The organism is Sphingobacterium sp. UBA865 (genome assembly GCF_002295765.1).
Lineage (GTDB): Bacteria > Bacteroidota > Bacteroidia > Sphingobacteriales > Sphingobacteriaceae > Sphingobacterium > Sphingobacterium multivorum.
Window position 1 is genome coordinate 57,672 of record NZ_DBGB01000001.1, and the last position, 57,671, is coordinate 115,342.

Here is a 57,671-nt window from a genome sequence, read left to right on the forward strand (position 1 = left end):
AAAAAATATTTGTGGAATAATCAAATGATTGGCGGTCTAAAAACTTCAGGCAGTATTCCTCCGAAGGTATCGGAGACAAAGTCTTTCGGATAGACAGTTTTCACATCAGGTACTATTGGAGAGTACAGCAAGACTCCCTTCACATACTGCACAAAGACCAATATTTCCATCCCCTTCATTTTGGCGAGCACATTGTTCACATCCTTTTGTTCAACCGTCTTTTCGCTAAGGAAACAGAAGCCTTTACAGCTCACTGCCGGTTCAAAACGATTGACACAGAGGTTTTGCTCGATATAGGTACGATTGCACTCAAATTCAATAAATGCCCACAACAGATTGGTTGCCTGCACACATATTGCCCAAGCCATTGTCATACAAAACCACCATCTACAGTGTTGTGACTTCATTGATCCGATCTATTTTGTAGTGCTATTACGTTCGCGCAAATATTCTAAAATGGCACGTGCCTCTTCTTGCTTCAAGCCCAAGCTAATCATTGGCGACCCATACTCCTTACTCAGTGCTTTCGCGTCGGCATCTTTCTCCAGCATGGTTGCCGGATCTAGCATCATGTTCATAATCCACTCCGGGGTACGACGTTTGATGACAGCGTCCAACGATGGACCTACCAATGTACGATCAAAACTATGGCACATTGCACATTTCGACACAAATAGTTCTACGCCCCTATTTGCAAGCTGCGCATCAAAAGGTTTGTGTTCGAAGGAAGAAATAGTTCCCACCCCTTTTGGGCCCTCGGTTTTATAATCGAGCATGGTCCCAGACTCAACTGCGGAAGGTTGCTGGGCACTATTTTCCTTCTTGACTTTTGTCGCCTCATTTCCGCTACACGCCAGTATAGCTACAAAACCGAAACAGCCTAGGATTACGTTGATTCTCTTTTTCATTTTTATTGTTTAAGTATATTGGTAAAATAAATTCTGTTTGTATTAAGTGACCTGCACTAGATATTTTATATCATCCTGATTTGATTTTTTGCCCGCTTTCCATAGTTCGACAATGACTTCCCAACGACCAGGCATAGAAAAATTAACAGTGCCTTCATAGTAACCATTACCTGTACTTTCAGCAGCAAAATTTTCCGAAGACCCCGTTTTCGTAGTAGGCCTATTGGTCTTTAGTTTAATGACATAATGATCTAATACCGGAAAATGATGACCATCCATTTTATTCATTAAAAATCGGATGGGATGCCTTCCCTGCTTTACGCTATCAGGCAATAGGCAGGAAATAAATACGCGGCTATCGTCTCTGGTTCCAGAGCTCATTGTTCGCATGGTTGCTGCTGCAGTAACCGGAATCTTGATGGCAAGTGTATCTTTTATGCGATTTTGACTACGTATCGTATGTAATTGCCAGCCCTTCCCCATCTGCGGGATATCCGCCATAATAAAAACCATTGGGCTGCTATACCAGCCTTCGCCGAGCGCGACGGGATGCTCAAAGGGGCCTCCATGCTTCATACGTCCCATACTCATTTCTGGATAGAAATCAAGGGATTTGTCATTGATCGGAATTCCCGAGGTATCTCTTAAACGCAGATAAATGGTATGGTATTTATTGTTGAGTTTGGCATCCGCATATATGGTATAATTGGTAACATCCCAAACAGTATCCGCTATACGGACCAGATCGGATTCCTTAGGCAAGATAAAATCCGTAGCTTTCTTACCGTTCTTTTTTGAATGATCGGCAGTACAGGATGAAGTTGAAAAAGCAACTGAAAATGCGAGTAGCAGTAAGATTACGCCCCCGACAGTCCCGACACGGGAATATAAATTCATATGTATTGATTTAAATCTTTTGAAAATAGACAGTACCTGCCATCAGTCAATATGCCGACAGCCCGTACGAAAAGCAAAATGACTTAAACCAAAGGTGGATGAAAAATAGTAAAGATTGGTCTATAGCTATAGTTTGCCTGATATGCTGGAAGTAAGGTCTCCGCAGCCGCTTCTTCAAAAAAAGCGATATCAAGGTTAAAACATTGCTGATTATTGATAAATACAACGTCGATTATACGAGATTCCAGGTTCTTTTGTTCCTTCTCCTCATGTTCACGCATTTTCTTCATCAAGATACATTGTCCTCTACAGGAAAGTGCCTTTTCGTTGAATCGATTGATACACTCATTCTTAGCAATATAATCTCTGTTAAATTCAAAAACAGTCCATAGCCATACCGACGAGAAGCTCTGCAGGAGCATCAGCGGCAGTAGAATCCATATCAATTGTTTCGCTTTCATGTATCGCTAGTGCAGCAAATATACTAATTATTGACATACCAGCAACGAACTGCCTCTTTTCAAAACGCTCAAATGTTTTCTAAAACATCAAGAAGTTTTAGTACATTTAGCTAAAAATCACGCGCTTTGAACAAATGAAGTTTAATCCTCTTTCAGTCATTAAATTATTACTTGGGCTGTTTATCTGCATCGGAATAGCTTTGACCATATTGATGATGGTTCATAACAGCAAAGTTGTGGGAGCTTATGTCGTTTCTGGACTTTTCATACTATTCCCAGGTATTATCCTGTACGGTATGACCGTTGGATTTCGAGTATCCGAGAAAACCATAACACGACAGATCGCCCAACAGGAAAGTGTAACATCCGATCATAAAGGCCTATCCTATCAAATCCCCTTGCTAAAAACAACCCAATTTATCTCCTGGGAAATTATCGAGACCATTATCTACAGCAACTACCACAGCGACGACCAGGCGCAGTTCAGCTTTTATCTGACACAACCGGCATTGCAAATCGCGTCAGAAAAGCCAGGATGGATAGAGAAAGTTCTCTTACCCTTGATAAAAACAAGTAAAAAGGTCGTTATTTACGAAAATTGCATCAATTTTCGCGAAATCCCGAAAATGCTAGAAAAACATTTTTCCTCCATCAACCCTGTTGACATAAACGAAGTCCATGGAAAAGGAACACTACTGAGCTCAAAGACCACCTTAAGGGAAAATACGGTTCAGATCGAAGAATATTGGAAACCTAATCCAAATTTTGAGTCTGAAAAAGTCATTTATGATCGATACAACCGGACGATTGATGAACTGAAACAATCAAAAAACAGCTAAAATTTGTTTTCCTCGGCAAAATCACCCACGTCATCGTATAACATTCAACAGGTATTGCTTATTATTTATTACTACGTTGGTGCATTGGCTTGATGATATTTATGTTCGCAGCTGAGGCAAGCAGAATAAAAATCCAAAATAAGCTGATCGGAGATATTACATAAATTCCAGCAATTGTTGCTGATAAAATGGATAAATTTGTACCTGTTAACACTATTGCGATGATTAAAAGAATAACAGCATATTGGAATGACCGTAGTAGCTCCTGGCGCAAGGAAAGGGATGAAGCTTGGTCCAGGCCGGAGACCGAACGCTGGCTAGCGTTTTTCAAGTCCGTCCGTAGCCAGGCTTCGGGCAATAAGGTACTTGAAGTCGGTACTGCTACGGGATATTTCGCCAACATTATGACCCTTGCGGGTTTTGAGGTTACTGCCGTTGACCTCTCCCCGCAGATGATTGAATATGCAAAACTCGTCAGCCAAGAACTAGAACTTCGCGTAGACTATCGGGTCATGGATGCGCAAGTACTACAGTTTGAAGCCAACACCTTTGACTTCGTCTTCACCAGGTTGATGACGTGGACCATCCCCGATCTTGAAAAATGCTACCGCGAGATGGAACGTGTACTCAAACCGGGCGGAAAACTGATCAACCTGGATGCCGATTTTGGGAAAACGGTCTTTAGTACCGAAAGGCACGATGAATGCCCATCGGGCGCTATCGATCAGATCAATGACATCAAATCGGCATTGGACATCAGTGCGCATCAACGTCCTGCCAAAGACGTCGAACTATTGGAAGCAGTTGGATTTGGTTCTATTAAAGTCGATATGGATGCCCAAAATCGTATTCTTGAACTCCCTTTCGAAACTGAAGGACTTTTTATGCTAGAAGCTCTAAAGAAGTAAAACTTTTTTAAGACCTTTGAGGTGTTTTTCGTCTGGAAAAGACTCAAAATGATTGGTTTACGGATCTTTCATACCAACTGATCATTCATAAAAAACTAAGTTTGTCATTTAATTCTTCATAAAAAAAGCCCGATATAGATCGGGCTTTTATAGTAGATTGATTGTTATCAAGAGACAGCCTGATAAGCCTTCCGCGGAAACGAGATCCGAACAGAAACGCCTATACCATGCTGATTCTCGAACTGCATTTTTCCATCAATCCGTTTGATCAAATCCTTACAGAGGGAGATACCCAACCCTGCACCATTTTTGTTTTCAGATCTTTTACGGTCCCAGCTATTAACAAAATTTAAATTGTGGAGGACTTCTGATGAAAGTTCTTCCCCATCATTGCTAACGGTAAGCTCCCATCGATCGCTTTGGTCATCGATCAATTGCAGCACGATGCTACCGCCGACTCGTCCATATTTAATGGCGTTGCTAATCACATTTCTTAGCACAAAAGCGAGAGTTCCTTTATGTGTATGCGCGCAAAAATCTGGATTCACCGAATTTATGATCTGTATATTGAAACGTTGGATTTCTAGCGCATAGATTCCCAATACCGCATCAATTTGATCGCGAATATTACAGTTCTCTGTATTTTCAAGCTTATCTCGAAGTTGTGATTCTGTCCAAAGTAAAACCTCTTCCAACATCGTCCGCGATCTGGCCACCTGACCTTTTAGATTTAAAAAAATGAGTTTAAGATCCTCCTTATCAACGAGAGAAATATCATCAATCGCCAGCAAAATTTCGACCGATGCAAATGGTGCCCTGAGATCATGCGATGCAATGGATAGGACTTTAGTCTTGAAACTCTCAGCAATTTTTAACTCCTCATTATAATGATGAATACAAATTGCCTGTTCACTGAGGATACTGTTGGCAGTCGTTAATTTGAGCTGTTCGACCTTTAGCAACTGGTTCTTTCGGATTAAAAAGTAGATCAGTACACCTATCAGCGTTTTACTGATGACTATTCCAACAATAAGTAAAGTAATAATAGTTTGGCTTTGCACAATTTTTAGGTAATAAATTAATAATAATGACTAATGGAATATCAAAGCTAAACAATCACGTGCTAATTAAAAAATTTACCTTAAAACGAATCTCATTAATTTTGATCAATCGTTGACCTTATTCACAAAAACTTAATCATTTGAAAATATAGTATAAATAAACTTTGTTTAGTATCGCATAACTTATGTATTTTTATGCAAAATGAAACAACTAGCAACATATTACGTTTTTGATCAAGCTAATACGACGCTCGCTAAAGTGAGCAAACCTATTCCACCTTTGAAAGATGGCGAAATTTTGGTCAACATACGCTATACCACTCTTTGTGGTAGTGATCTTCATACCTATTGTGGGTTGCGAAACGAACCATGTCCTACGATTTTAGGTCATGAGATTGTGGGCGTTATCGCAGCGATTTCTTCTGATCATAGCGGACTTGATGCACGAGGCAATCAGCTACAGATTGGCGACCTAATTACCTGGACTGTTTTTTCCAGTGATCCCAATAGTGCCAATTATCAGCCGGAGATTCCGCAGGAAAACGATAAGATCTACAAATATGGTCACCGTCAGATAACCGAAATGGATGACCTTCATGGTGGATTGGCAACCCATATCATCTTACGGCCAAATACCTGCATACGAGTACTTCCAAAAGATATCTCTCCTGCAGTAGCTGCCACCATCAATTGTGCTGTTGCTACTTCGGCAGGAGCCCTTCGCCTGGCAGAGACCATTACGAAAAAAAACATTCATGTTGCAGGCATTGGATTATTGGGACTGGTTAGCATTGCCATGTGCAAGGAAATGGGTGCTAAAAGTATCATCGCTTCTGACACTAATCCTGCACGTTTAGAACTCGCTAAAAAATTTGGCGCGACAGCTACAATAGATCTACGTGAAACCACATCCAGCACAGCATTAGAAGCTACAGTTATAGACCGATTTATCGACATGAGCGGCTCGCCAGAGGCGATGGAGCTTGGCATCGATACATTGGTGCTCCATGGGAATGATGTTCTCGTAGGTGCCGTGTTTAAGCAGCGCGCTACTGGGATAGACGCCGAAAAAGTAATTCGAAAGATGCTCACGATCAAAGGACTGCATAATTACAACTATACCGATTTCTCTGTCGCTGTAGACTTTATCATTGAAAACTGGCAAAAGTATCCCTTTGAATCATTGATCGAACGTGAATTCCCACTTGCTGAAGTCAATGATGCAATAAGCTATGCGTTAACGCACAAACCAATACGAGCAGGTTTATTCGTCCACCCCTCAACGGAGCAGCTTTAATGGAAAGAAAATTTAGAAAAGATCAGTGGAAAATGTTGTTTGTAACCATGTTTTGTTACTTATTCTTTTACACAGGTCGACACAATTTTGGATGGGCAGCAAGAGGTATTGCCAAAGAGCTAGACATCAGTTTTCAGCAAGTAGGCTGGATCAGTTTTGCAATGTTAATGGGCTATGCGATCGGCCAGCTCATCAATGGAAATCTAGCCGATCGATGGAGTCCCAAAATGATGATTGTCGCTGGAGGAGGCTTGTCCATTCTCTGTAATCTCGCCATCAGTTTCGCTGGTTCTTATACAGCTATTTTGGTTCTTTGGACGCTGAACGGTTATTTCCAATCCATGGCATGGGGCTCAGGAGGTAAGCTTATTTCCAATTGGTGGAGCAGCTCCGAACGTGGCAAGGCTTTTGGCTTTTATACCATGGCTGCCGGAAGCTCCTCCGTTTTGACCTTTCTGATGGCTTTGGTACTCGTCCAACAGGAACAAAGCTGGCGTACCCTATTTCGCTATCCTATCCTATTTCTCGCCGGCGCATTATTGGTCTTTCTTTTTGTCGCATACAGCGACCCTAAAAAAAAGGCTATACTCCTGCTGACAAAAAAGAAGGAATCACGGATCAGGAAGACACATCAGAACAAGTTGCAGCATCAGAAAAACAAGAAAACTGGAAGCAGTCCTATCTGCATGTATTTCAGCATCGCAACTTTATGATCGCTTCGCTCGCCATCGGTTTTCAAAGTATGGCACGGTATGGTTTAATCTTTTGGGTACCGATCCACTTTTTAGGCAACAACTACAAAGAATCTTCAGGCAATATGTGGTTAACCTTACTCATCCCCATTGGGATGGCCCTTGGTGCTGTTTCTTTCGGATACATTTCAGACCTCGTCTTTAACAAAAACAGAAGTAAATCGATCGCTGCGGGTATGATGATCAGCTGCATTATTGCCCTTCTCATTTATTTGGTACCTATTCACAATCACCTCCTGATGGGCATACTCATGTTTACCTCAGGATTCTTTGTGTATGGTCCGCAAGCCAATTTCTGGACCCTGAGCCCAGATCTGCTTGGAACCAAACTTGTTGGAACAGGTATCGGCGTGATGAACATGTTTGCGTATGTATTTGCGGCCGTTGGTGAACCTTTGTTTGGTAAGCTGATAGATTACACAGGCAACACGGCCAATATATTTCTTTTTGTTGCATTGATATGTGCGATATGTGCAACAATCATTGGTTTTGTCCGAAGTCCAAAATCAATATCAAATAAAAAGCCATGATAAACCGAAAAAAATTCTTAAAAACTTGCAAAAATGCGTACCGACTTTGACACAGCTCCAACCGAGAAGTTGATGTTAGACATCAGAACTTAAAATTCGGTGTTATCACCGATCTACATTACGATCTGATGCAGGATGGGGACCGCCGTGCTCAAAGCTTTATCGATGCAATGAACCACGAACAACCCGACTTTATTATTTCCTTAAGTGATTTCTGTCTTCCCAAAGGAGGACATTCTACCCCATTTCTTCAAAAGTTGACTCTCGTAAACTAATGTGCTGATGCGACCATCAGTCAATAACATGGTAAAATAATCTTCTCTATTTGATCAGGCAGAGCAACTTTAATGATTGGGTTTCACTTTTGTTTCGCTATTGGTTTGATTGAGCATTACCTGTTGAATCGGCAAAGCCATATCGATACCTTCATCAGCAAACGCGTTATAAATCTTGGTTAATAGTCCGCTCTTGACACTACCACCGTCTTTAGATATTCTGACCCAAAAATAGAGTTCGACCACCACTGCCTGTGAGGTTACCTGTGCAAACTGCACAGCAGTACCCCCAGAAGAGAGAATCTGCTCGTCCTCATCCATTATTTTTTTGAGCAACTGAGTTACCCTTTCAAGATCTACCCCATATTTTACCTCAAGCCGAATGCAGAGACGTTTTTTTGCCCCGAGAGGCAAGTACTTGGTTATTTTTTTTTGGTGCCCGCCTATTTAAGCAGGTCCATACTTAATAACTTTGCATCCATACGATGCATCATTAGAATTTTATTTTTGATTTTACCGATCCTTGATTAAAAAATGGACCGGCTATTCGCCAATTGGTTACAAAGCAAAACTATGGCTTTCCGCAAAAAGGCTTTGCAACGAATAATTAAAAGAAGGGTAAAAATGTTTAAAACCTGTTATCAAGGACATCTCTAATTGATTTTAGCTAAAGATTCAAAGCCAACCTTTCGAACGAAAACAGCAAGTCTATGGGAAAAGCCTTTCGGGAAGGCCTATACAATGCAGCGATCAGCACGCTACGAAAAACAATTTAACGGAAAAAAATAATTTCTTATAATTTTTCATCTTTTGAAGAAATATCAACAATATTTCACATCTTTGAGTTGATTTATGCAATCGTTTAAATTAACCATTTAACGCATATTTTGGGTAATCTTACCCAACCTATTTTTTAAAGAAAAAAACGAACCAAACTTAATGGAATATTTTTCACTATTGAAACATCGTTCTGATGAAATCATTAAATTCATCGCTAATTGCGGTATATTTTCTTTACTTCTTAAAAATGGTCAGGTAATCCATTTTATACCGGACAATCCCGATCATTTTATGGAATGGCTGGGGAGTAAAGGCATCAAAGATATTAAAAGACAACAAACTAATCGGTTACAGGAAGAGGAGGCTGCTGTCTGATATTTTTCAGCGGTATCGCTCCGACACGGATAATATTTGTATTTTTATTCATCGTCTTTTTCTTTTATTTTCAATACGCAGATCAATAAAAAGTTGAGCATAAAAAATAGGACCACACGCACAATATTGAGATTGCGCCACTGCATGGCTTTCTCTTTCAGGATCAGGTCCACGGTATCGCTGTAGGGCAATCGCTGAAATTCCATCAGGGTGGGCGCAAAGTAGATCAAGGTCCAAATCCGAACGCTCAGATGGGCCAAAAACACGGCGACCATCAAATTCCGGCGCTTTTTTATTTTCCAATTATAACATAAAGCGACGATAAAGATAATTTCATGTAGGCTGTGCATGACAATCCAGAAAACCTTAAAATCCAGGGCATATGGCTTCTGAAAAACAATCAGAGAAGAAGGCGGCGCTACTGTCCACGCAGGCACCATGAGCGCTGTCTCCCAAAGCTGGGCGCCATTCATCAGAAAGTATGCACAAATTGAATAAAATAGCCAATGGGTAGCTTTGGAGAATGTAAAAGTATTTTGCATGTTGAGGAATTATCGTTAATTTTCTATACAAAACTACCTCGCTTCCATCGCATCAACTTGCAAAAAAAGGAGTAAAACTAGTAAATTAGGGAACCATGGGATTTGAATTCACCAACGAAGGAAAGCCATTTAAAATGGCCTTTGACGAAGAAAGCTTTAAGGGCAGTGATTTTAAAGATGAGGTCTTTAAAATCAAGCTATCTAATGGTGAGCTCTCGTCAAAACAGTGGATTTTTGATGGGATCAAAATCCTGTATACTGAAGCCGACCTCGACAGGCCCGTTGAACTTGACTGGACAGGCGATACCGAACTGGTAAGCATGCATTTTAACCTACAAGGGAGCACATCGATCCAACAGGATGGGATGAATGGTGCTTTTGAACTGAAAAAAAATCAGCACAATTTGTTTTACGGCACACAGGCTTCCGGTAAAATGAGGTTTGATGAACTAAAAATGAAATCCTTTATGATCCAATTACAGAAGGATGCTTTTTTGGATATATCAAAAAATGGAAACGAATCTCTTAAACGATTTGCCGATAGCATTGTAGCAGGGAAGCCCATCCTATTTTCCAAAGCCAATTTGAACATCGATCTATCCCAACTGAACTGCATTCATTCGATTTTGAACTGTAATTACACTGCCGATCTCAAAAAGTTATTTTTTCTTTCGAAGACCATTGAATTACTTGTCCTGCAAGCAGAGTCCTTCAATACTATCCAACATTCAAACTCCGCCTACCTCAAATATGACCACGATAAAGAACGGATTATATTCGCACGCGATTATCTAGTCAAAAATATGGAATCACCACCTTCGCTGATCGAACTGGCAAAGATAGCCGGTCTAAATGAATATAAACTCAAACGGGGATTTAAAGAAGTATTCCATCAAACTGCATTTTCTTATCTTTCCGACCTGCGTCTAGAGCTTGCTAAAAACCAGCTCCTCGAGGGTAAAAAACCGGTTACTGAAATCGCATTTGAAATGGGCTATTGTTCGCTGCAGCATTTCAGTACTGCATTTAAGAAAAAGTTTGCGGTAAGTCCCAGCCAGGTCAAGTAGCATACTATTCCTTTCGAAGACAGGATGCTTATCGACCAAAAATAGTACAATATCGACCAATAAAGGCTGCTAGATTATTTTCATTTGTAAATAAGATAAAGATCCGTTAGACTTGTACTTAGATAAATATGCGCGCGTCATAAATAGTTGCGTCATCATTTTTGATTTTTAGAATCTAATCTTACGCCACATGAAGCTGTCTAAAGAAAATTTGATTAATATAGCTGTTCACAATATAGATCTACCCCACTCCTCCATTTTCGATTTACCCGAAAAAGTGATTCAGTTTGGGACAGGTTCCCTTTTGAGAGGACTACCCGATGATTTTATCCATCGGGCGAATCAGGCAGGGCTATTTAATGGACGAATTTTGGTTGTAAAATCAACTACCCAAGGTGACAGTTCAGCTTTCAATACACAGGATGCGCTATATACCCTCTGCGTGCAGGGTTATTCAAATGGAAAGATTGTCGATCGTCAGCAAGTAAATGCCTCCATTTCCAGGGTATTGTCGGCACAGCAAAGCTGGTCAGAAATTTTGGAAACTGCTACAAATCCGCAGATGGAAATCTTGCTATCCAATACCACAGAAGCAGGTCTGGTCGAAGATAAAGGTGACATCGGAGGTAATCCTCCGGCAAGCTTTGCCGCTAAAGTAACTGCATATCTCTATACCAGATTCCGTCATTTTAACGGCGATCCAAGCAAAGGACTTATTATTATTCCGACGGAACTCGTTCCCGACAATGCACAGGTACTTAAAAGAGTCATCCTTAAGATAGCTGAACGGCAAAATCTTAATTCCGAATTTGTCAGCTGGATTAAAGAGGCCAATCACTTTTGCAATTCACTCGTCGACCGTATCGTCCCAGGGAGTATCTCGAGCAGCAAGTTCCCCTATGAAGACCTACTCGCTATTATGGCCGAACCATATTGTCTCTGGGCAATAGAAACAGACAGTGAAACCGTAAAGAAACAACTTTCATTTGCAGCAATTGATTCTGCAGTTAAACTTGTATCCAACATCGAGCAGTACAAAGAGATTAAACTACGTTTATTAAACGCTACCCATACCCTATGCTGCGGCATCGCGCTTTTGTCTTCTGTAGAATATGTGAAGGACTTTTTCCAAGTTCCTGCGTTTGACCGATATATCCGCCATATTCTTTTCAACGAAATCGGCCCCACACTACAGCATTATGCCCATATTGAGCAAGCAGCATGGGAAGAGTTTGGCAGGGCGGTGATCGACCGTTTTAAAAATCCCTTTCTTGCCCACCGCTGGCATGCTATTGTTTTACAGTATACCACCAAGATGAAAGTGCGTGTGTTTCCGCTGATCGCCCCATGGTATTCCTTTCAGGGCAAACCACCAGTGGGTCTAGCCATTGGTGTTGCGGCTTATCTGTTGGTCATTCGTGAAGCCGCCAGTGGAAGGCTTGTTTTTCAGGACGACCTCCAACCCAAGCTGAGCCAGTATATCAATGGTTTAAAGTCCACTCACGACTTACTGTCCGATAAGGATATCTGGGAGCTATCATTCGCGGACTATCCTGAATTTTCTAACCTGGTACAGGAATTAGTTGAATTTATCGAGGCCAACAGTATCGGGCAAGCAATTGAAAAATATCTAAAGATCAATGCCCACTAGAACCAAAATTAGATATGTGACTAGTCATTTCAGTAATGAAAGGACTTAACCTCATTCCAGTGTATGAATGGCCAGTATTAAACTTCGCATATCTTGCTGGATGGAACGAATGGTCGCCTGCAATTCATTGTGCATATTGGCTAGATCATGTAGTTCCTCGGCTGAAAAAGTTCCACCATCCTTAAAATAAAGCTGCTGCCGGGGACTATCCGGTTCATCATCCAAACCGTATTGCAACCAGCGCTGCCGCATTGTTTCAATCAAAGAAAAATTTTCAGCGTTGCTAAATTTTTTCTCGGACAGAATTCCCCAAACTGAGCTTGGGTAGATCTGCTGCTTATTATTTTGATACCAAATACTTTCAAGCATATTTCGCTGCAGCTGCATCTTGATCCTTTTACCTTTGGGGTTTAGTGTCATAAACCCCAATACGGCGGTGCCGCCCCCGCCAGCGATACTCAACCCATTGTTGAGACCATCATTTTTGACCGTGGTTGCAGTCACGGCTGTAACGGCTCCCAGTAGTATAGAAGCCACAGTCAGACGGGTCTGCGTTTTCGCATTCAGTTCGTCTATATAACCTGCGAGCTTATCGATACGCTCACCGTTACAATCCAACTCTGCTGCGATGGCATTCAGCTCTGTCTCAAACAGCATGTACCTTTCAATCATCTTTTGCTTGGCCGCCAATTTCAGCGTAGCATTATTCGCAGTCCCCAAAAACTGGATGATAGGTTCTGCCAGATTGAGATATCTGATCAGCACAAAATCATGGTAAGAAAAGATTTTCCTTAACTGAATACTGTCCGAGGCAGTGATTTCCTGTATTGGAATTGATCTATAGGCCACATTTGGCGCGCAGTAATTTGTTGTCAACGTATGTACCTGAACATTGTTGATCAAGGTCGAACAGGCTGTCAACAGCAATACGGACAAAAAGAGAAAGGATCTAAGCGTTAGAAGAATTATTTTCATTACCTGAGGTTATACCTTATTTTTTACAACAATAACCTTTTCATAATGTTTTTGATCGCCCTAATTTTACTTTAGAAGCGCCTCACTCCATATTTTTTAATATATTTAAAATGAAAACAGGAAATCCATTGTAGACAGATACAATGAAGGTGCACAATATACGAGCCTAGCAACATCAAAAGACCACTTATGAAGAAAACCACTTTTCGGAACCTATTTGTCGTACTATCTTTTATTGCTATTCTATTGCCCATTTATCCTTCCATCCGGTCGTATTTCAGCAAAACCTGTATCACCGAAAAATATGGCGTTCATTACAATGAACAGCGTAAGAAACTGGGCCTGTATCCCATTCCCGATAGCTGGGGCAGAAGAAATCTCGATTCTTCCATCATCTGGTATAATCCCATCGGCAATTTAGGACATCGTTGGAAAAATGTTTATTTTAAAGGCTGCAACATCAAGGAAGAACTGGATCTTTTCGCTTTCGGGTACGATGCCGAAAAGAGGCAATATACCAAAGTGCTGAAAGTGATGACTCGCTATAATATACAAGCGAAAGTGGTGGATCTCCGCTATAAATTGCAAACCGGGTCATACAGCAAACAAATAACGAAAATTGAAGCTGACTCATTAATCAGCACTTTAACGCTAAATGACTCCAAGTGATCCTTCATCAGTAAACTTTCCATAAAAAAACGGCATTGCACATTGTTCAATGCTGTTTTTTTATGGACATATCATATTTATTTCCAGATACAAAGTCTTTCAAATTCGCCATAGCCCAACTGGTTGTTACCGGCAATCTGGTAAAGGCCGACGCGCAGTCTTTTGCCGTTCAGATCTGGACGTAGAAACGGTGTTCCAGGCAGATCTTTCCAATCCACACCATCTATCGAGCAACGCAAAAAGAAATAACTACCGACCTTTTGGACCTGAAGGTAAGGCGAAAAATTAAGGCCCGTTCCTGTATTCTCTTCCTGAAAAATCTGTGGACCGATGCTCCGCGAAAGGTTGCCCAGGTTCCATCCCGTCAAAATACAATTGCTGATATAGGCATCCTTACGATCCATGCTTTGAATCATGACACCAGCTTCACTTGATGTACGTACTTTACGGCCCAGGCCTACCACATCACTTACCTTAACCTCTAGCGTGAAATCGCCCTCCAGCTCTTTAAAAACAAACGGGGCTAGAAGATCTGCATCGCCCCATTTTGTATTTTTGGACTGGATTTTCCAGGTTCCAGCTAGGTAGGAAAGCGCTGTCTGCGTGCTATCGGTTTTTTCACTGTAGTGATAACCATCCCAGAAAGGAATTTCCTGATCCTTGGCTGAATAGCTTTCATCCTGTGCTGGCTGCACCAATTTCGGCTTTTGCGCCGAAATCGCTTCCACTACCGGTTTACTGACATGGCCAAAGGCATCCTTCGCAAGAACTTCGATAGATTTTCCGGGTCCGGATGATTTAAAAAGATGGTAAGACTGCTGCTTCCAGCCTGAGCTCTCACCATCAGAACGGAATAAATACCACATTCCTGGCTTTTTCTCTACCTGTGCAAATACCTGATCGGCATTGATCAGGCGCGGCGGAGAAAGCACCTGCGGAACATACCCGTCCAGTCCCTTGGCTAGGCCCGCTTTCCACTGACTGAACTTTGCGTCTACCTCGTCCGATGTTACGGTACCAGCATAGGCGCGAAAGAAATGAAATGGATAAGCCAGTTCGAGGGTATTCTTACTTACCCGCAGCAGTTTGTCAGAAAACACGTGCTTTTCAATCTTCCCATTGCGATAAAAGCTCTTCTTGCCTTTATCATTGACAAGCACAGCATGCTGCCAGGAACCATCGTCATACCAATCAAAATAAAGCGTATACCGCTGCAGCTGAAGAATCTCCCTTAGCGCCGAACTTTCAAAAGCCTTACCTTTCAGTGCCAATCTATTTCCGGCTATCATAACTTCCGCATCGTCAACCGTCACTAAGGTATCCTTCGCTGTTCCCTGGTTCCGCAAGGTGCTGAGCTTTCCGAGGTTTAAATCGTCAGTTTGCAGCGCAAAGAAATTCGATTTCGGCACTTCATTGGCCAACCTAACCACTTCCTCCTCATCCAAGCTCGTATTATATACCTGCAAACTGGATACATAGCCCGAAAAATGCTGGTCCAGTATATCCGAAGCTCCCAGGACAAAAACATCCCCGGGCTTGACAAACAGCATCCTATTTTCCCTACGCTGCAGCTTTCCATCCACATAAACAGACTCCTGATAGCCGTCAAAGGAAAATACAATATGATGCCACACATTTGAGTCCGGAACCGATGCATATCCCAAATCAGGCCAGGAGCCATGCGTGATGGCCCCACGTCCGGCATCAGTACCATAACCAAAAATCGCTTTACTGAGATCCTGCTGGCCCGACGACCAGGCAACCAGCTGTTCAAACCGCGCTATGTCCGGATTATTGACCCATAGTCCTATACTATAGGAGCCATTTGCAGCCAACGACTGCGGCACGGCGAATGTCGATCGCAGCGCAGTTCCACCATCAAAGAAGAATGCCTTTTTACCCTGATAATTTTTAACAGCCAGGGCCTGTTCCGTGCTGAATATGCCCCCGAGTAGCCCTTTATTCTGAATACCTTTTACGTATTGTCCTTCCTGGTAATTGGCCGCATCGATATGGATCAAATTACCCACTGCGACTTCCTGCACAGGCATCTTTTGTGCTGCAGACCATAGCGTCTGTTGTGGAAGCTTTTGTGCATACACCTTCATGTTCCAAACGCCACGAGGAAGTCCATTCAATTGCGTGTTGAAAATGGTTAATCTAACATATCTTGCCGAAGCTTTGCCATGTTCTACAATAGGACTCGCCCAGCGGTCGTTATCCGAGCGATCCACAAAATTTTCCCAGACGATACCATCCATAGAGGTTTCGAGTCGGTATCGATAGGCATACGTCGGGTATTCAAACTGAATGGCTATGGTCTGTATATCCATTGTTTTACCTAAGTCGATAGCTACCCAGGCGGGTCCCTGATTATTTTTGGCCCGCCATAGCGTTCCATTGTTGTTGTCTACTAAAAAAGAAGGCCTAAAGTCGGTATTGTACCAGGAAGAGGCCGTCACGGTTTTACCAAAAGCCAAATCGACTGGCTCTGCTAGTGCTGGAAACAAATCCGGTACACCAACATGTGTGGGCCGCACCGGCTCAATATCGCCGTCAGGCGTAAAGAATAGCTCGTCCATGGCAACCTGACGATGGAAGCCACCCCCAGCGTGTGGATTGTTGTGCCTGTGATAGACAATGAAATAACGATTATCCTGTTCAAGAATACTATGATGTCCTGGACCGTGTATACTGCCATCCTCGTTTGTAATCAATATGGGATTGGTCGACGGGTATTCAAAAGGCCCCATGGGACCGGTTTTACTTTTAACGTACTGAACACGATACGTACCATCTTCGCAATGCCCCGAGGAGTACATCAGGTAATAGATGCCCTTACGCTTAAACATATAAGGAGCCTCAAAAAAGTCCTTTGCCACCGTATTGGGTATCAATGCTGTCTTTTCGAACGTTTTCATATCCCTGTTGAGTATCCCCACCCCACATCCATGATCGGGGTAGATTCCCCAGGTTCCCCAAAATAGATAAATGCGGCCATCATCATCCCGAAAGGTTTGCCCGTCCAGAGTAATTACACCTGGAATCATATAATTAGGGATCATCGATTTGCCTTCGGCTACCAAAGGTTCCCAAGGTCCCGTTGGGCTGTCGGCCACTGCCCCAAAAATTTCTACAGGCTGACTATAATAGAGGTAATATCGTCCGTCGTATCCATGCGTCATATCAGGCGCCCAGTACCAATGTGTATTGGGCCAGTTCATGGGTTGAATGGTCCAGTTCTTCAGATCCCTGGAACTCCACACCTGCGAAGGGCCTGCGCCCCAACCGTTCCCATCCGTAGTCGCATAGATATAATATGTATCGGCAATTTTCTTGATGCTCGGGTCCGCAAAATATCCGGGCAGCAGTGGATTCAATACATTAGGCTGTTGGTACGGTTTCAATGGCTGAGCCACCAGCCCTGTTAGCGACATAACCATTGCTGCCAAAATAGGGAAAGAAAAATGATGTTTCATGATAACACAAGGTTTACAAGTACATAAGAGTTTACAGGTACATAAGAAACGATATTGCCATTTAACAGATTTTACAACAAATAAAATCTACGATAAATGTCTATTTAACATTAAATTTATAACTTCAGTCATCACATTACAAATTTTGAGGGCTAACTGGTTAAAAATGGGCTATTGAAGGTTAAAATCTACCCATAAATACAGGGTACAATCCTTCATCTTTGTAAGAGCATTGACCTTAGCTGTCTAATAATGAGTATTAAAATATCTAAAATGAATCTTAAAAAATGCTATTGGATCCTATTTACGCTCGTATGCACACAGTTGCCAAGCAGCGTATATAGCCAGCAGGACGAACACCCCGTATGGAAAGCAGTCAAAGCGCAGCAAGCCACCTTAGGCGTAGAAGAGGGCGCCAAAAGCTTTACCCTCAAAAACCTCAATGTAGCCATTCTCAATGCGTCGCAGACGCTATCTTCTTTTCGTCCCAACGGAAGCGAAAAAGACTTTGACTATACACCTGTTGAACTCCTGCGCAAAAGAGACCGTAATCAATTTTTTCATATCGGTGATATCACGATCAGTTTGCGTCGTCAGGGCGATAGCTCCTGGAGCGCCTATTCATCGGCTACAGCGCGTAAGCACGTAAAGGCGCTAAGTCCTACAAAAAACAACCTGGCCAGCGCGGATATTAGTCCTACGCTCAACAACATCCCCTTAAAGGTCATCCGCAACTGGCAAGATGACCATGGCGACCTGATCCTTAGCTTTGAGATTTCAAATCCAACTGATTATACCATAGAAATTGGCGCGCTGGGCATCCCCCTTCCATTCAATAACAACATGGACTGGAAAAATCTCGATCAGGCGCATGCACAGAATGTGTTTTTCGATCCCTATATCGGCCAAGATGCGGGTTATCTACAGGTCAACCGTCTACATGGCAATGGACCTAGTCTATTGGTATTGCCCTATAAAAATGCAGGCTTTGAAGCCTACAATCCGCTCAATACCGACCCAACCCCCCGAAGTATTACCTTTGAGGGATTTCATGAATGGCTGATCCACAGTAAGGCCCATGCTGAGACTGACTGGAAAGGCGTAGAACAATGGAATACACCGACTTCTACCCTCTTGAAGCCACATGAATCAAAGACCTTTGCCTTAAAATTCGTTCTCGCACCAAGTATCCGACAAATTGAATCGGAGTTACTGAAAAATAATAGGCCTGTTGCTGTTGGGCTTCCCGGATATGTTGTCCCCATGGACAATCCCGCCAAACTTTTTGTTAAGCATAGCAAAGCGGTCAAAAATGTCAGTGTCTATCCTGAAGGTGCTTTGACCCTGACAAAAAAAGGAAGTACAACACAGCACTGGACCGAATACGAAGTGAAGGGCAACCGTTGGGGACGTGCGCGGCTTACCATCAACTACCGGGATGGCATTACACAGACGATACACTATAAAGTGATCAAATCTGAAAAAGAAGTCGTCCAAGATCTGGGCCATTTCCTCACTACCAAGCAGTGGTATGAAAATGATAAAGATCTTTTTGACCGATCACCATCTGTTATATCCTACGATTATGAAGAACAGCAGCCCATCACCCAAAATAAGAGTGCCTGGTTTGCGGGTCTAAGCGATGAAGCCGGTGCCGCAAGCTGGCTTGCCGCCCTGATGAAACAGGTACTACAGCCCAATCAGCAGGAAATAGCCAAATTGAAACGTTTTGTCAATGAGACACTATATGGCCATATCCAGCATAAAGAAGGCGACAAGAAATATGGCGTTGTCAAAAGCCTTTTTTATTATGAACCAGACTCGATGCCCGCAGGGACCTACCGCTCGGACATCAACTGGAAGACCTGGGCTGCTTGGCCTAAAAAAGAAGCCGACGACATTGGGCGGTCCTACAATTACCCACACGTGGCGGCAGCACACTGGGTGATGTACAGGCTTGCCCGCAACTACAACAATCTGGTCAACGAGGAAACTTGGGACAAGTACCTCGAACGGGCGTACCAGACCAGTATCGCCATGGTCGAAAAAGCGCCTTATTACGCACAGTTCGGTCAAATGGAAGGCAGTATTTTCCTTATCGTCCTCAATGACCTCCGAAAGGAAGGATTAACCACCATGGCCGATAAGCTTGAAGCTGCCATGCGCAAGCGAGCAGAGCATTGGAAAACCCTCAATTATCCATTCGGAAGCGAGATGCCCTGGGACTCTACCGGTCAGGAAGAGGTATACCTCTGGTCACGCTTTTTTGGTTTCGATGAAAAGGCTCAAGTCACCCTAAATGCCATCATCGCCTACATGCCAACCGTTCCGCACTGGGGTTACAATGGCAGTGCGCGCCGTTACTGGGATTTTGTCTATGGCGGCAAGCTCTCCCGTATCGAGCGGCAGCTGCATCATTATGGTTCGGCCCTCAATGCCATTCCCGTCCTGACTGCCTACCGCGACCATCCGGACGACTTCTACCTACTCCGTATCGGACATGCCGGCATGATGGGTGCATTGGCCAATGTCACCCAAGACGGCTTTGGCCCGGGAGCATTCCACTCTTACCCGTCCACACTGGCCAATGACGGTATCTCGGGCGATTATGGAACCGGTTTTTATGGCTATGCCGTCAATTCGGGAACCTATATTGTCGACCATCCCGAATTTGGCTGGCTGGCTTTCAGTGGTAATCTAAAAACCGAAAAACAGCTGGTCAAGGTTGCCCTGACTACAGCTTCCAAAGGGCGTGTCTTTCTGGCAAAAGAAAATCTTTGGCTGACCACCGATGCCGGAGAAATTGCCGAATTACAGTACGATCAAAAAGACCGAAGCGTCACCCTGATCTTCAATACGGAGGCGAACCAATATAGCACGAATATGCTGCTCAATGTAAATCCAGAAAGCCATTATGAAGTGGAAGGAATAAACAAAGATGCGATGAATCGCTATGTAATACCCCTATCAACAAAAACGGTAAAATTGAAAAAGCTGAAGTAGCAAAAAATCCAGGCAACGTTCGACTTAAACATGGGCTATATCTACGCTAGCATTCACGCTAGAAACAAAAGAGATCGTAAGACGCCCAAAAATCGGGCTTCCATTTAGATGGAAGCCCGATTCTTAATAACTCACTTTAGCAAAATATTTCCTGATACCTTTCCTAAGGTCTTCGCCATTCGAAAAATCCTGCGCTAACTCAAAAGCTTCTGCTGAAAAGCGAAACGGATCAAATCCGCCGTATTCTTACTTTTTGTCTTATCCATCAAGTTCTGGCGATGTCCTTCAACGGTTCGTTTGCTTAGAAAAATTTTATCCGCAATCTCCATTGCCGTGAAACCCTGGGCAATCAGTTCCAGCACAGCAAACTCCCGATCGGAAATCTCATACTGTGCCAGGCGCGAACCTACATCGACCGTAGCACTGCTCTCAACATTATAATCTTCCATAAAGCGCAAACCGAAATTAGTCATCAGATACTTGTGACCTTGCGCCAAGCGCAATAAGCCAAACAAGATCTCATCATAATCGCCACCCTTGGACAGATAGCCGTCCGCTCCGCTCCGAAAAGCTTCGGCTACCTGAGCGGGCTCTTCAATCATGGATAATATGGCAAACTTAACATCCGGATAGATTTTTTTGGCCATACGGATAAAACTTATGCCATCCATCCCCAGCATATTCACATCAGTTAAAACCAGATCCGGCAATGTATTTTGTTCGAGGTAGATCAGTGCATCCTCCGCACTATCTACTTCATCTACCACCGTAAGCTTGTCGTGGGTATCAATTATCAAGCGTATCCCATTGCGTACAAGCCGGTGGTCATCAACTAAAAGAATTTTAGTCATTTTTCCTCCAATCCTACTAAGATACTTTATTTTTTTAAATAAGTTAATTTTTTAATACTATCCAGTTAAAAAAAAGTAGTCCATTCTACTTGACCTTGCGCCATATTTTTTCGTTTCCTACCTGATCATAGTTGGGTGCCAGCGCAGAGAAGCGCAGCGTCTCTTGACTGCCTAAGGCAAGGTAACCAAATGTCTCGAGGCTTTCATCAAAGAGCGATAATACCCTGGCCTGCAGCTCTGTGTCAAAATAGATCAGCACATTGCGACATAGAATCAGCTGAAAAGCATTAAAAGAAGCATCATTCACCAGATTATGCGAAGCGAATACAATTCGTTCCCGCAAGGTGGGATTGAGTTTCACCCAGTTATAATTCGCGGTATAGTACGATGAAAAATCAGCTTTACCACCTGAAAGCTGATAATTTTCAACATAGGATTTTAGATTTGCCATCGGGATAACAGCCTTCTTTGCCTGCTCGAGCACAGAGGGATTGATATCGGTGCCGTAGATCAGCGATTTGTGCAGCAGATTATGTTCCTGCAATAGAATGGCCAGTGAATACGCTTCTTCACCTGTTGCACAGCCAGCTATCCATATACGGATAAAGGCGTAGGTACGCAATTTGGGTAGGATTTCCTGGCGAAGATGTGCAAAAAAGCTAGGGTCACGAAACATTTCGGTCACATTGACCGTCATCTTTTCGACAAATCGCTGCAGGTATTCCGGATCGTGGACAACTCGGTAACGCAGTTCGGCAAAGCTCGCAAAATTATCCAGCAGGCAAAGTTGGTTGATTCGCCGCGATAAGGAGGCTTTCGTATAATGGGTAAAATCGTAACCATAGAGACGCTCCACATCCTCCATCAGCATCATCACCTGCTCTTGGCTGACAATTTTTTTTCCCGTAATCATCCTTTTATTTCCCCTATTAGCTGCACCAGAAGTTCAATGTCTATCGGTTTCGAAATGTAGCCATTTGCTCCTGCAGCCAGACATTTTTCACGGTCGCCGGTCATGGCTTGTGCCGTCACAGCGATGATGGGCAATTCACAGGCATTCTTTGTTTTCCGAATCAGCTGAGTGGCTTCATAACCGTCAATCTCGGGCATCATCATATCCATGAGGACAAGGCCTATGCCGGCATGATCCCGTAACTGAGCAAGTCCCTCTTCAGCAGACAGGCAGCCTATCGCTTGAAAACCTCTTGACTTCAGGGCCAATTTCAATGCAAATATATTGTTCTGATCATCGTCGATAATCAATATGATTTTGTTCTTATCCATGCAGTTTTAGTATCCCCCTATTGTCTATATATAACACCTTACTAATAATAGATCCATACATCATCCTTATATACCTATTATCCATACATCCATACGCGAAGTAGGGACAAAAGCTGATCAATATCCACCGGTTTGGATATATAATCAGACGCTCCTGCGGCAATACATTTTTCCCTATCGCCCATCATTGATTTGGCTGTAACAGCAATAATGGGCATGTTTTCGTAGCGCTGATCTTTCCGGATCGAAGCAATCGTTTCGTAACCATCCATTTCGGGCATCATCATGTCCATCAGGATCACCGCTACATCCGGATTATCTTCCAGCTGTTTCAGCGCATCTTTTCCGTCCGTTGCCGGGACCACGGTCATCTGATATTTTTCGAGCGCCTTGGTGAGCGAGAAGATATTTCGGATATCGTCGTCCGCTACAAGCACCTTTTTACCCTGCAGAACATCCTGCAAAAAGCCAAGTCTACCCGGAGATTTGGTAGAAGGACCACTATTTTCCTCTACGAGATGTAAAAATAAACCCACTTCGTCCAAAATACGCTGATAGGAGTTAGCCGTTTTTACAATGATAGAATCCGCATACCGTTTTAATTTCATTTCCTCTACCTGCGAAAGGTTCTTACCGGTAAAAACAATAATCGGCAAATTTTCAAGACCCGGATTTCGTTTTACAGCTTCCAATGTCTCGTAACCAACACGGTCTGGAACCCCCATATCAAGGATCACACAGTCGGCAGTGTCTGAGCTCAGCGCCACAATGCTATCATCTACGTTGCTCTTGATCTCCGAGGCAATGTCAAAACTTCCGAGGAAGAGCGACAGCGCTGCCGCATGTTTGGGATTTTCTTCAACAATAAGTACTTTTTTTGGATGCCGCGTAAGGGCATCTTCTATTTTACGGAACATATCCCCCATCTGCTCCAATGCCATCGGTTTATTGATAAAGTCTATGGCGCCCTGCAGCAGACTTTCCCTCTTAACCTGTAAAGAAGACATAATATGCACCGGTATGTGTCGAGTCTTGGGGTTTTCCTTGATCTCAGCCATTACCTGCCAGCCATCTTTGAGCGGAAGCTGAATATCCAGCAGAACGGCTAACGGCATATAACGTGCCACCATCTCAGGCGCGATATCACCACGGACGACCACGATACCCTTGTAGTTTTGCTGGCGCGTATATTTCAGCAGAATCTTTGCGAATTCAATATCATCCTCAACAATCAAAATAAGGCGGTCGCCGGCGACGATACTATCGCGATCATCAGGAATATCGGCTGGGATAGGTATCTCCAGTATCTTTTCGGCAGGTAAGTTCACTGTTTGCGAAGTCTGCACTCCAGCTGTAGATGCTTCTTCAGCGAAGTCTAGCTCTATCGGCAACAATTGCACCGTGCCGAAAGCAGCTGGCGCGGCATCCGAAGTCTTCGCTGGAAGGATCAGCCGGAATACACTGCCTTTGTTTTCTTCGCTATCCAGCAAGATTTCACCTCCGAGCAGACGCGCCAGTTCCCGACTGATCGAGAGCCCCAGTCCAGTACCCCCAAATTTGCGGCGTGTAGAACCGTCTGCTTGCTGAAAAGCTTCAAATATCAGATGCTGTTTGTCTTTCGGTATTCCGATTCCCGTATCGCGCACTTCAAATACGATACGGTTTCTCTGCGACTGTTCGCGGTCAATATGCAAGGTAACCTTACCCGAAGCTGTAAATTTGATGGCATTCGACAATAGATTACGTAAAATCTGATCCAGGCGCTGCTTGTCTGTTTCGAGCTGCAGCGGCAGTCCCTCCGCAACGTTCATTTCTAATCCGAGCTGCTTGTCGGCGGCGATTGGTCCGAACATAGCCGTCAATCCATTCACTATATCGGCAAAGAATACAGGCTGTACATCCAGGTCCATTTTTCCGGATTCTATTTTGGAAAGATCCAGAATCTCGTCTATCAAGGTCAGCAAGCTCTTTCCCGAACTTTGGATCACAGCTGCCGATTCCATCTGTTCTTCATTCAGGTTACCATCTGAATTTTCGGACATCAAGCGTGAAAGTAACAGAATTGAATTGAGCGGTGTACGCAGTTCATGCGACATATTGGCCAAAAACTCAGATTTATAGCGCGTACTCTGTTCAAGCTCCGCCGCCTTTTTCTGTATTTCCTGATTGCGTTCGGCAATCTCCACATTTTTATCCTCCAGCAATTTGGAGCGCTCTTCCAATTCCCGGTTAGACTGCACCAATTCCTCCTGCTGTACGCGGAGTTCCTCTTCCGAAGCCTGCAGTTTATGGGTATGCATCTCAAGGCTCGAATTGAGCGATTCCAGTTCGGTATGCTGTGCCTGCAATTCTTCGGTCTGTGCCTGGGTTTCTTCCAATAAATTCTGTACCACCAGCCTGGCTTGGGCCGCCGCAAGTGTCGTACCCACCTTTTGCACAGCATCCCTAAAAAACGCCAGCTGAATGGAAGAAAAAGGTTGTAGTGAGCCCAGCTCCATTACACCGATACAGTCGTTACCATCAAAGACAGGCAGTATAAAAAGGTTGTTCACCAGTACCTTCCCAGCAGCAAAGCTGATGACATAATGGGTATCTTCGAGGTTTTCGAATAACTTTTCTTTCTTGTCTTTAAAGACCTGGCCGACCATGCCCTCACCTGGGGCGAAGCGTTTACGTTCGAGATCTTCAAGTCCATAGGATCCCCTTAAGACAAGCTCATCTTGTTCCATCAAGTATATGGCGCCGTTTACACAGTTGCCATATTTTGTCAGATGGCCCAGCGTGACAGCCGTAAGCTCTTCCTGCTGTTTATTACCCATCAACAGGTTACCCAGCTGGGTTAGACCAGCTTGATGCCAGTTGTTATTATTGAGTTCTTCAAAAGATGTTTTGAGCGAACGCGCCATTTCATTGAGGGATCCCGTCAGGCTGCCCAGATCGTCCTGTTCGCCATCCTGAATCTGCATATCATAATGCCCGGCTGCTATCTCCCGTGCGATACGCTGGGTAATGCTCAGCCGGCGCTGTATCTCTTCATCTTTACGTTTCAGGTCATTCTGCAGCTGCTCCCGTTGGAAGAAATCCGCTCGCAGGCGAAAGTAAAAGAACAGGGTAATCAATAAGGATACAGCAGCGGCCAACAAAACAAAGATAGAGGTATAGCCCGAAGAGCGGCTCAGTTCTTCCGAACGCTTATTGAGCAAAAGTTCTTCACCATCGATAATTTTGCTGATCAGCAAACGGCAACTGTCCATATAGGTTTTCCCCTCCTCAAGCTGCGATACGGAGACCATTCCACCACGCTTTTTGATATTGACCAGGTTTTCAAGCTTTGCCAGTCGGGATTGCACGAGTGTGGATAGCGTATCGATTATATGCTGTTGCTCGGGATTATCGGAAGTAAGGTCGTGCGCACGGCTCAGCGATTGGGGCAGCGACTGAAGGCCGGTTTTGTAAGGATCCAGAAACTTGTCCATACCTGTAAGCAGGAATCCGCGCTGGCCAGTTTCGGCATTCTGCAGATCCTGCAGAATTTTGTTGACACGGCTCATGACACGCCGGCTGTGGTCGACCATTGCACTATTATGGTTCTGCTTACGAATACTAATATAAGAAGCCGTTGAGCTCGCTAACAGGATCAACAGGGATATTCCAAAACCTATCTGCAGGTTTCTTAAAATAGTTTTAGGCATGCTTTTTCATCAATTGAGTTAAGACTATGCCAACCGATGGTCTAGATGGCGGCCAAATATAGCAATAGGGAGCCTAAATTAAATCCTACGCCCCCGGGCCTCAACCATCTTACCGTATTTTAACAAAAAGTTGCGTATTTATCCGCTCTCCGCAATCTTCCCGGCAATGATAGCCGATGTGGCGGCGCAAAAATCAAGGCCTGAATAATCCGGATTATAGCCGCCCATATAAGGCACGGCCATCATAAAAAGACGTTGACTGGCGCTACCGCCGTGGTCTACCAAACGGAAGCTGTCATCGATCTTTACCCCGGGTACCTGCAAAAAAATAGCGCCATCCGGTGCCACAAACATGTGGTCATTGCCTGCCAGCATTTGTTCCTTGGCCTGTTCCACGGAGCGAAACCGTAAGTAGGCTGGGCTGACATGGCCATTGTCGACCAAACTCTTGAATGGAAATTCTTCAAAGCTCAACGGTCGCTGTCCCACACAATCCACAAATGTCTTATAATGCGATTTTATTTCGATCCCTGATTCATCGGTATAAAAATAATTGGCGCCGCGATCGTGCGCAGGCTCAACCCGGCTTTCGGTACCAACATTGACCACCTCCAGCCGACCAGCATCGTGCAGCGCGAGCAGCTCGCGACTAGAACTCTGCGGCACAAAAGCGATGACAATAGAAATCAGCGGCATGAGTACTTTTTTTAAACGCAGCATATCTTCGGCAGACATGTACTTGGCGGGATAATTTAAGGTGAAACTCAAGGCAGAAAGCACTTCCTTCCAATAGATGGATTGGCGCCTTTTAATAGATTTCAGCGCTTGTTCGTGCTCCTGGCGAAATCCCTCGAAGGCATCTTTCTGTTCCCTTAAATGGAGTACTGCCTCTACAAAGTCTTCCAGGCTGAGCTTTTCCACGACTGCATAAAAGTCGGGATCTCTTTCCTTGAACTGCGCTTTAAAATTGCGCTCAAACAGAAAATCCAGCGAGACGAAACCCTCATTCTCTAGCCTGTTAAGCATCAGCTCCTCTTCGGAGATCACCAGGTTATTGGCCAGGAAAGGTTCTTCCTGATGGAAGCGGATCGCAGGAAGCAGCCCACTGCGGGTATGCATCAATATCTTAAAATTTTCGCTTCCCGGGTCGATCTCATACCTTAGCTCTCCTGTCTCCAGGGCTTCAAAAGAACCATTGTGGCGAGCCAGCGTACGGATAGCGTCGATTGCTGTGAGCGAAGCACCGCGTATCCCGACGGCGTGATTGGTTTTTAAGGCCAACTTGGACGGTGGATAGGGCGATTCGAAATAATGTTCGACATTGCCCTCATACTTGGTTGGCCACTTATGTCCGGTACAGATGACTACCTTGTCTACGATATAGGTATCGGTGCTGCCCACCGTGATTTTAACCTGCGCTTGGCCTTCGAGGTCAATAATATCAGTAACCTGGCTAGCGAGGTGAACCTGTGTTTCAATGCCCTGTTCATCCGCCATCCGCTTCAACAACATAAACTGCTCCGACAGGTAGCGGCCGAGGAGCAGCCGTGGAACCACTTTGTAGCGATTAAAATCGTCCACATCGATTCCATAAGTACGGAGCGTGGCCTCCGATAGGGATTGAACATAATCCTCAATCGTCGTGACCAATGCGGGGATTTCATGATCCGATACATTCGTCAAGTGCTCCGGTGTGGCACCTTCGTAGCTGTAAGGCATTCCTGCCCCCAATTGTTTTCGGGATTCGAAAATAGATACCTTGAGACCGGCGATATTCCTTTCGATCAATCTTTTGTACATAAACAGGCCACTGGGTCCACCCCCGATAATGGCTACATGAATGTTTTGTTGCATAGTTTTCGTTGCCTGCCTAGTGGACAGTATTCGGTTTTAAGAACAAGGATAAATTGCAGAAAGTTTTAGACAGATTTATTCCCCTGCAATAAAAAATGGGATAAATACGGGCTACGATTTAAATACCTGAATCTCGAATTCTGCAAACGATCATGCAACGCCTGCTGTTTTTCGAATAAACAAAAATGATAACAAATAACAATATTATGGAAAACAACATCAACAATCCGGAGATCATCAACGATATTATCAAAATCAACAACGACCGCATCGAAGGTTATAAAAAGGCAATTGATCTAGCAACCAGCCACGGCTTGGATAGACTAGTACCAACATTTCAAAAATTTATCGGACAGTCGGAAGAATTTATAGCCGAATTGACACCTTATGTTGAGCTTGAGGGCAAAGAACCGACAGACAGCACTATGCTGAGCGGTAAGCTTTTCCGCGCCTGGATGGGAATAAAAGTAAATATTACGGGAGATGACGAAAGAAGTCTACTAGAAACCTGTGAGCAGGGCGAAGATGCATTCAAATCGACCTATCAAACCGCTTTGGCTGAAGGATCGGAAGAGCTTTCGCAAAATGTGCATAGTTTGATCAACACGCAGCTCAGCAAGCAGCTTGAAGCGCACAATATCATTAAGATGCTGCGTGACAGCAAAACCATCTAACTTTAAATTGTAATTTTCTTTTTCACAAAAAATACCGAAGTGTATATTGCTTCGGTATTTTTTTATGTTTAGACTTCATCATTGACTCATCTTAGCCAAGAATGTAGCGCCGCCTTTGCTGATTGCTTCCATTTCTCCCGAACAGAGATTCCAGTCGACAGATTTCCTGCTTGGCTATGTACCGAAATATGATACAGACCGGGCTAAACTTACCTTAACGCTGCGTCAATCGTATACACCGTGGAAAATTAAACTCAATAAACAGTTTACTTATCATCCCTTGCGTACCGGTGCTTATCTCAATACGACATTGGGTAAACAATTTTGGTATAAAGAACCTGACAAATACCCGAATAGCTATTATCGGTTTTCGACCAGGCTACGCATCAATATCTTTGTAGGACAGGACTTCAGTTATAAAATAAAATCCAGCAACTCTTATTTTGAAGGCGTAAAATTCTCTTATGATCTTCATACCAGCGATCTTTACCTCTTTAGCGCCGTACAGAAAAAGTATCTTAAATTTGATGATTATATTGGCCTCGGCCTAGGTGTCAAGCTACAGATTAGGAGAAAATAATGCACAAGAAAGGCTAGATCGATATCGATCTAGCCTTTCTGTTAAAATACAATCAACTCACTAACTTACTTAAGGTATCATTTAAACAAAAGCTACGGTCACAAAAGTTTTAGAATTTACAGTCTGTACAGTTAATACCCCCTCTTTTAAATCTTTGCACTTCGCCTTTATCTGAATCCTTCCCGATTTTCTTCCCCTGCCTAAACGATCAAGGCAACATCCTGCAGATCGTGTGACCGGTCCAAGGGCCCGAAAATAGCCCAATCATGCGGTACCGTGACTTTTTTCCAGGCCTTATCATCCAATGCTACTGACTCCCCATGAACAACCTCACCTTGAAAAAAACGCCAGTTTTTCTCCAACAAGAAGGATTGCCGTGCAGACTGTCCGTACGAATTGCCCGGAACAAGTAGGAATAAAAGAAACAAAAAGTAAGTCGTACGCAGTAATCTCATCATCAAATCAGGTGTTTATAGTCTACAGTTCAATTTTTTCATTGTCATTCAGCGGTTTAAATATACCTTATTTAAACGCATTCAATGCTTTTGTTGGGCGCCCATTATTGTCAAATGCACCTAGGGTATAACCATTCCACCCACCATACGCCAAAGGCTCCCAATAGAATATACCCAGTACTTTCTGATCGGGCACACTATTGACCGCGTTGAAAAGATCCTTTAACCATATTTCAGCACTATCTGCTTCATCCCAGCTCATCCCCACCTCGCAGATCATCACTTCTGAATTGTATCGGGCAACCATATCTTTGATGTTACTGATGCAGGCCGCATTGCGCTCTTCCCAGTTTTCTGGGGTCGGATAAAGTGACATCCCAATTACATCCCATTTCCCACCGTTTTTTTTCAGACCGTCGAACATCCAACGAAACAAGTCATTGTCAAATCCATTATGCAGGTGTACGATCACTTTTGCTGCCGGAAACACCGCTTTTACCGCATCATAACCGGCATTATTCAATGTGGCATAATTAGCCATACTGACAGAGGCTTTTCCATCTTCCCAAAGCATTCCGTTGCCCGTTTCATTACCGACCTGCACCCATTCAGGTGAGATACCACTATCTTTTAGCAATTGAAGAACCTCCGTTGTATGATCACTAACAGCCTTCTTTAACCCATCAAACGATAAGCTCTTCCAGGCGGCAGGCTTTGTCTGCTGTCCCGGATCCGCCCAGGTGTCACTGTAATGAAAATCCACCATAATACGCATGCCCAGATGATGCGCCCGACGAGCTTTCACCAGTACGTCATTCTTGTTGCACCAGCCTTGTTCGGGATCTACCCAAACACGCAGACGTACCGCATCCATCCCCAGTCCACGCAAGATTTTCAGCCCATCCACTGCGCTGCCTCCTGCATTAAAAAATTGCATACCTGAGGCTTCCATTTCGGTAATCCAGCTCACATCCGCACCTTTTGCCAAATGTGTTTTAGGTATATCCACCTTAAGATTATCTTTGTCGTGGCAGCCAGACAAGCCCAAACACAAGCCTATCAGGGCCAACATTATTTTTATTTTTTTCATCCGATTATTTCATTTAAGAACCCGTCCCTATCTATTTTATTCCACATGATATTTGAATTGTTTTGGATCGCTTAGATCAAGAATCAAGGTATGTGTACCGATCTTATCATAAGCGAAGCCAGTTCCATCGGCCGTATACAAAGCACAGTTTCCATTGCCCTCTGCTGCACCAAAAAACCAAGTCCAGCTGCCATTGATCAATACCTTAATTCCCCATTGTTCGGCTGCCGTTGTCGTGATGGTTGCTTTCCAAACCTTCGCCGTCTGGTCATATACCATTGGTGTTGCTGTCGCACTCCAACCATTAAAATCGCCCGTTACCGTCAAGGATTCTACGGAAGTTTCTTTCCAGGCCAACTTATTGACATCGGCTGTCAAGTATAAGTATCCACCTTTACTCGTCCAGCAATTCCAGCGATCAGCTCCACTATACAAAATATATTGGCTACCATCCAGGGGATAAGAACCATAGATGAGCGGTGCACTCGCACTTTCCGCATTGGTTAAATAAAAATTATACCATTGGTCGAGACGCACAAAACCGTCATAAAAACCATCTTCCTTTCTCGAACACAGTTTCCATGGAAATTGCGTAAACTCTTTATTAGATAGGTAGAGATAGGCAGCATCCTCCACGGGCTGATAAGCGGTCACAGTCAGGGCGATCACATTACTGTAGAGCCAATCTGTATTGGTTCCCAATCGTGAAGCAATACGGACATAAAACACGTTCTTTTCATCGGGCAAAAATCCCATTCCCGTGACAAGGTTATTCAATTGTTCATGCGTATAGCTGAGCGAGCTTGCTACCTGCTCGATACTTTTGGTGACAGCAGAAAAAGATGGATCAGCAGCAATTTCTATCTTATTTTTTAAAGCCGACTGAGCCATTGGTTCATCGCTGGCCAAAATCGCTTCATCCCAGACAAGCTGCAGCGCTACGGTCTTGCGGTCAGTAGATTTTAAGACCAGTTCTGTTGTACTGCTGTACAACACTGCAGGTTTTATCCCACTGACAGCAGGTGTCCCACCCTCCTTTTTACAGGCAACGAAAAGCAACACCAGAATATAGAGTGTCAATTGTTTCATAGGTATCATTATCTTTAAAAGTCCATATGGGAATACCTGGATACCCTCCGCAGCATGTTTGCTCAAATAGCAGTATATCCCCATAGATTTAGTTATTAATGCCAGCCAGCGCTAGTAGCCAGGATTTTGGATCAAATTCGGATTAGCGCTCATATCGGTGGTTGGAATCGGATACAGATTGAATTTCGCATCCACAGAGCGGCCGTTCATGTCACCACCTTTCCATTGCCAGAGGTAATCGCTACCGGTAAATTTCCCAAAGCGAATCAGGTCTGTGCGACGCGTACACTCCCAAAACAGTTCACGGCCGCGTTCTGCAAGGATAAAATCCAGTGTCAGCTGCGCCTGATCAATGGCTCCGGCCGAACTACCATATCCCCGCTGACGGATACTGTTGACCAATTTGATCGCTTCCTGTACACTTCCTCCGCCACCGCGCAGTACAGCCTCAGCATACATTAGATACACGTCGGCCAGGCGGATCATCGGGAAATCAGTACTGACCAATCCTTCATCTGTCGTATAGGTACCATCATCTTTCAAATTTGTAAACTTAACAAGCCCATAGCCCTGGCTCGAGGCAGCGGGATCTTCGACATCCAGGGACTGGCCATTTTTCCAAAAATCACCTCTTTTGTCTTCCACCTGAAAGAGTGCCACAAATTCGCGAAGTGTACGAAAACTATTCCAGCCGGAAAGCACACCGTAATCCGATGATTTCATGCTCCCAACAATAGGGCCGTTGACAAGATAGGTTGTCGCTCCCCAAGTCGTTGTATACGCTACATCGGCCTCTATCGGGAAAATAATTTCATTGGTCCGCTTATCATTATCAGCATTAAATACCTGCTTATAATTCGCATTTAAGGAATATCCGGCATCAATCACTTTTTTCGCATAGTTCAGGCATTCGGCATTACGTGCTGTGCCCGTATAGACCTGCGCATTCAGATAATTCTTGGCCAATAGGGACCAGGCGGCAGCACGGCTTACCCGGCCATACTCATTTTGACGTGCTTCCGGTAAGATCGTTTCGACCTCTGTCAATTCTTTTTCAATAAATGCAAAGAGATCAGCCCGTGTCATCCGTGGTGGAAAAAATGCAGCTACCGGATCCTTTTCAGTCACAAAAGGAACGTTCCCATAAAGGTCCATGGCATGACTATAGGCCAATGCACGCAGAAAACGCGCTTCGGCTGCGAACTCCAAAATTTGTGCCTGCTCGGCCGAATTAAAAGTCGCCAGCTTCTCTGTTGTTGCATTCCGTAGAAATTCATTACAGATGGCTACCGTATAATAGATCCGATAATACATGGCATTGACCCAGGTATCGGAAGCTCCCCAGGTCATATACTGGATATCGGTCATATTGTCGCCTCCTGCCCATGTATAGATCACCTCATCAGTCGGTACCTCCTGCAAGTTAAAGTACACCCGAAGGTACCCCCAAGAAGCCGTGCTGCCCGCCATATCCGGATCGGCATCACCACGTCCATTGCCCGCAACGGCAAATGAGGCATACAATTTAGCAAGCACAGCCCGGTAACCATCCACAGAGGTGTATACCGACTCCGAAGTAGTTTCTACAGTGGGATACTGGTTTAAGTCCTTTGTACAGGATTGCAGCAATGCGATTAAACACAACAATCCAAAACAATATCTTTTTATATTTTTCATCGCTATATAAGTTTTCTTTTTTGAGGTAGCCATTAAAAATCCATATTGAGACTCAAGGAGAAAGTTCTTGAGCGTGGGTAGAACGAACTGTCGAAGCCACTCGGAACCTCAGAGTCCATACCGCTATATTTGCTCACAATAAAAATATTCTGAGCTACCGCACCCACACGTAGATTGGAGATCTTACCCACCTGACCAAAATTATAGTTCACCGACACGTTTTCCATCCGAAGGAAGGAAGCATTTTCGACGTAAAAATCCGAATAATACTGTCTGGTCTGGAATTGGGTATCCAAGTAATCCCGATGTAAGTTATTGATCGACGCATCCACATATTGAACTGTTTCCCAAGCACTAAGATTCATTTTGGTATTATTGAATACGTAGTTACCCAAATTTGCGCGTAGTGTCGTTGCTGCTGTCCATTTTTTGTAAGTTAACTGCGTATTGAAACCAAAGAGCCATTTTGCCGCGGGCGATTGATAGCGATACAAGTCTTTTTCGTTGATCGCTCCATCACCATTCAGATCCGCATATACACCTTCGAGCGGCTTGCCAGCCTCATTGTACAACTGTTTGTAGACATAAAACATGTAAGGATGATACCCCGTTGTCAGAATCTGTATACCACGGCCACTGACATTCGGTCCCACATAAGTTCCTATGGCATTCGCATCCTGCACCAAAGCTATATTGGTTACTTTTGTATGCTGATTAGTCGCATTGAAATTGACTTCCCAGCGCAAATTATCCTTTTGTATGGGCACGGTATTCAGTTGAAATTCGAAGCCACTACTTTCAACATTACCTACGTTGATAGTCGCGTTCTGATCAAAATTGGTTCCTGCGGCTACAGGCACATTGGCCAATAGATCATGTGTTTTTCTTGTGTAATAGTCAATTGCACAAGACAGCCTGTTTTTCCAGAAAGCGAAATCCAGGCCGTAGTTAAATGCTTTGGTCGTTTCCCAGCGTAAGTCCCGATTGTAAACCGATGGTCTATACACCAGATGGTACTGATCGCCGAAACGATACTGTGCATAGGCTGTTCCCAAATTGTATACCGGCAAATATTCGTAATTTCCGATTCCTTCCTGCTGCCCTGTAACACCGTAACTCGCCCGGAGCTTTAGATCGTCCATGAAAGAGATTCCTTTCATGAAAGACTCCTGCGAAAGACGCCAGGCCAAGGCGACTGAGGGAAATGTCCCCCAACGGTTTTCGGGACTGAATCGGGAAGTTCCATCCTTACGGACCGTAGCGGTCAATAAATAACGGCTATCGTAATTGTAGTTGATCCGTCCGTACCAGGAAATCAGCGTATGTCGTTCGTCAGATGCAATAGCAGTCGAGCGTATATCACCAGCTTCGTTATAGTATACTATAGGTGGCCGTCGGGCAATCCAATATTGATAATCGTGACCTGCTGTCACATCAATTGTACTTTTAATTTCCGGGAAGAACTTGTTATAGTTTAGATAGCCTGTAAACAATTTATTTTTAAGCGTCTGTTCATAACGGTCAAAAGAGCCTCCAATCGTAAAATTATTGGCCGCACTTGCCGGAATAAGATTCGATCCATTCCCTTTGGCATAGTCATATCCGAGTGTTACGTGCGCTTTCAGTTCAGGCAGCGGATGGAATTTATAATCGAGGTCAAGGTTACCCACCGCTCTATTGACTGTACTACGGTGTTTTTCCTGCTTGAGCAATCCCAGTGGATTGAGGTTTGCACCTGTTGCCGGAAGACCCGCATTATCCAAACTCTCGTAATAGCCGCCATAAGCATCTGCCCCAGAATAAATCGGTTGCGTAGGATTAAACGCTACAGCAGACCATATCGCATCGGTATTGGCAAATGCGTTGTTGTTATGGGCACCTTTAACATTTAAATTTACGGTCAGGTGTTTATTAAAAAAAGTGGGATTTAATACCAAAGCGCCCGTCACGCGCTCCGTTTTGTCGGTACGCAAAGTCCCTTGCTGATTATAATAGCCCACCGATGTACGAAAAGGCAAGGTTTTACCGATCTTTCCCTGTAGACTTAAGTTATTATCCGTCCCCATGGCATCCTGAAAAACCTCAGACAGCCAATCTGTTGAGGCATTGCCCAATAATGCCTTTTGGGCAGTGCTCCCTTTGGTATTGATGAGCGAGGCAAATTCATCGCGCGACATCATATCAGCCACTCCCATAGCCTGCTGCATGGACACGATTGAAGAGAAAGAAAGCCGTAAAGCATCTCCTTTACCCTTCTTTGTTGTTATCAATAATACCCCGTTTGACGCTCGGGAACCATAGATAGCTGTCGATGATGCATCTTTGAGCACTGTCATGCTTTCGATATCATTCGGGTTGATCAGACTGAGAAAATTGCCACTATTGCCGCTAATACCACCAGTCTCTAGCGGTACACCGTCCAATACGATCAATGGATCGTTGCTGGCACTCAAGGAGGCTCCCCCACGGATACGTATCGTACTCCCGGAAGAAGGAGAACCGCTGTTGGACATCACCTGCACACCAGCTGTTTTTCCATTGATCAGCTGTTCGGGAGAGCCGACAAGTCCACTGTTAAAATCCTTGCTTCCAACCGTATTTACGGCACCGGTTAGATCCTTTTTTGTCGTACTACCATATCCTACGATGACGAGCTCTTCCAGCACATTTCCCGCAGGCACCATGCTGACATCCACGGATGTTCCCCCTACAACCGTCAAGGTTTGGCTACTGTAGCCTACAACAGAGAATAGAAGCTGGGATTTACCCTTGGGCAATGAGATACGGTACGAGCCATCACTCGCTGTTGAAGTGCCCACCGTAGTTCCGGCCACCAATACAGTAACACCTGCCATCACCTGCCCATGCTCGTTGCGGACCACCCCACGGACATCCTGTTGTTGCATCGACCTGATCCACTTGCTTTCCCCTTTCGTTGCAGCATAAAGCTGCGTTTCCCCAAGACAGGATAGCAAGGACAAGCCCAATAAACTTGTTTTAAATGCAAAACCCTTCATTGTTTAAAATTTAGATGTGTTTATAATTGTTTTCTTTCCCTTTATTATATTTTTTGTACTCCTTATCGCTTTATTTAAGCATTCCCCTAAAAAACGCCGTCGTTTTTTCAGGTCGTCGTCCTGCTCCAAAACTTGATCCTTACAGCCTGACGGATTATTATCCATGCCCTACTAATCGGTGGCATTAAGCAGCTGTATCGCTATTCGAGCCATATCGCAGCTATGGATAGTACCACCCCTTCCATCTTTTCGCCTGAAACGATTAGTTTTTCGATCTCCCTTTTGTCAAATTGAGCCTGAACTGTAGGTTTAAAAAACCGTTCAAGAAATACAGGATAAGGAGCAGGTAGCAAAGCCGTAGGCACAAGCTTTAAGTCGGCTAGATCCATACGGACCAAAGATTCGCCCGATGTCCCAATAGCTATGTTTTCCACATAGGTATACCCTTTTTTTGTAACAAACCCAGCATGCAGTAGCGGATTCCCGCCCTCATGTTTCAAGAGTATACAGAGTTTTGTGGCAGCAGCGATACCCGCAGGCCGTTCAGCAATTGTCGATTTGATATCTTTTACCCAAAAATACTGTACCCCAGAATCCTTAGCATGAAAAGTATAGGTCCAAAAAGGAACTTTACTGAGATCATGATGCTCCCGTTGCGCAGTCATGTAAGCCGTTTCTGGAATAGCGAAAGTTTCCAAAGAAGAGACTTTGGACAAGGACTCAAAAAGCCCTATAGGCGCCCGCTGCTCATTTAAACCCACCGTCCAATAACTATTGACACGATAATTCCAATCCAGCGGTGCTCCAGTCTGATTATCAGGATAGGTAATTTTTTCACAATCCACAAACACAGTAGCTGTATATTTCAATTCATTGCCCACGAATAAGGATGCCGGGACATCCGCTTCATAGGTACAGTTATCTTTGGAGATCAACTTGATGTAGGGATTATGATCTTTCCAAAACGAAACCTGATCCGTTTGTAGAATAATGGAATCGGGCTGTTTTTCAAAAACATAACGGAACTGCAATTTGGTAGAGCGCCCTTTTTCCAATACTTTGGGCTGCTGGTGTATCAATAGAGGTAGCTTCAGCGCTTCAGTTTTTGGCGCGTAATATTCGCCCAAATAGCCATTTTTCCAGGGCGAGGAAGCTAGCCAGCTATTTTTCAGCTGGATATTCTTACGCTTTAACAGATATACTCCAGGCTTAACGCTAAAACTTGTTTTAGCAACTGAAATAGCTTCATCGGTGTCATTTTTTCCTACCAGTGACCGGACGGTAAACAGGTCGCCTAGATCAGGAATCCGAATATCGATCATCTGTGACCGATACAGGATATGTACCACCTCCCGATCGAGCGATGGCTTAGCAAAAGGATCAGCGATTTTTTCTGCATCCGGCATAACCTCCAAACGCCATAGACCATCTTCCAGTCGATCTAAAAAATAAGCACCAGATCCACGGTATTCCACCACAGGTGATGAACCATGACCGGCAATATGTTGCAATTTCGTTGGATTTAAAGGCCTTACTGTCGTATTATTGGTGTAAAAATACTTATCCTGCGCATTCATCACGGAGAGATCCTGCTCATAACTGACGCTAAAATCGCCAAATAGGGTGTCTTGAGGATACTGTTCAAACTTTTTATTTCTTGGTATCGTATAAGCTACCTCCGCAGCGATCATGGTACTCAGTGCTTTTGCCGGGGTATAAGCCAAATTGAGATAATGTGTCTGATATTCGGTATTGTAGGCTGCAATATCCATCGGATCGTAAGCAAACTGAGTGATCCACTGAAATCCCGCCGAACGAAATGTGCGGCTCATCGCGGGATGCATGTAGCTGTAGAGATTATCAGCAGGATCATATTCGTAAACCGCCTTCGCTTTGTTGGCAAAGCCTTTCAAGTTTGAAAAAGGGATATCGTACTGATCAATGTAAGGAAGAAAATTCCCCTGACGTTCCCGTCCAGCAACCAGTCCCACAGGATACCATTGATAGGTTGTCCCTTGGATATCAGCATCAAAATAAGCCTTAACATGTTCCATATTATGACTTACATTGTAGAAAATCGGTTTTTTATTCCCGGCTTTCTTCATAGCCTTCACCATTCGACCGATATAGTCCGACGTCGTCTGAATGGCACCTGTATGGCAAGGTTCATTATTTATTTCAAAACCTATGATGTAAGGGTCCGTCTGATAAGCATTTCCGGTATACGGGTTGACATGATGAAGTAACTGGGTAATGTATTTTTCTTGAGCAGCTATCGCCTGTGGATTAGCATGAACCGCACACTTATCATAATGATACGTAAATGCATCTGTATTTATATTTCTTTCTGGATAACCATTACCAAAATTGGTCATTCCCGTAATCAGGATCCTAATTCCCCTTTCCTGAAGTTTAAAAAGTAGATAATCCAATAGATCAAGATGTTCATTGCTGATCAGGTTACCATTTTTATCGGAGATTTCTACATCCCAAATATGGATACGATAAGCATTATATCCCAAACGGGCGAAGTGGTAAACGTCCCGATCAATAGCCCGCTTTCGATCGATGCCTTTATCGTGTAAAGCCCGAAAGGCATGGGCAAAAGGAACGGTATAATTGACGCCATAAAATGAAGCTTCAGCTTTGGAGTCGGACCAGCGCATGACACCTTCACGGTCGACAAAAACTGTAGGGACCTTTTTAATCGCCTTCGATTGAGCGTAAGAATTGACATAGCCCAAAAGAGCAAAGCAGCATAAAATAATTACACGCATGGATTGTATCGATTTATAATTTTTTGGTTATTACTCTTACAAACCTATCAAACGTGATTATTTTTTAAGGCCACATATCGGACAAAGAACAACACAAATTGGACATCCCCAACCACCTAAAACAACAAACAGTACTAACAATCAACCACTTACAAATAACCTTCCATATACACCTTTGGTGACATCCCAAATTCCGATTGAAAGCATTTTGAAAAATAAGAAGCATTGGAGAATCCGACCATATACATCACCTCGGAAACGGTAAACTTTTTTTGCTGTAATAACAGCGCTGCTTTTTTGATACGAATGCTGCGTATATACTCCACCGGTGTATAGCCTGTTAGTTGCTTAATTTTACGATGGAGTTGTCTGGCGGCGACATCCGTCAGCTCACTGAGCCGCTGCACCGAAAATTCCGAATCGTCTAAATTTTCTTCGATCAGCCGTGTCACATTGGTCAGAAATTTTTCATCTGGTGAATGTACAGCTATTGCTTCTGTGGGTTTACTGATTTCGTCGATACGCAACTGAGCGACAATCTTATCTTTCCTATCCAAGAGCTGCAAGAGCTGTATCTGGAGCAAGTCCAGATCAAAAGGTTTCGCCATATAAGCATCTATGCCGACGGCAACCCACTCGCGTCTGATCAGCTCATCGTTTTGTGCGGTAAGCAAAATAATCGGAATAGTTGCCGTCACGATATTTTGTCGTAGTTTTTTCACCATTTCAATCCCCCCCATATTGGGCATCATGGCATCCGTGAGAATAATGTCGGGCACAAAACTATGTCCGTCGATCAAGCGTAAGCCCTCGCTACCATCACTCACAATGCGGCAATCGTAATGTGGCTGCATGGCATTTCGTAAAAAATCAGCGAGTTCGGCATTATCTTCGACGATCAGTAGTTTTCGTTTAGCCCCTACCGGTATGCTATCGGTCGCATCCTCATCGTTTACATGGTCATGTTTCCAACTAAGCGTTACGGCTGTGCCCTTTTGATCGCTCGCTATATCAACGGTCCAGCCCAACTGTTCACAATAACTTTTGACAAGGTACAGACCAACGCCCGTGCCCTGTACAGCACTCACTTCTTTCAGGGAAGAACGATAGAATTTGCTAAATACATAAGGTAGGTCTTCAGGTGCTATACCAATTCCCGTATCCCGAACGACAAGCTTGACATCTGGACCAATTCCTTTCAGCCGCAGTTCCACGCCACCCTCCGGACGATTATACTTACAAGCATTAGCGATGAGGTTGTTGAGAATCGATCCCAGTTTGGCTACATCGGTCTGTATAAAAAAGCTCTCTACATCGGTAACAAAGCCAATATGGACGGTACTGTACTCAGGTATCTGCTGCCAGTCAGCTATAATTTGTCTGCTATAGGCGACCAGATCCACCTGAGAGGTAAGCAAGCCCTGCAAGGGCGTCTTCTGCTGCTCGACCTGATCAAAAGTCATCAATTCCTGAATGAGATGGCTTATTTTTAAGGCATTTCGATGAACACCGTCCAACTGCTTCTTTTTGTCACTGTTTTTTGTCTGCCGCATCATTTGGCTGACAGGAGCCAAAATCAGACTTAGCGGGGTTTTCAGCTCATGCGACACAGCTGTCAGGAAGTCCATTTTCATCTTTGTGAGCTCAAGTACCTTCCTCCGTTCGCGCCTTTCCCATTTTAGCGTACTGCGAACCCTGAAAAAATTGACAACCCAAAATAGCAGGAAAATAACAATGAGGGCGTAAACAGTTTTGGCCCAATAGCTTGCATACCATGGATAACGGATCTGAATATGGTAGGTATAAATCTCCGACACAACATGACCGGCGACATCCACTTTAGCCAACTGAAGGTCGTAGTTACCCGAACTTAAGTTGGACAGAAGCACTTTGTTATCACCCCGTTCCATCGGAATCCAGGTTTCATTTTTTCCTTTAAAAGCATAAGCTAGGCGATAGCCCAAATGATTCCCATAATCCAAATCGGAAAATTCAAGCCGGAGGTTATTCTGATCATGCGCCAAAGTGATCTCGTTTTTATACCGTAAGCCATAGTCGTAATTACCGAAACGTTCATTATTGACATACATTGCGGTGAGCACAATCTTTTTGGAACCATCCAGATCCGCTAGCTCATTTTGCGCGGGCAACAGGACCACCTCATCAATTCCGCCCAGCACCACTTGTTCCCGCTCGGCATCGTAGTACATTGAGGATATTCTTTGTCCGTATCTTAACAATTCAGTTTTTAAACTCTGCTTATTAACCTGCCACACGCCAGTACTCGTTGCCAGCCAGATGCTTTCTTTGACCTCAGCCATGGCAGTTACTTCTCCTTTACCAACAGGATCAAAACGAACCAATGTATTTTTCCCATCCGGAGCAATACGCCTCAATTCGCCATGTTCCCCTACCCACACCGTTTGCTGCCCATCCTTCAGCATAAAGGTCGCCTGATCCAATGCATGCCCTGCGCTGTCTTTAATCTCCGTTATTTTCCCTGTGGCCACATCAATGCTACTGATCCCCTTATTATAGAACAGCGCTAATATCTTCCCCCTTCCGTTGTCAACAATCTGATTGGCAAAATCTTCCAGAAGACCGTCAGCTTTACTGAAATTACGGTTTGCTATGACCGGGCCCTTCGACTCCAATAAACGGCTTCGGCTGACGACAAATATTCCCCCCATATAGGAGGCCACCCAGAGATTATCCTGTCCATCTTGTAAGATATCGTACGACCATTTCGCATTTCGTCTTCCACTGGCATCGACAATTGTAAAGGTTTTAAACTGTTTCGTATGTGCATCAAACACATTGGCGCCACCGTCGGAAGCTATCCACACCAATCCCGTATGATCCTCAAATATATCCCGGATACGGTTGTGTGCCAAACGATAATTCTTGGCATCCATACGGTACCAGCTGCTTTCCGTATTCTTGTCGTCCAGCCCACGTACACGGATCAAACCATTATCGCCTCCCAACCAATACCAGCCATTGCGATCCTTGTTAATTTTATAAAAACGGTTGCCATCGCTGCTCGCTGTCAATTGATAGATCGGCAGTATTTTTTCCACCTTGCGGTTGGACCATAAGGAAAATCCCAGGTCTGTACCCAGCCAGATATTTTCCGACCGATCCTTAAAGATACTCCACACGATGTTATTGGCCAGCGAATTTCTATTCCGGGAATCATGTTTGATCCGTTTGACCAACTGCTGATCCAGCTGATACGTAAAAAGACCATCATCCGTACCGACAAGCAAGGTGTTGGAATCTTTGGAAGCCATCGCTTTGATGGGATGATTTTGTAATACCGGAGTCTTCTTAAGCGTATGGTTCTCCGTATTATAGCGATACAGGCCATATTCTGTTCCAACAAAGGTACTTGCCGATTCCGGAATAGAAAATATAGAATTCACAAATTGATTACTCCCCGGCCTATAATCTGGGATCGGTAGAGGCACAATATCTTTTTTTGATGGACTTAATTCAAAAAGCCCATTATACGTACCGATTAAGATTCTATCGCCCACCTTTTCCAGTGCATACACGGCGGTTTTTGATTTATTCTTTGGAAATGAATTATGATAATCAATAAGTTTGCGTGTTTTAGTATTATAGCAATACAAACCACTTATTGAACCTATCCACAACGTATCGCCAACAAGCAGCAAAGCCCTGACATCTCCAGGCCCCCCTGTCGGAAAAGATTCAAAACGATCGAACTGATAGTTATAGAGCAGCACACCCTGCCCTGTCCCCAATGCGAAATATTTATTATCGATCAGTGCAATACAGTAAACGAACGTCTGAAAAGGAGATTTGGTCCCCGTGAGCGGCTGCAGCGCATAGCCATCATAATTAAATAACCCATTGTTACTTCCCAGCCAAAGCATCCCCAAGCTATCCTGTGCAAAAGAGTGGACTGTATTTGCATTCGTTCCCAAGGAAATATTGCGAAAAGAGGGATAATCCAGCGATTGCCCGAAAACAGCCGTACCCACGAAGGAACAGACAAGTAACCAATAGAAATAAAGAGATTGCATTTTTTATAAGCGCTATACCACAAACTTAATTATTTCAAATGGAATAGCACTTATCCAATCAATCTTCTCAAGCGGAAATAGCATTCTGTAACAGTAGCAAAATTTGCCTGTTTTGTATCTGCTGCACATGAAGTGAGCAGTAACAAAATAAAATATAAACAATAGCGATAAAACCCCATGCCTGTAAAACTATGAAATTATCGGCAAAGATTTTTAAAAGCCCAAAGATCCGGAACAGGTCATGTACGCTGAAGGTACGATTCTGACTTTTGTACGTTTTCCAGGCGGTATGATTTAACCAGCAATCCTTCCTAAACAAAACTTTTTCAAACGAAGCTCAATAAATGTTGTTCTGTTTGAAAAAAGTATATATGGCACATTTAGAAGTAAAACCTAAAAATGGAGCACCTTGGTGGTTATGGCTCCTTCTTTCACTGATCGCATTGGGATTGGTCCTCTATTTCATCAATCGTTCTAACAGTGGCGCTAGGTTAAATGAAACCAGCTCCGATACGACCGTTAATTCAAGCGCGCCACAAGGAGATACACTTGCGACCACCGTTCCAGAATGGAATTCAATTGATTTCAACAGTGCTGAATCTTCCGATCCAAACATTACGGATAAGGATATCCGTGTACGTTCGAGCGATGCTTATACCATCTATTCGTTAGGGGAAAACATCTTGTTCGCAACCGATAAAAATACCTTAGAAAGTACAGCTGAAGCGAAGCTCAACCAGATTTCAGCAGCTTTAAATAAAAATTTTAAAGGAGCCTATGTTGGCGTTTTCGGCAATACGGATAGCACAGGTACAGTTTCCCACAATAAGCAGCTTGGTGTAGAAAGAGCAACCGCTGTCAAAGACTGGCTCGTCAAGCGTGGCAACATTGCTCAGGAAAAAATCAGTATACATTCTCGTGGTGAAAAAGCGCCAGTCGCCAACAATGAAACTGCAAGTGGCAGAAATCAGAACCGCAATGTGGAGATTGTCGTTTTTCGGAATAAATAAAAATTGATAACCAATAAAATTAAAGACATGGCAATAGAAGAAAACAACTATAATCATTTGATTGAACTCGGTGGAAGCGATTATGAAATTGTCGACGGCGAACCAGATATCCGAGGCTGGAAAGTGAAAAATGAAGCTGGTCAATTGATCGGCAAGGTGGATGATCTACTCTTTGATCCTGAAAGCCTACAAGTCCGTTATATCATCGTTGATCTCCATGACGCCGATTTTGTTATTGACGAAGACAAGAAAGTATTGGCCCCCATTGGATTAGCATCGCTTTATGACGGTACACAAATTCAGGCCAGCAATGAGGAAACCACGCTGGTTCCACCTGTCGAGCCCATCGATCCTAGCGTGATCCTTACGGTAGACGAAATTCCGACGGAAGAACCAGCAACAGATTATCTGTATAATCCTGCCGACGATGGCGAAGTAGTGGTCATATCCGTCAGTGAAGATCAGTTAATTCGACTGCCTGCTTACCAACAGGATAAAGTCACGCCCGAAACAGAGTTAATTACACGTCATGTATTTGAAGGCACTGGCGATGTAGGTTTCGTCGTAAGCTCTAACAGCTATGACCCGACTGCATTCTACGATCATTATCACTTTAGCGAAGATACGTTCTATAGCGGCGGGAAAAGAACCGAAAGTCTTCCGACAGATCAGACACAGCGCACCCGTAGAGTGGCTGCACGACATGAGCAAGGGACGGGGCACGAGCCGGGTACACTCGACAACAATAGTGAACTTTAGTATAATCACGTACAACTACTTTGAGCGGCTTAGATAATATGCGTTATTTAAGCCGCTTATTTATAAATAACTGCAACTATAGCGTGCATAGACAAACCCTAAATGCCGTATTACTTGAATTTAATCGTGTAAATACCCAAACCGTCAGTATTTTATAACCTATCGTACCAAATTACTACTGAAATCCCTTTTCCGCCATAAAAACTGCATTAAAATTGCATGATTTGTAGAAAATCAATACAAATCGCTTATGAAAGCAACATATAAAATCGTCAACCAAAAGAATAGACAGATAATCCGAAAGTATTATGAAAAATATAGCTGGTATAAACTGGACCGCGAGGAGCTCACACAGGAATTACTCATCCGTGGCGGCTTTCTAGCGATTCTAACTTGGTTGTTATGGTAAGCTAAACATACACCGGCAGAGATATCAATTCACGATATCCAAACCATTTGCAGTTCTGTGTTGTTATATCTGTAAACTTAAATCAACAACACCTTGAACAGATTTACACGAATTGCTTTAAAAACAATACTGTGGATTATTGGCGGCATCATTGCGCTTTTTATGCTGATCCTTTTTTTATTGCGCCTGCCCAGTATACAGAATTATATCGCCGGAAAAGTAACGCATTATGTCGAAGGCAAGATCGGCACACCCGTTAGCATTGGCTACATTAATATTGATTTCCCCAAAAAATTGGTCCTCGAAAACATCTACCTCGAAGACCAAAGTAAGGATACCCTGGTTGCGGGAAAAAGCATTGCCGTCGATATCAATATGCTCAAGCTTTTGAAAAATACGGTAGAGATCCAAAGCCTGGAAGCCCGCGGAATTACCGCCAAAATACGACGTACTCTTCCCGACAGCGCCTTCAACTTTGATTATATCGTTAAGGCCTTTGCTTCTGAAAAAGAAAGTGAACCTACTGCTGACACCACTTCTGCCCTGCTGTTTAACCTCGATAAAATACAGTTTGAAAAAATACATGTGGTTTATGCCGATGCTGTGATTGGTACCAGTGCCGACGTCTATCTCGGTCGTTTAAATACCAACATAAAGAAATTTGACCTGACCAAAAACATGGCCTTTGAGCTACCTAAAATCAATATCGACGGACTAAATGCAACGGTCAAGCAGTGGAAGCCCGCCGCAGCAGGCGCAGGCCCATCGGTAGAAGATTTTGGTATCACCGATAAAACGGCACAGACAACTTCCCTCCTTCCTGACGTGGGTATACAGGTGGCCGACCTCAATAATATTTTGGTCCGCTACGAGGACCAGTCCAGTGCACTGAAGTCGCAATTTGTCCTAAAAAGATTCCATGCCGACATCAATCAGATCGATCTGAACAAACAAGTTGTCGACATCCAAAAGCTCGATCTCGACGGCTCGGACAACAATGTCCTGCTCGGAAAAATTCAACAGGCTACTGCCAAGGTGACAAAAACCAACGCAACGAAAGCAGACGCGGCAACAACCAACGCAAAAAACAAGGAAGCAAAAACTGGGAAATCAGACGCCCAGGCAGAAAAGAACGGCACTGCAAAAACAGCTTCCGGTGCGGCCACAACGATGAATTGGGTAGTTTCCGCAAAAGACATCATCATCAACAATACCAGTATCCGTTTTAAAGACGACAATCAGCCGCGCATCAAAGGCTTCGATTATTTTAATATCCACATGCCCGGTCTAAAAACCAGGTTAACCGATCTGTACTACAGCGCCGACTCCATGAGCGGATCCTTGAAAGAACTCGTGGCAGCCGACCACTCCGGCTTTGTCATCAAGCAATTAAAGGCCGATTTTAAGTATACCAATACCGGTGCCGAAATCAAAAATCTCTATGCGGAAACTCCTCGCACCCTGATTCGCGATTATGTTAAGCTAAGTTATCCTTCCCTGGATATCATCGCCAAAAGACCAGAATTGATCACGGTCAATGCCAACATCACAAAAAGCTATATTGATATGCGCGATATCCGATTTCTCGCACCCTTTCTGGACACCATGCAGGTGATGAAGCCCCTGCTCGACAAAAAATTTTATATCGACACCCGCGTGACCGGCCGTGTCGATGATCTGCATATTCCGAATATCGACTTCAGGACACTTTCCAATACCCGATTGATTGCCAGCCTGCATCTGAAAGGACTACCCGATATGAATAAATTGTCGGTAGACCTCAACCTGAAAAAACTGACGACAGGCCGTTCGGATATCGAAAAACTCGTTTCCAAATCGATGCTGCCTGCCGGAATCGAATTACCCAATACCATCGGTCTGAGCGGAACTTTTAAAGGTGGAATGACTGCCTTCAAGACCAACCTCGCATTGGTGACCGAAAAAGGCACTGCCAAAGTCGATGGAACGATCCAAATGACCAAGCGCGATACCCTATACGATGCGGCAGTCAACGTTCGTGACCTCAATATCGGTCAAATCATGAAAATGGACAGTACCCTGGGCATCCTTTCTTTCGAAGGAAAAATCAAAGGCAAGGGTACCGATCCTAAAAAACTGATGGCCAATTTTGACGGTAAAGTGAACCGGCTGGATGCGATGGGCTACCGCTACTATGATATCGACATGGATATATCGGCCGATAAGGGTGCGATGAAGGCATCCATTCTAAGTCCCGATCCGAATATCAAACTTAAGCTGAATGCCAGCGCCAATATTAAATCGACTTATCCCAAGGTAGCATTCGAACTGCTGGTCGACAGCATCAACTTGCAAAAGTTACACCTGATGCAGGATGCGCTTAGCTACCGGGGCAAACTGAGCGGTAACTTCAGCACGGCAGATCCGAACTTTTTGAATGGTGAAGCGCATATTACCAATTCGTTGATACGATATAACTCCGATCGTTACGCACTGGATACTGTTTCACTCTTGGCCAAGGCCGATACCAGCCGCAATCAGCTGGTGCTGCGTTCTGATTTTCTGAATGCCCACCTGGTCGGCAAATACAAAATTCTGGAGCTGCAAAGTGCCGTCCAAGATTTGCTTCAGGTTTATTACAAACCCGAAAAGCCGGTCAAGATTCCGGCCTACTCACCGCAGATCATCGAATTTTCGGCACAGCTGAGCCGCAATAGACTGATTCAAGATTTTCTGCCACAGCTGACAGAAATGAAAGCCATTACCCTGGACGGTCTCTTTAACAGTACATCCAAAAACCTCTCGGCCAAACTGGATGCCCCACGCATTGTGTATGCGGGTACGGCGATTGACAATGTAACCCTGGATATCAACAGTCTGGATAGCGCCCTCTATTATTCGGCCTTAATCAACAAAGTTAAAATGAGCAGCATTGAGCTGACCAATACGGTTTTCAGTGGTAAGGTTGCTCACAACATCGTCAACATGGGGCTTTGGATCAAAGATAAGCAGGATAAAGAACAGTACCACCTGGGGGCCAACATGGAGGCCAAAAATGGCCTATTTGAATTCAGCCTGCTGCAGGACGGCCTCATGCTCAACTACGATAAGTGGGATGTGGCGCCCAACAACACCTTAAAATTTGGCAGCGCAGGACTGCTGGCGAACAATTTTGTCCTCAGCAACAAGGGACAGGAACTGCGCATCGCTTCCAAGGACAGCATCCTGAACTCACCGCTTGATGTGGCGTTTAAAAATTTCCGTATCGAGACACTGAGCAAGATGGTCATGAGTGACAGCCTGGATGTCGGCGGCGGCATCAACGGACAAACCACGCTCTCCCGCTTGGAAAGCAGTCCTGTTTTTGTTGCCGATCTTGTCGTCGACAAGTTTTACTTCGGAAAAGATACCGTGGGCAATATCAATATCAAAGTCAATAATGAACGCGAAAACACCTACAATGCCAACGTAAGCATTACCGAAAACGGAAATAACCTCGTCCTGAGCGGAGACTTTATCAATCCACCGCAAGGCGATGCAGCGCTTGACTTCACCCTGGATATTGCGCCACTGACAATGAAGACCGTACAGGCATTCAGCATGGGCAACCTCAAAGACGCAAAGGGTAACCTGGAGGGTCAGCTAAAAATAAATGGATCGCCTTCGAAACCACAGATCAGAGGTGACCTCAATTTCAGGGAAGCAGAATTTAATGTAGCCATGCTCAATGCCCTGTTTAAAGCAAAAGATGAACAGATCCGTTTTGACCAAAATGGTATTTCGTTTCCCAAATTTGAACTCGAAGACAGCAAAGGCAATTTTGCCCAGGTCAGCGGTTCTATCAAGACACAGACCTACACCGATTTTGAATTTGACCTCGGCATCGCCATGGACAATTTTGAAGTCCTAAATTCCACTCAAGCAGACAACGATCTATTTTATGGAAAAATGTTTCTGGGTACCGATCTGCAGATCGGTGGAAATCTAGACAAACCTGTTGTGGACGGTACCATCAAAGTACTTGACAGTACCGATTTTACCATGGTAATGCCCAACAATGATCCCGGTATGGCCGATCGGAAGGGTGTAGTCGAATTTGTAGACAAACGCGATACGGCCACCGCAAATGCCCTTGCCCGATTAGATTCCATGACCGTCACCAAACTGACGGGCATAGATGTCGACCTGAACCTGCAGACCGATAAGGATGCTAAGTTTAAGATTCTGCTTGATGCAGGCTCGCAGGATGCCCTAAACATTCAGGGCGAGGCCGAATTAAATGCCGGCGTAGATGCCAGCGGTAAAATAACCATGTCGGGCACTTTTACCGTGGAGAGGGGAAGTTATTCGTTCAGCTTTGGTCCCGTCAGCAGAGACTTCAAATTTCAGAAAGGAAGTACAATTACCTGGAATGGCGATCCATTGGACGCGCAGTTGAATATTACGGCAGTATATACCTTAAAAGCCCCTACGCTAGAACTGGTAGCGCCACAGCTTGGCACGCAGAACGCCAACTTGTACAAGCAAAAGATACCTTTCGACGTGCTGCTGAAAATTTCAGACCAACTGTTTCAGCCACAGCTCAATTTTGATATCGACCTGAATGCCAACAATGCCATCGTATCGCAGGATGTGATCAGTAAGGTAGACAATGCCCTGACGACCTTACGCGATAATCCTTCCGACCTCAATAAACAGGTCTTTTCACTGATAGTGCTGGGGCGTTTTATGTCGGCCAATCCATTTGAAAGCCTTTCTGGTGGCGGTGGCACAGAAGCCCTGGTACGCAATAGTGTCAGTTCGTTTTTGAGTTCGCAGCTCAACCGCCTGGCCTCCGATTTAATTACGGGAGTTGAACTTGATTTCAACCTGACCTCAGCAGACGATTACAGCACCGGAACTGCCCAGACACGTACCGACCTGAACATCGGGGTGTCCAAAATGCTGCTCAACGACCGACTGAAAGTCAATATCGGATCTAACTTTGAAGTAGAGGGAAATTCACGTCCTGGTGAGGCGGCCAATAATATTGCCGGTGATATACAGCTGGATTATCAACTTTCACAAGATGGGCGCTACTTTGCGCGCTTCTACCGCAAAAATCAATACCAGGTCACCTTGCAAGGGCAGTTTGTTGAAACGGGTATCGGCTTTATCATTACCATGGATTACAACCGATTTAAGGAGATCTTTATGCGCTCCAAAAAACTCAAGGAATATTACAATACAGGCAGCAAGAAGTTTAGGAAACGTTTTGATGTGGATCGTATGGAGCAGGATTCGGCTTATCGGGACAGCGTCCGCACCGTCATCCGCGACAGCCTGATGCTCCATAGCCCCGAATACCGCAAACGCATGGAAGAACAGGAAAAAGAACAGCATCGCCGCCAGCAGGTGGACAGCACAGCAAACAGCGCAGGGAAAAAGAGTACGCCTAAGCAGTTAGATACGATCAAAACCACAGCAATTAAAAATGAAGACGAAGAAAGGGCTTACCATGCAAATTAAACTACAGGGGCTGATTGGCCTATTTATAATAAGCGGCATCATTGCGGCCTGTTCGTCGACCAAAAACCTACCCGAAGGCGAGAGCCTGTATGTGAAGGGAAATGTGAACATCGCATCCGATACCATTTCGAAGAAAAACAAGGAGAAACTGGCGACCTACCTGGCCGAATCGCTGCGGCCCAAACCCAATAAGCGGTTGCTGGGCATGCCCTACAAGCTATATTTTAACAATATGGCCGGCGATACCGCCAACAGCAACTTTATAAAACGTTTCCTCAAAAAAATTGGCGAGGAACCTGTACTACTGAGCGATGTAAACCGGGAGTACAATGAAAATCTGCTGCGCAACCGACTGGAGAATATCGGATTTTTCAATGCCGAAGTAACCTCTGATACCACCGTTGAAAACAAGAAAGCAACGGTAGACTATACCGCCAAGCCCAATCTGATCTACCGCATTAAATCGGTCACCTTTGATGTGGACAGCACGACCCAGCTCGGCCGCGATATTCAAGGGACTTCCGGCGAGAGCCTGCTACGGCCAAACAACAACTACAGCCTGGATGTGGTACTCAACGAACGGGACCGGATAGACAATGTCCTTAAAAATAAGGGCTACTATTATTTTAGCCCAGACTATATCCTGGTGCAGGTCGATAGCACCATCGGCAACCATAAGGTGAATCTGTATGTCACGGTAAAAAAAGAAGCCCCTGAACAGGCCCGGGTACCGTCCAAAATCAACAAGATTTATATCTACCCCAACTATACGGAGACCGGGGCAGGCTACCAGCGGTCGGCCCGGAATGCCGAGCCTTTTGATAGCAGTTATTACTTTATCGATCCAAAACACAGCTTTCGCAAACCTGTTATTGCCAATCACATCTTTTTCAAGCGGGGCGACCTATACAACCGCGATGCCCACAACCGGACGATCAGCCATTTGGTGAACCTGAACAGCTGGAAATTTGTCAAAAATAACTTTGTGGACAGCAAGGAAGTGCCCAACGCGCTGGATGTGTACTATTACCTTACGCCCCTGCCCAAGAAATCCATCCGGGTAGAGCTGCTGGGCAAGATGGCTTCCGTCTACAACGGTACGGAAGTGAATGTTAACTGGACCCTGCGGAATGCTTTTAAAGGAGCCGAAAAGCTCAATATCAATGTATTTGGCGGCTACGAACTGCAGACGGGAGGCAATGCCGATCTTAACTCCAGCTATTTCCGGTACGGTACCGAGGCCACCTTAACCTTTCCGAGGATATTGACGCCATTTGGTACCATCAATCCTTCGCGCCAATTTATTCCGAACACCTATATCAAGGCACGCTATGAATTTTTAAACCGGCGAAAAGCCTATACCCTCAATTCCATGGCGCTGAGCTATGGTTACAGCTGGCAAGAGAACGAAGAGAAACAGCATGATCTGGCGTTGATGGAAATCACCTATGTACAGCCGAGAGGCATTTCGGAAAGCTATAAAATGCAGATGGATACCATTCCGGCGCTGCGGCATGTAATCGATCCCCAATTTACGATTGGGCCCAATTATAATTTCACTTTTCAGAATACCATGAAAAAGCATCTGCAGAATACCTTTTATTTTAAGGGCAATCTGGACCTGTCGGGCAATATTCTGGGACTGATCAAAGGTGCAGATTTTAACAAGGGGAAGACCTTTAAACTTTTTGACGCCTACTTCTCGCAGTATATCAAAGCCAGTGTCGACGGCAGGCATTATTTCAAGCTCAGCGAAAATTCACAACTAGCTTCCCGGGTAAGCATCGGGATGAGCTACTCGTACGGCAATTCGCGTTCCCTCCCCTACCTGAAGCAATATTATGTGGGTGGTCCGAATAGCATCCGTGCCTTTGGCGCACGTGCAATCGGACCAGGTACAGTGGCACCCGAGCGACTCGGAAACGGGCTTTTTTATGCCGATCAGACGGGCGACATCAAGCTGGAGCTGAATACCGAGTACCGAGCCAAAATAGCTGGTCCCGTCCATTGGGCAGCCTTTATTGATGCCGGTAATGTGTGGCTACAACGTGAGGATGAGAATAAGCCCGGGGGCAAATTCAGCAAGGATTTCCTCAAGGAACTTGCCGTGGGCGGTGGCCTGGGGCTACGCTTTGACTTCACCTTTCTGATCCTGCGTACCGACTTTTCCATCCCGTTCCGCATTCCTTATTTACCAGAAGGTGAGCGCTGGGTACTGAAAGATATCGACTTTGGAAGTTCAAGATGGCGGAAAGACAATTTGATGTTTAATCTTGCGATCGGTTATCCATTTTAGTCGATTTGAGCAAAATGCATGATACAATTAAACAGCTATTTCTCTTATGATCAATGAAAACTTATTGGGAATTATTGCGGGGATCCTAACCTCCATTTCGATGTTACCACAGCTGATCAAGGTATTGAAAGAAAAGAATGTGGATGACCTTTCTCCCGTTATGCTGTTAACCTTAATCATAGGACTTGCCCTATGGGTATGGTACGGCATAATGAAAAGTGAGGCGCCCATTATCTATTCAAACAGCTTTGCTGTTCTCGTAAACCTGTGTCTCCTGGGCAGCTATCTGATTTACAGAAAAAAGGCATAAAAAAAGGCGGATAACATTGCTGCTATCCGCCTTTAACCTGAAAACACTATTCTACAAACCGTTCAACCAGTTATTCACCTCATCTTGTGTTTTACCTGTTTTCTTTTGAAGTTTACCTACCAATTCATCCTCTTTGCCTTCTGCATATAGTAAATCATCATCAGTAAGGTCTGCGTATTGCTGTTTTACCTTACCTTTAATTTCGTTCCAACGACCTTTCCATGTTAATTCGCTCATATTATTTTCCTTTCGTTTTTTATAGATAGAACAGCCTGCAGCTGGAATCGTTTAAAAAAAATTGTTATCAAATGTTAAAAAATATTTACGGTGATTTTACTCCGTTTTATCAATGGTCGTTTCTTCTTCATCGAGCGGCGCCGGCGGGATTTTATCGACATTGCGTTCGATTTCCTGTGTCTCTACATGGACTGCGAATTCAGACGGTTCAATTGGTATTTCCATTTCCGTAGCATACTCCCGTGTAAAAATCGCACCGAAATAAAGAATCGCTGCAGTATAATATACCCAAAGCAAAATAAGTACAAATGAACCTGCCGCCCCGTAGGTATCCTGCGTGGCCGAACGTTCGAGGTAGATGCCTATCAGGTAACGACCGATAACAAATAATATAGCCGTAAACAGGGCACCGGCACGAACAGTCTTCCATTGAATATTGACATCGGGCAAGGTTTTAAAGATCACGCTAAAAAGGATGACAATAACCACGAAGGAAATGACAAAATTGATGACGTTCATCAGCACGACCGTTATTTCCGGAAAATAGCGCTGCAGCTGCCCGGTTAGGGCCAAAATAATGCCGTTGACGATCAAGGTAACCACCAACAGAAAGCCCAGGCCGATTACGAGCGAAGACGATAGCAATCGGTCCTGAATTAGTTTTAACCAACCCTTTTTTGGTTTTGGGCGTACATGCCATATTTTATTGATGGAGTTTTGCATATCGCCAAAAACCGTGGTTGCCCCGATAATCAGGGTCACTATACTGATCACCAGCGCCATATTGGATTTGCCCGACAGCTGAAGGTTCTGAATAACCTCTTCAATCTGTTTGGCGGCGCTATTGCCCACTAAACCGTTCAGTTCGGTAAAAACCTTTCCCTGAATGGCTTCGGCACCATAAAATATTCCGGCCAATGCGATCATTAAAACCAATATTGGACCAATGGAAAAAACGGTATAATACGATAATGAAGCGCTGTATTTCATGGAGTCTTCATTGATAAATCCCGATACCGTATTTTTCAGTATGGTCCAATAGGTCTGTAGCTTGCTTGTCTTTTCCTTTTTTACATCCATTGCTGTCGTGTTTTTAATCTTTATTTTTCAAATTCTGTCTTGTCTTATAAGAAAGAAACTCTTAAATAGGCCAGAACGTTTGTTTTTTTTAGGAAAATATAGTTCGCGTTATACATTTTCTGCCTGCATAGTAGCATAGCCTATGCGAGGAAACACGAAATAAGTCCGCTCAAAATCAGGCAGTAAGCCGGCACAAATTATCATAAAAGAAATAAAGCAAACTAATGATTAATCTTCCTTGTTCCTCTACAAACAGCATATAAAATTTAAACAGCATACAAGATTAAAAAATAGTATAACGAAAAGATGAAAAGTAATCAGAACGACCCGAATATATTAAATGACCTTATTAAAATCAACAATGACCGCATCGAAGGATACGAGCTGGCTATTGATCTGGCCAACGAGCAGGGCGAAGGTGCCCGGGAAGCTGTGTTCAGAAAGATGATCGGGCAGTCTGAAAAGTTTATTGCCGAACTCAGTCCACTGGTTGAGCTTGCTGGCCAATACGCGACTGACCGGACCAAATTAAGCGGTGAGCTTTTTCGGCTGTGGATGGTGATCAAATCAAAATTATCGGGCGGTAATATGCAAGATTTATTGGAGCATTGTGAGCGCGGCGAGGCAGCGTTCCGAGAGGTTTACGAAAAAGCGCTGGCGGAGGAAAACAAGCTGTCTATCGGGGCCAAAAACTTGATCCAGATTCAGCTGAGCCAGCAGCGGGAAGCCCATGAAAACATTAAAATTCTGTGCGGGATCTAGATTTTTCTGCATCAATGAGTCAATGCAAAAATAGTAAGAAAAAAAATAGGCTAGGGAACCAATCCCTAGCCTATATAAATACAATAATCTAACTTGCCTAAGTTATCCAAAAAAACCACTGTCAGCGCAAGAATGTTTTAAAAATTTTTCGAAATTTAATTTCCTATTCGCGCCAAACGTCCGTACATCTCCACAAAAGCGCATTGATCTAACAGCCACTTGGATTTTTGCTTTTTCTCCAAAGTCCATTCGACATCAAACAGCCCGTCGTGATCCCTCATTTTATACCATGCGCGGTCTAGGTTTTTCGCAAAAATGTCCAGATACTTTCTATTTCCATCCTGTTCAAATAAACTGATATATCCTCTCATCATTACAGCATAAAACCATACATTACTATTCTTTAACACTGGAAAAGTATCTTGGTCCATGGACTGAAAAAAATACGCTAGACAAGCTTTTGCCAGCTCTTGGGCATCGACCAGATATTTTTTTTCCTTGGTAAATTTGTAAAGCAACGCTGCTGCTTGCAACATCTGTCCAGCATTATAGGAATACTTGGCTTTACCAATATTTCCATTGAGCTGAATATTATCCCAATACAGCTTGTCCGCAGGATCTTGCAGTCCTGCCTTTGTCCACTCATATAAATGTCGCGCTTCATTCAGATAGTCTTTCTCCTGAGTAGCTTCAAATAGCTTTAGTGCAAACACTGCCGCAGGAGCATTGGAACAGGTATTTTTAGATTCCTTTTTCTGTTCACACCAATAGATTCCACCACCGAGCTTGTCGTCCGCACCGCTTTTTACAAAAGCCCAGATCTCTTTCGCATGCTTGAGATAATCGACCTTTTTTGTCTGCAGATAACTATCGGTAAAGTCAATACCCAACCAGACGTTATCATCATAAAACCGGTCTGATGCCGGAGCAGAATTGATATAGGAAGCATAACCAACGGGCTCCCTGGAATGATCCCTATATTCCATTAATCCTAGTAGCACGCGCTGGTCAAGGATCTTTTGATAAAGGGCTTTGTTCTTTGGGAGCTCCATCAATGTATTTACAGCGGAAAAGCTCCCCGAGAATGGCCATAGGTAGGCATATTTCTTTTGCCCGGCCGCCTGTTCGGAATTATCAAGATAGTCCGCTTTAAAGCTCGCGTCGAAAGGATATTTCTCAGTCAACAGCTGGTTTTTGGTATTTCCATACTTAGCGTAAATAATAGCTAACGTTCTTTGGGCACGTTCGGCAGACTGTCCCTTATTGAGTTGACCATAGCCTGTTAAATAGCATAAACCCGACAGCAGCACGGTCGTCGTGATCTTAATGATTAGTTTCATCAGCATATGTACTTTAAGAAGCCCCCGGAACCTTTTGGGTCAGGAAGACTTCTTTGTATTCATTCCATTATTTTAATTTATTTTCATAGCTTGCTAATCCTTCAAAAAGCATCGCAGCACTTGCATAGGCAGTAATTTCACTATTGCCAATAGGGGGTTGCGCCCAGGACGGACCAAAGAACAGCGTCGGTAGACTTGTTCCCTTGGTCCAGGCAATTTTACCATTATTGACCAGAAATTTCTCAAACTTACTGCGGTAGGCTGCATCAATTCCTTCCTGATTTAAATAGTCTACAAAATATCGTATAAATATCCCTTTAAACAATGCGCCGTCGCCGCTTCCCTCGTCGCGCAAAATATTATTCCCGCCATCGATACAACGTGTGATTGTGTAATAACTAATTTTTTGCGCATCAACCA

Annotated in this window: 44 protein-coding genes (1 of these 44 only partly in view); 19 read left to right on the top strand and 25 right to left on the bottom strand. The window is 44.1% G+C overall.

Annotated features, from left to right (window positions below; genetic code table 11):
* Window positions 1-20: 20 nt before the first annotated feature.
* The 4 genes from B2O97_RS00240 to B2O97_RS00255 all read right to left on the bottom strand — a co-directional run bounded on the left by B2O97_RS00240 (window position 21) and on the right by B2O97_RS00255 (window position 2,266).
* The gene (locus B2O97_RS00240; protein WP_139145044.1) at window positions 21-407 is read right to left on the bottom strand and encodes a hypothetical protein; all 387 of its coding nucleotides are present in this window, start codon (window positions 405-407) and stop codon (window positions 21-23) included.
* A gap of 9 nt (window positions 408-416) precedes the next feature.
* The gene (locus B2O97_RS00245; protein ID WP_159333138.1) at window positions 417-908 is read right to left on the bottom strand and encodes a c-type cytochrome; all 492 of its coding nucleotides are present in this window, start codon (window positions 906-908) and stop codon (window positions 417-419) included.
* 42 nt (window positions 909-950) lie between these two features.
* Window positions 951-1,805: a FixH family protein gene (locus B2O97_RS00250; protein WP_159333139.1), complete on the bottom strand. Its 855-nt coding sequence runs from the start codon at window positions 1,803-1,805 to the stop codon at window positions 951-953.
* An 83-nt stretch (window positions 1,806-1,888) separates the two neighbouring features.
* Window positions 1,889-2,266 carry a hypothetical protein gene (locus B2O97_RS00255; protein ID WP_075993542.1) on the bottom strand — a complete coding sequence of 126 codons (378 nt, stop codon included), beginning with the start codon at window positions 2,264-2,266 and terminating at the stop codon, window positions 1,889-1,891.
* Window positions 2,267-2,400: 134 nt separating this feature from the next.
* Here B2O97_RS00255 and B2O97_RS00260 point away from each other — a divergent pair, with 134 nt between their 5' ends.
* Together B2O97_RS00260 and B2O97_RS00265 are read left to right on the top strand one after the other, a co-directional pair.
* Window positions 2,401-3,105 carry a hypothetical protein gene (locus B2O97_RS00260; RefSeq protein WP_286766641.1) on the top strand — a complete coding sequence of 235 codons (705 nt, stop codon included), beginning with the start codon at window positions 2,401-2,403 and terminating at the stop codon, window positions 3,103-3,105.
* A 221-nt stretch (window positions 3,106-3,326) separates the two neighbouring features.
* A complete protein-coding gene (locus B2O97_RS00265; protein ID WP_286766642.1) occupies window positions 3,327-4,013 on the top strand; it encodes a class I SAM-dependent methyltransferase in 687 nt (228 codons plus the stop codon).
* A 167-nt stretch (window positions 4,014-4,180) separates the two neighbouring features.
* Here the strand turns inward: B2O97_RS00265 and B2O97_RS00270 are convergent, their stop codons facing one another.
* Window positions 4,181-5,074 carry a sensor histidine kinase gene (locus B2O97_RS00270; protein WP_070568121.1) on the bottom strand — a complete coding sequence of 298 codons (894 nt, stop codon included), beginning with the start codon at window positions 5,072-5,074 and terminating at the stop codon, window positions 4,181-4,183.
* A gap of 202 nt (window positions 5,075-5,276) precedes the next feature.
* On the opposite strand from B2O97_RS00270, the gene B2O97_RS00275 reads away from it, so the two are divergent.
* The 3 genes from B2O97_RS00275 to B2O97_RS00285 are packed head-to-tail and all read left to right on the top strand — an operon-like array spanning window position 5,277 to window position 7,653.
* On the top strand, window positions 5,277-6,371 hold the full coding sequence (locus B2O97_RS00275; RefSeq protein ID WP_286766643.1) for a zinc-binding dehydrogenase: 1,095 nt from the start codon (window positions 5,277-5,279) through the stop codon (window positions 6,369-6,371).
* Entirely contained in the window at window positions 6,371-7,084 is a 714-nt protein-coding gene (locus B2O97_RS00280) for an MFS transporter (RefSeq protein WP_115050389.1), read from the top strand. Before B2O97_RS00275 ends, B2O97_RS00280 begins: the two co-directional genes overlap by 1 nt.
* Window positions 7,054-7,653: an MFS transporter gene (locus B2O97_RS00285; RefSeq protein ID WP_262511822.1), complete on the top strand. Its 600-nt coding sequence runs from the start codon at window positions 7,054-7,056 to the stop codon at window positions 7,651-7,653. The genes B2O97_RS00280 and B2O97_RS00285 overlap by 31 nt, the downstream gene beginning before the upstream one ends.
* A gap of 344 nt (window positions 7,654-7,997) precedes the next feature.
* Here the strand turns inward: B2O97_RS00285 and B2O97_RS00290 are convergent, their stop codons facing one another.
* A complete protein-coding gene (locus B2O97_RS00290) occupies window positions 7,998-8,342 on the bottom strand; it encodes a mechanosensitive ion channel (RefSeq protein WP_172462489.1) in 345 nt (114 codons plus the stop codon).
* Between the two features lie 525 nt (window positions 8,343-8,867).
* Between B2O97_RS00290 and B2O97_RS00295 the strand changes: the two genes are divergently transcribed.
* Window positions 8,868-9,083 carry a hypothetical protein gene (locus B2O97_RS00295; RefSeq protein ID WP_115050329.1) on the top strand — a complete coding sequence of 72 codons (216 nt, stop codon included), beginning with the start codon at window positions 8,868-8,870 and terminating at the stop codon, window positions 9,081-9,083.
* 44 nt (window positions 9,084-9,127) lie between these two features.
* On the opposite strand, the gene B2O97_RS00300 is transcribed toward B2O97_RS00295, so the two are convergent.
* Entirely contained in the window at window positions 9,128-9,625 is a 498-nt protein-coding gene (locus B2O97_RS00300) for a transposase (RefSeq protein WP_286766644.1), read from the bottom strand.
* A gap of 95 nt (window positions 9,626-9,720) precedes the next feature.
* Here B2O97_RS00300 and B2O97_RS00305 point away from each other — a divergent pair, with 95 nt between their 5' ends.
* On the top strand, window positions 9,721-10,692 hold the full coding sequence (locus tag B2O97_RS00305) for a helix-turn-helix domain-containing protein (RefSeq protein ID WP_286766645.1): 972 nt from the start codon (window positions 9,721-9,723) through the stop codon (window positions 10,690-10,692).
* Window positions 10,693-10,882: 190 nt separating this feature from the next.
* Window positions 10,883-12,343 carry a tagaturonate reductase gene (locus B2O97_RS00310; protein WP_286766646.1) on the top strand — a complete coding sequence of 487 codons (1,461 nt, stop codon included), beginning with the start codon at window positions 10,883-10,885 and terminating at the stop codon, window positions 12,341-12,343.
* A 51-nt stretch (window positions 12,344-12,394) separates the two neighbouring features.
* Here the strand turns inward: B2O97_RS00310 and B2O97_RS00315 are convergent, their stop codons facing one another.
* Entirely contained in the window at window positions 12,395-13,318 is a 924-nt protein-coding gene (locus B2O97_RS00315) for a hypothetical protein (protein WP_286766647.1), read from the bottom strand.
* A gap of 189 nt (window positions 13,319-13,507) precedes the next feature.
* On the opposite strand from B2O97_RS00315, the gene B2O97_RS00320 reads away from it, so the two are divergent.
* Window positions 13,508-13,987, top strand: a complete 480-nt coding sequence (locus B2O97_RS00320) for a hypothetical protein (protein ID WP_286766648.1) — start codon at window positions 13,508-13,510, stop codon at window positions 13,985-13,987.
* 77 nt (window positions 13,988-14,064) lie between these two features.
* Here B2O97_RS00320 and B2O97_RS00325 read toward each other — a convergent pair whose 3' ends face one another.
* Window positions 14,065-17,466, bottom strand: a complete 3,402-nt coding sequence (locus B2O97_RS00325) for a family 43 glycosylhydrolase (protein WP_286766649.1) — start codon at window positions 17,464-17,466, stop codon at window positions 14,065-14,067.
* A 273-nt stretch (window positions 17,467-17,739) separates the two neighbouring features.
* Here B2O97_RS00325 and B2O97_RS00330 point away from each other — a divergent pair, with 273 nt between their 5' ends.
* On the top strand, window positions 17,740-20,469 hold the full coding sequence (locus tag B2O97_RS00330) for a DUF5695 domain-containing protein (RefSeq protein WP_286766650.1): 2,730 nt from the start codon (window positions 17,740-17,742) through the stop codon (window positions 20,467-20,469).
* 194 nt (window positions 20,470-20,663) lie between these two features.
* Here B2O97_RS00330 and B2O97_RS00335 read toward each other — a convergent pair whose 3' ends face one another.
* The 5 genes from B2O97_RS00335 to B2O97_RS00355 form a co-directional block, all read right to left on the bottom strand.
* On the bottom strand, window positions 20,664-21,320 hold the full coding sequence (locus B2O97_RS00335; protein WP_286766651.1) for a response regulator transcription factor: 657 nt from the start codon (window positions 21,318-21,320) through the stop codon (window positions 20,664-20,666).
* An 85-nt stretch (window positions 21,321-21,405) separates the two neighbouring features.
* Window positions 21,406-22,233, bottom strand: coding sequence for a CheR family methyltransferase (locus B2O97_RS00340; RefSeq protein WP_159333171.1), 828 nt, complete (start codon window positions 22,231-22,233; stop codon window positions 21,406-21,408).
* The gene (locus B2O97_RS00345; RefSeq protein ID WP_159333172.1) at window positions 22,230-22,604 is read right to left on the bottom strand and encodes a response regulator; all 375 of its coding nucleotides are present in this window, start codon (window positions 22,602-22,604) and stop codon (window positions 22,230-22,232) included. The genes B2O97_RS00340 and B2O97_RS00345 overlap by 4 nt, the downstream gene beginning before the upstream one ends.
* Before the next feature lie 77 nt (window positions 22,605-22,681).
* Window positions 22,682-26,296 (bottom strand): response regulator, encoded by a 3,615-nt coding sequence (locus B2O97_RS00350; RefSeq protein WP_286766652.1) that lies wholly within the window; start codon window positions 26,294-26,296, stop codon window positions 22,682-22,684.
* A 138-nt stretch (window positions 26,297-26,434) separates the two neighbouring features.
* The gene (locus B2O97_RS00355) at window positions 26,435-28,150 is read right to left on the bottom strand and encodes an FAD/NAD(P)-binding protein (protein ID WP_286766653.1); all 1,716 of its coding nucleotides are present in this window, start codon (window positions 28,148-28,150) and stop codon (window positions 26,435-26,437) included.
* A gap of 206 nt (window positions 28,151-28,356) precedes the next feature.
* On the opposite strand from B2O97_RS00355, the gene B2O97_RS00360 reads away from it, so the two are divergent.
* Both B2O97_RS00360 and B2O97_RS00365 read left to right on the top strand, forming a co-directional pair.
* The gene (locus B2O97_RS00360) at window positions 28,357-28,824 is read left to right on the top strand and encodes a PA2169 family four-helix-bundle protein (RefSeq protein WP_286766654.1); all 468 of its coding nucleotides are present in this window, start codon (window positions 28,357-28,359) and stop codon (window positions 28,822-28,824) included.
* A 115-nt stretch (window positions 28,825-28,939) separates the two neighbouring features.
* Entirely contained in the window at window positions 28,940-29,404 is a 465-nt protein-coding gene (locus tag B2O97_RS00365) for a hypothetical protein (protein ID WP_286766655.1), read from the top strand.
* A 200-nt stretch (window positions 29,405-29,604) separates the two neighbouring features.
* Here B2O97_RS00365 and B2O97_RS00370 read toward each other — a convergent pair whose 3' ends face one another.
* From B2O97_RS00370 to B2O97_RS00400, 7 genes are all read right to left on the bottom strand, one after another.
* A complete protein-coding gene (locus B2O97_RS00370) occupies window positions 29,605-29,862 on the bottom strand; it encodes a hypothetical protein (protein WP_204991014.1) in 258 nt (85 codons plus the stop codon).
* Between the two features lie 64 nt (window positions 29,863-29,926).
* The gene (locus tag B2O97_RS00375) at window positions 29,927-30,949 is read right to left on the bottom strand and encodes a glycoside hydrolase family 53 protein (RefSeq protein WP_112375999.1); all 1,023 of its coding nucleotides are present in this window, start codon (window positions 30,947-30,949) and stop codon (window positions 29,927-29,929) included.
* Window positions 30,950-30,985: 36 nt separating this feature from the next.
* Window positions 30,986-32,038 carry a DUF5111 domain-containing protein gene (locus tag B2O97_RS00380; protein WP_286766656.1) on the bottom strand — a complete coding sequence of 351 codons (1,053 nt, stop codon included), beginning with the start codon at window positions 32,036-32,038 and terminating at the stop codon, window positions 30,986-30,988.
* 111 nt (window positions 32,039-32,149) lie between these two features.
* Window positions 32,150-33,715, bottom strand: coding sequence for a RagB/SusD family nutrient uptake outer membrane protein (locus tag B2O97_RS00385; protein WP_112376553.1), 1,566 nt, complete (start codon window positions 33,713-33,715; stop codon window positions 32,150-32,152).
* Between the two features lie 32 nt (window positions 33,716-33,747).
* Window positions 33,748-36,732 carry a SusC/RagA family TonB-linked outer membrane protein gene (locus B2O97_RS00390; protein ID WP_286766657.1) on the bottom strand — a complete coding sequence of 995 codons (2,985 nt, stop codon included), beginning with the start codon at window positions 36,730-36,732 and terminating at the stop codon, window positions 33,748-33,750.
* A 200-nt stretch (window positions 36,733-36,932) separates the two neighbouring features.
* On the bottom strand, window positions 36,933-39,509 hold the full coding sequence (locus B2O97_RS00395; RefSeq protein ID WP_286766658.1) for a hypothetical protein: 2,577 nt from the start codon (window positions 39,507-39,509) through the stop codon (window positions 36,933-36,935).
* Between the two features lie 149 nt (window positions 39,510-39,658).
* Window positions 39,659-43,561: a hybrid sensor histidine kinase/response regulator transcription factor gene (locus tag B2O97_RS00400; protein WP_286766659.1), complete on the bottom strand. Its 3,903-nt coding sequence runs from the start codon at window positions 43,559-43,561 to the stop codon at window positions 39,659-39,661.
* Between the two features lie 371 nt (window positions 43,562-43,932).
* Between B2O97_RS00400 and B2O97_RS00405 the strand changes: the two genes are divergently transcribed.
* The 6 genes from B2O97_RS00405 to B2O97_RS00430 all read left to right on the top strand — a co-directional run bounded on the left by B2O97_RS00405 (window position 43,933) and on the right by B2O97_RS00430 (window position 53,832).
* Window positions 43,933-44,571, top strand: a complete 639-nt coding sequence (locus B2O97_RS00405) for an OmpA family protein (protein WP_112376551.1) — start codon at window positions 43,933-43,935, stop codon at window positions 44,569-44,571.
* A gap of 27 nt (window positions 44,572-44,598) precedes the next feature.
* Entirely contained in the window at window positions 44,599-45,330 is a 732-nt protein-coding gene (locus tag B2O97_RS00410; protein WP_112375994.1) for a PRC-barrel domain-containing protein, read from the top strand.
* A gap of 250 nt (window positions 45,331-45,580) precedes the next feature.
* A complete protein-coding gene (locus tag B2O97_RS00415; protein WP_172462486.1) occupies window positions 45,581-45,739 on the top strand; it encodes a hypothetical protein in 159 nt (52 codons plus the stop codon).
* 93 nt (window positions 45,740-45,832) lie between these two features.
* Window positions 45,833-51,226 (top strand): translocation/assembly module TamB domain-containing protein, encoded by a 5,394-nt coding sequence (locus B2O97_RS00420; RefSeq protein ID WP_286766660.1) that lies wholly within the window; start codon window positions 45,833-45,835, stop codon window positions 51,224-51,226.
* Window positions 51,192-53,522: a BamA/TamA family outer membrane protein gene (locus tag B2O97_RS00425; protein ID WP_286766661.1), complete on the top strand. Its 2,331-nt coding sequence runs from the start codon at window positions 51,192-51,194 to the stop codon at window positions 53,520-53,522. Before B2O97_RS00420 ends, B2O97_RS00425 begins: the two co-directional genes overlap by 35 nt.
* 46 nt (window positions 53,523-53,568) lie before the next feature.
* Complete coding sequence (locus B2O97_RS00430) at window positions 53,569-53,832, top strand: SemiSWEET transporter (RefSeq protein ID WP_204991011.1); 264 nt, start codon at window positions 53,569-53,571, stop codon at window positions 53,830-53,832.
* A gap of 51 nt (window positions 53,833-53,883) precedes the next feature.
* Here the strand turns inward: B2O97_RS00430 and B2O97_RS00435 are convergent, their stop codons facing one another.
* Window positions 53,884-54,069, bottom strand: coding sequence for a CsbD family protein (locus B2O97_RS00435; protein ID WP_108635218.1), 186 nt, complete (start codon window positions 54,067-54,069; stop codon window positions 53,884-53,886).
* 96 nt (window positions 54,070-54,165) lie between these two features.
* On the bottom strand, window positions 54,166-55,149 hold the full coding sequence (locus B2O97_RS00440; protein ID WP_159333185.1) for a YihY/virulence factor BrkB family protein: 984 nt from the start codon (window positions 55,147-55,149) through the stop codon (window positions 54,166-54,168).
* A 306-nt stretch (window positions 55,150-55,455) separates the two neighbouring features.
* Between B2O97_RS00440 and B2O97_RS00445 the strand changes: the two genes are divergently transcribed.
* On the top strand, window positions 55,456-55,911 hold the full coding sequence (locus B2O97_RS00445) for a PA2169 family four-helix-bundle protein (protein ID WP_159333186.1): 456 nt from the start codon (window positions 55,456-55,458) through the stop codon (window positions 55,909-55,911).
* 155 nt (window positions 55,912-56,066) lie between these two features.
* Here B2O97_RS00445 and B2O97_RS00450 read toward each other — a convergent pair whose 3' ends face one another.
* Window positions 56,067-57,251 carry a glycoside hydrolase family 76 protein gene (locus B2O97_RS00450; RefSeq protein WP_286766662.1) on the bottom strand — a complete coding sequence of 395 codons (1,185 nt, stop codon included), beginning with the start codon at window positions 57,249-57,251 and terminating at the stop codon, window positions 56,067-56,069.
* A 67-nt stretch (window positions 57,252-57,318) separates the two neighbouring features.
* Window positions 57,319-57,671: the end of a glycoside hydrolase family 76 protein gene (locus B2O97_RS00455; protein ID WP_159333188.1), read on the bottom strand. The gene runs 772 nt beyond the window's last position; only the last 353 of its 1,125 coding nucleotides appear in the window; its start codon lies beyond the right edge, outside the window; it ends in the stop codon at window positions 57,319-57,321.

Coding starts and splice junctions, on each gene's coding strand:
- B2O97_RS00345 (WP_159333172.1), bottom strand. CDS start 22,604: ATGGATAAGAACAAAATCATATTGATTATCGACGATGATCAGAACAAT.
- B2O97_RS00320 (WP_286766648.1), top strand. CDS start 13,508: ATGAAGAAAACCACTTTTCGGAACCTATTTGTCGTACTATCTTTTATT.
- B2O97_RS00380 (WP_286766656.1), bottom strand. CDS start 32,038: ATGAAACAATTGACACTCTATATTCTGGTGTTGCTTTTCGTTGCCTGT.
- B2O97_RS00305 (WP_286766645.1), top strand. CDS start 9,721: ATGGGATTTGAATTCACCAACGAAGGAAAGCCATTTAAAATGGCCTTT.
- B2O97_RS00395 (WP_286766658.1), bottom strand. CDS start 39,509: ATGCGTGTAATTATTTTATGCTGCTTTGCTCTTTTGGGCTATGTCAAT.
- B2O97_RS00445 (WP_159333186.1), top strand. CDS start 55,456: ATGAAAAGTAATCAGAACGACCCGAATATATTAAATGACCTTATTAAA.
- B2O97_RS00360 (WP_286766654.1), top strand. CDS start 28,357: ATGGAAAACAACATCAACAATCCGGAGATCATCAACGATATTATCAAA.
- B2O97_RS00300 (WP_286766644.1), bottom strand. CDS start 9,625: ATGCAAAATACTTTTACATTCTCCAAAGCTACCCATTGGCTATTTTAT.
- B2O97_RS00385 (WP_112376553.1), bottom strand. CDS start 33,715: ATGAAAAATATAAAAAGATATTGTTTTGGATTGTTGTGTTTAATCGCA.
- B2O97_RS00250 (WP_159333139.1), bottom strand. CDS start 1,805: ATGAATTTATATTCCCGTGTCGGGACTGTCGGGGGCGTAATCTTACTG.
- B2O97_RS00415 (WP_172462486.1), top strand. CDS start 45,581: ATGAAAGCAACATATAAAATCGTCAACCAAAAGAATAGACAGATAATC.
- B2O97_RS00450 (WP_286766662.1), bottom strand. CDS start 57,251: ATGAAACTAATCATTAAGATCACGACGACCGTGCTGCTGTCGGGTTTA.
- B2O97_RS00355 (WP_286766653.1), bottom strand. CDS start 28,150: ATGCAACAAAACATTCATGTAGCCATTATCGGGGGTGGACCCAGTGGC.
- B2O97_RS00295 (WP_115050329.1), top strand. CDS start 8,868: ATGGAATATTTTTCACTATTGAAACATCGTTCTGATGAAATCATTAAA.
- B2O97_RS00260 (WP_286766641.1), top strand. CDS start 2,401: ATGAAGTTTAATCCTCTTTCAGTCATTAAATTATTACTTGGGCTGTTT.
- B2O97_RS00340 (WP_159333171.1), bottom strand. CDS start 22,233: ATGATTACGGGAAAAAAAATTGTCAGCCAAGAGCAGGTGATGATGCTG.
- B2O97_RS00265 (WP_286766642.1), top strand. CDS start 3,327: ATGATTAAAAGAATAACAGCATATTGGAATGACCGTAGTAGCTCCTGG.
- B2O97_RS00390 (WP_286766657.1), bottom strand. CDS start 36,732: ATGAAGGGTTTTGCATTTAAAACAAGTTTATTGGGCTTGTCCTTGCTA.
- B2O97_RS00425 (WP_286766661.1), top strand. CDS start 51,192: ATGAAGACGAAGAAAGGGCTTACCATGCAAATTAAACTACAGGGGCTG.
- B2O97_RS00310 (WP_286766646.1), top strand. CDS start 10,883: ATGAAGCTGTCTAAAGAAAATTTGATTAATATAGCTGTTCACAATATA.
- B2O97_RS00315 (WP_286766647.1), bottom strand. CDS start 13,318: ATGAAAATAATTCTTCTAACGCTTAGATCCTTTCTCTTTTTGTCCGTA.
- B2O97_RS00255 (WP_075993542.1), bottom strand. CDS start 2,266: ATGAAAGCGAAACAATTGATATGGATTCTACTGCCGCTGATGCTCCTG.
- B2O97_RS00400 (WP_286766659.1), bottom strand. CDS start 43,561: ATGCAATCTCTTTATTTCTATTGGTTACTTGTCTGTTCCTTCGTGGGT.
- B2O97_RS00335 (WP_286766651.1), bottom strand. CDS start 21,320: ATGACTAAAATTCTTTTAGTTGATGACCACCGGCTTGTACGCAATGGG.
- B2O97_RS00280 (WP_115050389.1), top strand. CDS start 6,371: ATGGAAAGAAAATTTAGAAAAGATCAGTGGAAAATGTTGTTTGTAACC.
- B2O97_RS00240 (WP_139145044.1), bottom strand. CDS start 407: ATGAAGTCACAACACTGTAGATGGTGGTTTTGTATGACAATGGCTTGG.
- B2O97_RS00275 (WP_286766643.1), top strand. CDS start 5,277: ATGAAACAACTAGCAACATATTACGTTTTTGATCAAGCTAATACGACG.
- B2O97_RS00435 (WP_108635218.1), bottom strand. CDS start 54,069: ATGAGCGAATTAACATGGAAAGGTCGTTGGAACGAAATTAAAGGTAAG.
- B2O97_RS00350 (WP_286766652.1), bottom strand. CDS start 26,296: ATGCCTAAAACTATTTTAAGAAACCTGCAGATAGGTTTTGGAATATCC.
- B2O97_RS00430 (WP_204991011.1), top strand. CDS start 53,569: ATGATCAATGAAAACTTATTGGGAATTATTGCGGGGATCCTAACCTCC.
- B2O97_RS00375 (WP_112375999.1), bottom strand. CDS start 30,949: ATGAAAAAAATAAAAATAATGTTGGCCCTGATAGGCTTGTGTTTGGGC.
- B2O97_RS00325 (WP_286766649.1), bottom strand. CDS start 17,466: ATGAAACATCATTTTTCTTTCCCTATTTTGGCAGCAATGGTTATGTCG.
- B2O97_RS00405 (WP_112376551.1), top strand. CDS start 43,933: ATGGCACATTTAGAAGTAAAACCTAAAAATGGAGCACCTTGGTGGTTA.
- B2O97_RS00245 (WP_159333138.1), bottom strand. CDS start 908: ATGAAAAAGAGAATCAACGTAATCCTAGGCTGTTTCGGTTTTGTAGCT.
- B2O97_RS00410 (WP_112375994.1), top strand. CDS start 44,599: ATGGCAATAGAAGAAAACAACTATAATCATTTGATTGAACTCGGTGGA.
- B2O97_RS00370 (WP_204991014.1), bottom strand. CDS start 29,862: ATGATGAGATTACTGCGTACGACTTACTTTTTGTTTCTTTTATTCCTA.
- B2O97_RS00440 (WP_159333185.1), bottom strand. CDS start 55,149: ATGGATGTAAAAAAGGAAAAGACAAGCAAGCTACAGACCTATTGGACC.
- B2O97_RS00330 (WP_286766650.1), top strand. CDS start 17,740: ATGAATCTTAAAAAATGCTATTGGATCCTATTTACGCTCGTATGCACA.